Annotated in this window: 52 protein-coding genes (1 of these 52 only partly in view); 13 read left to right on the top strand and 39 right to left on the bottom strand. The window is 33.5% G+C overall.

All coding sequences use genetic code 11. From position 1 onward, the window contains the following. Positions 1-300: 300 nt before the first annotated feature. The 5 genes from R6X41_RS07020 to R6X41_RS07000 form a co-directional block, all read right to left on the bottom strand. A complete protein-coding gene (locus R6X41_RS07020; protein WP_318498748.1) occupies positions 301-801 on the bottom strand; it encodes an RDD family protein in 501 nt (166 codons plus the stop codon). Positions 802-882: 81 nt separating this feature from the next. After that, positions 883-1,581, bottom strand: a complete 699-nt coding sequence (locus R6X41_RS07015; protein WP_318498747.1) for an SMI1/KNR4 family protein — start codon at positions 1,579-1,581, stop codon at positions 883-885. 203 nt (positions 1,582-1,784) lie between these two features. Continuing rightward, positions 1,785-2,942, bottom strand: a complete 1,158-nt coding sequence (locus R6X41_RS07010) for an exonuclease domain-containing protein (protein ID WP_318498745.1) — start codon at positions 2,940-2,942, stop codon at positions 1,785-1,787. 751 nt (positions 2,943-3,693) lie between these two features. Further along, positions 3,694-6,189 (bottom strand): ABC transporter permease, encoded by a 2,496-nt coding sequence (locus R6X41_RS07005; protein ID WP_318498752.1) that lies wholly within the window; start codon positions 6,187-6,189, stop codon positions 3,694-3,696. A gap of 47 nt (positions 6,190-6,236) precedes the next feature. After that, entirely contained in the window at positions 6,237-6,926 is a 690-nt protein-coding gene (locus R6X41_RS07000) for an ABC transporter ATP-binding protein (protein ID WP_318498743.1), read from the bottom strand. 27 nt (positions 6,927-6,953) lie between these two features. Here R6X41_RS07000 and R6X41_RS06995 point away from each other — a divergent pair, with 27 nt between their 5' ends. Continuing rightward, positions 6,954-7,697: an arylesterase gene (locus R6X41_RS06995; RefSeq protein ID WP_318498741.1), complete on the top strand. Its 744-nt coding sequence runs from the start codon at positions 6,954-6,956 to the stop codon at positions 7,695-7,697. Positions 7,698-9,532: 1,835 nt separating this feature from the next. Next, complete coding sequence (locus tag R6X41_RS06990; protein ID WP_318498740.1) at positions 9,533-10,294, top strand: glycerophosphodiester phosphodiesterase; 762 nt, start codon at positions 9,533-9,535, stop codon at positions 10,292-10,294. 272 nt (positions 10,295-10,566) lie between these two features. Here the strand turns inward: R6X41_RS06990 and R6X41_RS06985 are convergent, their stop codons facing one another. The 3 genes from R6X41_RS06985 to R6X41_RS06975 all read right to left on the bottom strand — a co-directional run bounded on the left by R6X41_RS06985 (position 10,567) and on the right by R6X41_RS06975 (position 13,262). Beyond that, complete coding sequence (locus tag R6X41_RS06985) at positions 10,567-10,836, bottom strand: CBU_0592 family membrane protein (protein WP_318498738.1); 270 nt, start codon at positions 10,834-10,836, stop codon at positions 10,567-10,569. Between the two features lie 119 nt (positions 10,837-10,955). After that, a complete protein-coding gene (locus R6X41_RS06980; RefSeq protein WP_318498736.1) occupies positions 10,956-11,825 on the bottom strand; it encodes a helix-turn-helix domain-containing protein in 870 nt (289 codons plus the stop codon). A 132-nt stretch (positions 11,826-11,957) separates the two neighbouring features. Beyond that, a complete protein-coding gene (locus R6X41_RS06975) occupies positions 11,958-13,262 on the bottom strand; it encodes an APC family permease (protein WP_318498734.1) in 1,305 nt (434 codons plus the stop codon). Positions 13,263-13,520: 258 nt separating this feature from the next. Here R6X41_RS06975 and R6X41_RS06970 point away from each other — a divergent pair, with 258 nt between their 5' ends. Both R6X41_RS06970 and R6X41_RS06965 read left to right on the top strand, forming a co-directional pair. Next, positions 13,521-13,679 (top strand): YqaE/Pmp3 family membrane protein, encoded by a 159-nt coding sequence (locus R6X41_RS06970; RefSeq protein ID WP_318498733.1) that lies wholly within the window; start codon positions 13,521-13,523, stop codon positions 13,677-13,679. A gap of 6 nt (positions 13,680-13,685) precedes the next feature. Beyond that, positions 13,686-13,982: a hypothetical protein gene (locus R6X41_RS06965; RefSeq protein ID WP_318498731.1), complete on the top strand. Its 297-nt coding sequence runs from the start codon at positions 13,686-13,688 to the stop codon at positions 13,980-13,982. Positions 13,983-14,051: 69 nt separating this feature from the next. Here the strand turns inward: R6X41_RS06965 and R6X41_RS06960 are convergent, their stop codons facing one another. The 5 genes from R6X41_RS06960 to R6X41_RS06940 form a co-directional block, all read right to left on the bottom strand. After that, positions 14,052-14,882, bottom strand: coding sequence for a phospholipase A (locus tag R6X41_RS06960; protein ID WP_318498729.1), 831 nt, complete (start codon positions 14,880-14,882; stop codon positions 14,052-14,054). Between the two features lie 344 nt (positions 14,883-15,226). Then, positions 15,227-16,282 (bottom strand): NAD(P)-dependent alcohol dehydrogenase, encoded by a 1,056-nt coding sequence (locus tag R6X41_RS06955; protein ID WP_318498728.1) that lies wholly within the window; start codon positions 16,280-16,282, stop codon positions 15,227-15,229. Between the two features lie 2 nt (positions 16,283-16,284). Next, positions 16,285-16,710, bottom strand: coding sequence for an OsmC family protein (locus R6X41_RS06950; RefSeq protein WP_318498726.1), 426 nt, complete (start codon positions 16,708-16,710; stop codon positions 16,285-16,287). Positions 16,711-16,738: 28 nt separating this feature from the next. Further along, positions 16,739-17,833 carry an alkene reductase gene (locus tag R6X41_RS06945; protein WP_318498724.1) on the bottom strand — a complete coding sequence of 365 codons (1,095 nt, stop codon included), beginning with the start codon at positions 17,831-17,833 and terminating at the stop codon, positions 16,739-16,741. A gap of 85 nt (positions 17,834-17,918) precedes the next feature. Then, positions 17,919-18,497 carry a Crp/Fnr family transcriptional regulator gene (locus tag R6X41_RS06940; protein WP_318498722.1) on the bottom strand — a complete coding sequence of 193 codons (579 nt, stop codon included), beginning with the start codon at positions 18,495-18,497 and terminating at the stop codon, positions 17,919-17,921. Between the two features lie 221 nt (positions 18,498-18,718). Between R6X41_RS06940 and R6X41_RS06935 the strand changes: the two genes are divergently transcribed. The 4 genes from R6X41_RS06935 (at position 18,719) to R6X41_RS19760 (ending at position 21,583) form a co-directional block, all read left to right on the top strand. Further along, the gene (locus R6X41_RS06935; protein WP_318498720.1) at positions 18,719-19,327 is read left to right on the top strand and encodes a hypothetical protein; all 609 of its coding nucleotides are present in this window, start codon (positions 18,719-18,721) and stop codon (positions 19,325-19,327) included. Between the two features lie 29 nt (positions 19,328-19,356). Then, a complete protein-coding gene (locus R6X41_RS06930; RefSeq protein WP_318498718.1) occupies positions 19,357-19,653 on the top strand; it encodes a winged helix-turn-helix domain-containing protein in 297 nt (98 codons plus the stop codon). 77 nt (positions 19,654-19,730) lie between these two features. After that, the gene (creD, locus tag R6X41_RS06925) at positions 19,731-21,110 is read left to right on the top strand and encodes a cell envelope integrity protein CreD (RefSeq protein ID WP_318498717.1); all 1,380 of its coding nucleotides are present in this window, start codon (positions 19,731-19,733) and stop codon (positions 21,108-21,110) included. Between the two features lie 149 nt (positions 21,111-21,259). Next, the gene (locus tag R6X41_RS19760; RefSeq protein ID WP_412176258.1) at positions 21,260-21,583 is read left to right on the top strand and encodes a ribosomal maturation YjgA family protein; all 324 of its coding nucleotides are present in this window, start codon (positions 21,260-21,262) and stop codon (positions 21,581-21,583) included. Between the two features lie 39 nt (positions 21,584-21,622). On the opposite strand, the gene R6X41_RS06915 is transcribed toward R6X41_RS19760, so the two are convergent. Next, on the bottom strand, positions 21,623-22,093 hold the full coding sequence (locus R6X41_RS06915; RefSeq protein WP_318498714.1) for a nucleoside deaminase: 471 nt from the start codon (positions 22,091-22,093) through the stop codon (positions 21,623-21,625). 429 nt (positions 22,094-22,522) lie between these two features. On the opposite strand from R6X41_RS06915, the gene R6X41_RS06910 reads away from it, so the two are divergent. Further along, complete coding sequence (locus R6X41_RS06910; protein WP_318498712.1) at positions 22,523-23,041, top strand: lipid-binding SYLF domain-containing protein; 519 nt, start codon at positions 22,523-22,525, stop codon at positions 23,039-23,041. Positions 23,042-23,189: 148 nt separating this feature from the next. Here R6X41_RS06910 and R6X41_RS06905 read toward each other — a convergent pair whose 3' ends face one another. The 3 genes from R6X41_RS06905 to R6X41_RS06895 all read right to left on the bottom strand — a co-directional run bounded on the left by R6X41_RS06905 (position 23,190) and on the right by R6X41_RS06895 (position 26,453). After that, positions 23,190-24,698 carry an SLC13 family permease gene (locus tag R6X41_RS06905; RefSeq protein ID WP_318498710.1) on the bottom strand — a complete coding sequence of 503 codons (1,509 nt, stop codon included), beginning with the start codon at positions 24,696-24,698 and terminating at the stop codon, positions 23,190-23,192. Positions 24,699-24,921: 223 nt separating this feature from the next. Next, positions 24,922-26,115 (bottom strand): acyl-CoA dehydrogenase family protein, encoded by a 1,194-nt coding sequence (locus R6X41_RS06900; protein WP_318498708.1) that lies wholly within the window; start codon positions 26,113-26,115, stop codon positions 24,922-24,924. Between the two features lie 158 nt (positions 26,116-26,273). Continuing rightward, on the bottom strand, positions 26,274-26,453 hold the full coding sequence (locus R6X41_RS06895; RefSeq protein WP_318498707.1) for an adenylosuccinate synthetase: 180 nt from the start codon (positions 26,451-26,453) through the stop codon (positions 26,274-26,276). A 273-nt stretch (positions 26,454-26,726) separates the two neighbouring features. Between R6X41_RS06895 and R6X41_RS06890 the strand changes: the two genes are divergently transcribed. After that, complete coding sequence (locus tag R6X41_RS06890) at positions 26,727-28,124, top strand: NAD-dependent succinate-semialdehyde dehydrogenase (protein WP_318498705.1); 1,398 nt, start codon at positions 26,727-26,729, stop codon at positions 28,122-28,124. 393 nt (positions 28,125-28,517) lie between these two features. Here R6X41_RS06890 and R6X41_RS06885 read toward each other — a convergent pair whose 3' ends face one another. The 6 genes from R6X41_RS06885 to R6X41_RS06860 all read right to left on the bottom strand — a co-directional run bounded on the left by R6X41_RS06885 (position 28,518) and on the right by R6X41_RS06860 (position 33,983). Then, the gene (locus R6X41_RS06885; protein WP_318498703.1) at positions 28,518-29,024 is read right to left on the bottom strand and encodes a peroxiredoxin-like family protein; all 507 of its coding nucleotides are present in this window, start codon (positions 29,022-29,024) and stop codon (positions 28,518-28,520) included. Positions 29,025-29,034: 10 nt separating this feature from the next. Then, complete coding sequence (locus R6X41_RS06880) at positions 29,035-29,709, bottom strand: SDR family oxidoreductase (RefSeq protein WP_318498701.1); 675 nt, start codon at positions 29,707-29,709, stop codon at positions 29,035-29,037. A gap of 213 nt (positions 29,710-29,922) precedes the next feature. Beyond that, positions 29,923-31,473, bottom strand: a complete 1,551-nt coding sequence (locus R6X41_RS06875) for an SDR family oxidoreductase (RefSeq protein WP_318498699.1) — start codon at positions 31,471-31,473, stop codon at positions 29,923-29,925. Between the two features lie 167 nt (positions 31,474-31,640). Then, positions 31,641-32,468 (bottom strand): FKBP-type peptidyl-prolyl cis-trans isomerase, encoded by an 828-nt coding sequence (locus R6X41_RS06870; protein WP_318498697.1) that lies wholly within the window; start codon positions 32,466-32,468, stop codon positions 31,641-31,643. Positions 32,469-32,572: 104 nt separating this feature from the next. Then, positions 32,573-33,016, bottom strand: coding sequence for an FKBP-type peptidyl-prolyl cis-trans isomerase (locus tag R6X41_RS06865; RefSeq protein WP_318498695.1), 444 nt, complete (start codon positions 33,014-33,016; stop codon positions 32,573-32,575). Positions 33,017-33,146: 130 nt separating this feature from the next. Then, complete coding sequence (locus R6X41_RS06860; protein ID WP_318498693.1) at positions 33,147-33,983, bottom strand: FKBP-type peptidyl-prolyl cis-trans isomerase; 837 nt, start codon at positions 33,981-33,983, stop codon at positions 33,147-33,149. A gap of 117 nt (positions 33,984-34,100) precedes the next feature. Between R6X41_RS06860 and R6X41_RS06855 the strand changes: the two genes are divergently transcribed. The 3 genes from R6X41_RS06855 (at position 34,101) to R6X41_RS06845 (ending at position 36,340) form a co-directional block, all read left to right on the top strand. After that, the gene (locus tag R6X41_RS06855; protein WP_318498692.1) at positions 34,101-35,000 is read left to right on the top strand and encodes an EamA family transporter; all 900 of its coding nucleotides are present in this window, start codon (positions 34,101-34,103) and stop codon (positions 34,998-35,000) included. Positions 35,001-35,096: 96 nt separating this feature from the next. Further along, positions 35,097-35,495 (top strand): transposase, encoded by a 399-nt coding sequence (locus tag R6X41_RS06850; RefSeq protein ID WP_318498690.1) that lies wholly within the window; start codon positions 35,097-35,099, stop codon positions 35,493-35,495. 8 nt (positions 35,496-35,503) lie between these two features. After that, on the top strand, positions 35,504-36,340 hold the full coding sequence (locus tag R6X41_RS06845) for an IS3 family transposase (protein ID WP_318498689.1): 837 nt from the start codon (positions 35,504-35,506) through the stop codon (positions 36,338-36,340). A 206-nt stretch (positions 36,341-36,546) separates the two neighbouring features. Here R6X41_RS06845 and R6X41_RS06840 read toward each other — a convergent pair whose 3' ends face one another. The 16 genes from R6X41_RS06840 to R6X41_RS06765 form a co-directional block, all read right to left on the bottom strand. Further along, positions 36,547-38,001: a CotH kinase family protein gene (locus R6X41_RS06840; RefSeq protein WP_318498687.1), complete on the bottom strand. Its 1,455-nt coding sequence runs from the start codon at positions 37,999-38,001 to the stop codon at positions 36,547-36,549. Between the two features lie 157 nt (positions 38,002-38,158). Then, positions 38,159-39,157 carry a metal-dependent hydrolase gene (locus tag R6X41_RS06835; RefSeq protein WP_318498685.1) on the bottom strand — a complete coding sequence of 333 codons (999 nt, stop codon included), beginning with the start codon at positions 39,155-39,157 and terminating at the stop codon, positions 38,159-38,161. Positions 39,158-39,395: 238 nt separating this feature from the next. Beyond that, positions 39,396-40,160, bottom strand: a complete 765-nt coding sequence (locus tag R6X41_RS06830) for a hypothetical protein (protein WP_318498684.1) — start codon at positions 40,158-40,160, stop codon at positions 39,396-39,398. 149 nt (positions 40,161-40,309) lie between these two features. After that, positions 40,310-41,065, bottom strand: a complete 756-nt coding sequence (locus R6X41_RS06825; protein ID WP_318498682.1) for a LytR/AlgR family response regulator transcription factor — start codon at positions 41,063-41,065, stop codon at positions 40,310-40,312. 5 nt (positions 41,066-41,070) lie between these two features. Then, entirely contained in the window at positions 41,071-42,102 is a 1,032-nt protein-coding gene (locus R6X41_RS06820; protein WP_318498680.1) for a sensor histidine kinase, read from the bottom strand. 149 nt (positions 42,103-42,251) lie between these two features. After that, positions 42,252-42,650, bottom strand: coding sequence for a DoxX family protein (locus R6X41_RS06815; protein WP_318498679.1), 399 nt, complete (start codon positions 42,648-42,650; stop codon positions 42,252-42,254). 635 nt (positions 42,651-43,285) lie between these two features. After that, on the bottom strand, positions 43,286-44,629 hold the full coding sequence (locus R6X41_RS06810) for an Lcl C-terminal domain-containing protein (RefSeq protein WP_318498677.1): 1,344 nt from the start codon (positions 44,627-44,629) through the stop codon (positions 43,286-43,288). A 101-nt stretch (positions 44,630-44,730) separates the two neighbouring features. After that, positions 44,731-46,332 carry a carbohydrate-binding domain-containing protein gene (locus R6X41_RS06805; protein ID WP_318498675.1) on the bottom strand — a complete coding sequence of 534 codons (1,602 nt, stop codon included), beginning with the start codon at positions 46,330-46,332 and terminating at the stop codon, positions 44,731-44,733. 299 nt (positions 46,333-46,631) lie between these two features. Beyond that, complete coding sequence (locus R6X41_RS06800; RefSeq protein ID WP_318498673.1) at positions 46,632-47,852, bottom strand: ABC transporter permease; 1,221 nt, start codon at positions 47,850-47,852, stop codon at positions 46,632-46,634. A gap of 2 nt (positions 47,853-47,854) precedes the next feature. Then, positions 47,855-48,601, bottom strand: a complete 747-nt coding sequence (locus R6X41_RS06795; protein WP_318498671.1) for an ABC transporter ATP-binding protein — start codon at positions 48,599-48,601, stop codon at positions 47,855-47,857. Between the two features lie 4 nt (positions 48,602-48,605). Next, positions 48,606-49,847, bottom strand: a complete 1,242-nt coding sequence (locus R6X41_RS06790) for an efflux RND transporter periplasmic adaptor subunit (protein ID WP_318498670.1) — start codon at positions 49,845-49,847, stop codon at positions 48,606-48,608. A gap of 11 nt (positions 49,848-49,858) precedes the next feature. After that, entirely contained in the window at positions 49,859-51,190 is a 1,332-nt protein-coding gene (locus R6X41_RS06785; protein WP_318498668.1) for a TolC family protein, read from the bottom strand. 205 nt (positions 51,191-51,395) lie between these two features. Next, complete coding sequence (locus R6X41_RS06780) at positions 51,396-52,409, bottom strand: zinc-binding alcohol dehydrogenase family protein (RefSeq protein WP_318498666.1); 1,014 nt, start codon at positions 52,407-52,409, stop codon at positions 51,396-51,398. Between the two features lie 11 nt (positions 52,410-52,420). After that, positions 52,421-52,714, bottom strand: a complete 294-nt coding sequence (locus tag R6X41_RS06775; protein WP_318498664.1) for a putative quinol monooxygenase — start codon at positions 52,712-52,714, stop codon at positions 52,421-52,423. 512 nt (positions 52,715-53,226) lie between these two features. Then, positions 53,227-53,844 carry a hypothetical protein gene (locus R6X41_RS06770; RefSeq protein WP_318498662.1) on the bottom strand — a complete coding sequence of 206 codons (618 nt, stop codon included), beginning with the start codon at positions 53,842-53,844 and terminating at the stop codon, positions 53,227-53,229. 108 nt (positions 53,845-53,952) lie between these two features. Next, positions 53,953-54,420, bottom strand: the 3' end of a protein-coding gene (locus tag R6X41_RS06765) for a restriction endonuclease (protein WP_318498661.1). 663 nt of this gene lie beyond the right edge of the window; the window shows 468 of its 1,131 coding nt (coding positions 664-1,131); its start codon lies off the right edge, out of view; it ends in the stop codon at positions 53,953-53,955.

Raw genomic sequence — 54,420 nt, 5'->3', positions numbered from 1 at the left:
AAATTATTTGAGAAAACAATGTTATATTTATCATCGGAGAAAGGGTTTTTGTGGTGCACCACAAAGGTAACTTTGCGGAACAAAATTTCCTTTCTCTTTTTTTAAACGTTTAGGACGCTATTGGACAAAAATAAAATAAATCAATATCGTTTGATGTATTATTCATATGTCATCTTTACGTCATTTGTCAATTTGGCGAGGTGTTTTTTCAATAACCGCTAATGGTTTTGTGTAAGAACCCTTTGTTTTAGCACTAAACTGCAATTATTTTTATATGGTGTTGTGAGCTGGTTTTTCTATTCACGATAATATAATTCCATATAACCATAGAAGTCCGTAAATATTGGCAATTCCGAAAACTATTCCGAAAATCAGCTCTTTATTGATTCGATATTTATTCAATTCCGAACTTAATGTTTTTAAATTTAATTCCGTTTCAATTCCGATTTTAGTTTCCGCAATTCGATCTCCAATTCTACGTGATGGACTAACAAATGTAAACATCAAATCGATTGGGATAATTGGCAAAAAATTCCGCAAAGAGCTTTTCCATTCAGACGTTTTTTCGTTATTCAGATTTTGAACTTGAATTCCGAAAAGTCTTTTTCCGATACTTTTTCCATTTAGAAAGTCCTTATTCATTGCGATTGGATAGACAATCATCATTGCTAGGAATAGATTATCAGTCAGAGCAACAATCAGAAATCCGATTATTCCCATAATCAGATAGTCAACTACAAATGCATTGATTCTATTTTCTAATAATGATTTCAGAAGATGGTTTTTTTTGCTTGCACCCAACGGTCTTGCTATGAAGCCGTAGGCTTGTGTTGCGCCTGCGGCAAGACTATGCTTTATTAGCTATTGTTAGATAATGTTTTTCTAGAGATCCCAGAAATTGTATATGATTTTATAGTTATTATCAGGGTCTATTTTATCGAAGTTTTCAGTATTTCCAGTCTCTAAATAATCTGTTAAGCAGTTGATAAAAGATGAAAAATTAGAAAACCAATTTTTGGTTGATGTTGCTTCCTTAGATTCTGTAGCAAAGGAGATTGAATAAAGAACAATTGGGGGATTAACTTTATCTTGCTTTGTGTCAAGACAGATGTGCCATTCATGATTAACAATTCCAAAAGGAATTAATCCTTGTTCCAATAATTTGGGATATGATATTAAGTTTTCTTCAAACAGATACTGTTTTAAATACTTTAAATTTGCTCCTTCAGGGTTTCCAATAAGTGAAATAGCATTGATGTCATAATCATCAATCTCACACATTTTTTCAATATCACTAAGCTTAAGTACAGTGCCAAATGATCCAGGGATTGCAAAAACATAACCTACGGTTACCATAATATCGTAGAGATTTACAGAGTAGTGAGCTTTGTATAAATTTTTAAATGCTTCTGGTAATGTGCATTTAAGTCTCTCTTCTATTTCAATAAAATGATGGTCTTTTATGTTGCTGGGTTTTAACACTTCAGTCCAGTAATTCTCAGCACTAAAAATATTTTCTTCCACAAAATAATCTTTTTGTCTAGAGTAATAAGCTTTAAAAAAATCAGTTTCAGGTTTCATTTTATCTAATATTATCTAACGTCTCTGTATATGGCTCGTAGCGTGCAAATTAAACAATTAGTTTCGGATGAAGCACGAGCCAAATTTTTAAATTTTTCTTATTATCTTTTTTTACTAATAAGCCAAATTTAAAAATTTGGCGGACCCGAAAATACACCTTAACTTCGATTAAGCAACTGCCTAGCTATGAGCTATATACGTTGTTATGTGGCGTATTTTTCGCAAAGTTGCTCAAAATTCCGATTGCTCAATATCTTAATTTGACAGTTTTTATTTTCGTTTAAATTCTGGACTTTTTGAATTTTCGACCACCCAAAATCCGACCCAATAATTACAAAATCGACTTTGCTTGTAACTCCTGATTTAATCACTCCGCCATTATCTACAATAAAGTCTTTAGCAACATTTCTATCCGTTGTTATGTCTCCCGTGAATACAAAACCTTTTCCTTGAATTTCTATTTTCTCAACTTCTTCTTTTGTCATAGAATAGGTTTGAATAATATCGAGATTTTCGTTCTTTATTTCTGCGCTTTCTTGTTTACGCTCTATTTTTTGTTTCTGTTCGTTATGATTTAGATTTCCTATAAGTTCTTTATAGTTTGGATATTGTTCAATTAATTCGCCAAAAATCATTGCACAAGCTTTCGCATCTTTTTCTGGGTCGTGATTATTTTCAAATTCAACGTCAAATCTTGTAGTTAGTTCCTCAAGTTTTTTCGGAATCCCCAATTTTTCCGCAATTCGCATTGTATCCAAATATTCAATGTCATAATTGGTTATTGAGTAATGTGCAAATAAGTTTTTTAGTACACTCAAATCCATACTTGCGTTATGGAATATTACTAAACTATCATTAAAGTAATTTGATAATTCTAATTCCCAAAGTTCATCAAAGGTCATTGCATAATCAACATCTTCCGCTGTTATTCGGTGAATTTCTATGTTTCTTGATTCGAAATTTTCGCCATTTGGTGGTTTGATGTGAAAACTTGTTTGATATGCAATTCGGTCATTTTTTATAAATACTAAACCTAAAGCGCAAGCACTAACTCTATTTTTATTAGCAGTCTCAAAATCGATTGCTATAAAGTCAAATTTGTTTTCAAAATATTCTGGAAAATTATGTGGATTTTTGAACTCGCCAGTTTTCATTTTTTCAAGAATTGCATTTTCGTATTGTGTTTTAAATACTATTCCGTTTGATTTAGCTTGTCGATACCACTTTTCCAAATGAGGTGCGAATTGAAACTCCACAAAATTGTAAAAAAGGAATTCATTTTCCGTTTGAGGATTTATTCCGCTGATTGTAATTTCAACCGGATTTTCTATTTTTTCTTTCTTCTTGAATAGATTAAACATTGGCTTTTGCTTTAATTTTGATGAATAGCCCTAATATGCCACATAACAATTATATATAACACATATGTGCTATATAGCTCAAATATAAGATATATGTTACATATATCTTTTATAAACCTGTATGGACAGCATAGTGAAGGAATAAATTACTATAACAATGATTTGTTTAACCCATTATGCATTTTAAATAATGATAGTTTTAAAACCTAGTAACTCATGAATCTTTAATTTCAGGTTCTCATTGATAACTAACGTTATATAAATACAGATTTGTAATCCAATAACATTATTTTACTGTGATGCACTTTATGTAATACTGAAATCGAAGATTCAACGGAATTAAACGAGTTCAGTATGACGGCTTATTCATGAAAACGTAACCTGAACTCCATTGATCATCTCCTTTTTATTTTAAGCTGAATTTCTGGGTTATATTCTTTAGCTGTTATAATACCGGGTATAGCCGTTTCTGTAAGTCGATTACATGATGTTGTTTAAAGTGGATGGTTCCTTTTATTTTATTCCTATACTTGGATGGATTTGGTTAATCGTTCTTTTAGCTACAGATAGTGAAGTTGGCCCTAATAAATGAGGAAACAATCCAAAAGGCTTTGGAAACGATACCGCTATCGATTCTATTGGAGAAGCATAGGTTTCGTTTTATTAGTTAAAACATATATATATATTAAAAAAGGTGTTATAAATCTAACATGATTATAACACCTTTTTCTTATTTCAATACAAATTAAAATTACGCTTCTTTACGCAACACCTCTAAAGGCGAGCTTTTTAGTACCGATTGTATATTACTTAAACCAATAACTAACACCAACAGTGTTATTCCTGGCACAAAAACAAGAAACGGAATTGCCGATGGTACAAACGGTTCTTTAAAGACTAAGAGTGCCAAACACAAGCTACTTGCTAAGGCCAAAATAATTCCGACTAAACTTCCTAAAAGTCCTAAGAAGAGATATTCGAAGGCTGAGATTTGTAAAATCTGTTTGTTCTTAGCGCCTAAAGTTCGCAATAATACATTTTCTTTAATACGCTGATATTTACTGGTTCTAATCGATCCAATTAACACAATAATTCCAGTAAACATACTGAAGAAGGCCATAAAATTAATCACCCAAGAGACCTTATCTAAAATGTCTTCTACAAGCGAAAATACTTGTCTTAAATCAATAATAGATACATTCGGGAAACTGCTAACTAAATCTTGCTGTAAGGCAGCCGAACTGGCTTCGTCGGGCACCAAAGTGGTTAGTACGTTAAACTGTGGCGCATCTTCTAAAATACCTGCAGGAAATACAACCGTGAAATTAAGCTGTACCTGAGACCAATCAACTTGTCTAATACTCCCCACCGTCGTTTCCATAAGTACACCTTGCACATTAAACACTACAGGATCTCCAACATCTAATTTTGCATCTTCCGCCAAATTATCTGAAATAGAAACCACCACGGGATCTCCAGGTTTTAATCTGGGTGTCCACTCGCCTGCTATAATCTCCTCAGAATCTAATAAGGTATCGCGATAAGTGGTTCTAAATTCATGACTTAATACCCAACCGCGAATTTGTCGTGTACTGTCTTGACGAATTTCATTTACCGATCTGCCATTAATGTTTTGCATACGCATAGTCACCAACGGAATATCACTAAGTACAGGTAAATCTCTGGATGTAATACGCTGAGAAATCGCCTCACGTTGTGCCGGTTGCACATCTAGGATAATAATATTCGCATTCTCGGACTGACTACCGACTTCGGTTTTAGCTAATAAAATGTCTTTAGTAAAGTATAACGTACTTATTAAAAACGTCCCCAAACCAATGGCAATTACTAAGACTACGGTTTGATTATTTGGTCTGAATAGATTCAGTAAACTTTGTCGTGCTGTAAAACTCCAGTGTTTCGGGAAATAGCGTTTTATAAGCTGAATACAACCTATCGCCACCCCCGCTAAAAGTGCAAATGTTATCATGGTTGCCCCCACAAAACCTAAGGCAAATACCGCATCTTTAATGAGCCACAATGAAAATAAGAACAGGAATATTATAATGGCAGCGAATACTGAAAAACGTACGATTCGTGGTTCTTGAGCCCCATCTTCACTCACTCGTAATACATCTAAAGGCGATACAAACCAGGTGCGAAGCAATGGTAAGAGTGCAAATAAAACGGACATAAACAAACCGAGTAGTATGCCTATTAAAATAGGAATAGCCGAAATACTAATCTCTAAGGTAAAGGGTAAAAAATCTTGTAGTAGATACGGAAATACCAACTGCAGCCCCACTCCTATTAATGCACCAATAGCACCACCAAGGATACCAATTCCTGCAATTTGAATAAGGAAAATAAGGAAGCTTTGGAGTCTAGACGCCCCCATACATTTTAAAACCGCAATGGCTTTTAGCTTCTCTTTAATATAAATATGTACCGAACTCGCAATACCAATACACCCCAATAATAAGGCTATAAAAGCAGCCAGATTTAAGAAATTGCCCACATTATCATAACGCTTACCTAAACGTCTAGACGTACTGGTATGTGTGTCTAAATCGGCATTTTCTAGATCCAGCATCGGTTCCAGTTTGTTTTCCAATCGTTGTAAATTTACCGTATCTGAAACCTTATAGTAGTATTGGTATTCTTTCCGGCTTCCAAATTGTAATAGCTTCGTTGCTTCTACAAACTGACGTGGAATTATAACCGGTGGTGCCACAGAACTTGAAATAGCCGAATTCCCTGGCATAGATTTTAATGCCCCAGAAATCGGTAAGGTGAGTTCACCAATTTTTATAGAATCGCCTGGTTTTACATTAAATTGCAACATTAAAGTCGCATCAACCAATGCTCCACCTAAAGACTGATAACTATCTACTGCAGAGATAGGTTCGGCGTCTATTTTTCCATAAAACGGAAAGTCACCTTCAATACCCTGAACCTTAACTAATTTGGTGCCGCCGTTTTTAGGAAACACAATCATAGACACAAAATTCACTTCGGAAGCTTCCGGTTTTAAGGAATCTATAATCGCTAAAGCACGTACTGTAGGTTCTTGTTTAGAGTCGATTATATAATCGGCCCCCATTAAGGTTTTAGACTGACTCTTTAAATTATCTTGTAAATTAGAACTGAACAATTGAATAGAAACTACCGCAGCAATTCCTAAAATAATAGATGCCATAAACAGTAGCAAACGGACTTTACTCGCTTTGGCATCTCGCCAAGCCATTTTAAAAAGCCAATCTAATTTTATGTTTTTTGTCGTATTGGAATTCATTAAAGTGCTGTAGTCGATTGGTTCGTAATTATTTTTCCGCCTTTTAGTTTTAAGATGTGTTGCGTACGATTGGCTAACTCTAAATCGTGCGTAATAATCACCAAAGTGGTGCCGTTTTCTTTATTTAGCTCAAAGAGTAACTGAATGACCTTTTCTCCGGTTTCTTCATCTAAATTCCCAGTTGGCTCATCGGCAAACAATATCGATGGCCTATTTGCAAAGGCACGCGCTAAAGCCACTCGTTGCTGTTCTCCACCAGAAAGCTGAGATGGATAATGATGAACACGCCCACCCAAACCTACTTTTTCTAATAACTCTAAACTTTTTTCAGTCGCGTTCTTTGCCCCTTGCAGTTCTAAAGGCACACTAACATTTTCAAGCGCTGTTAAGGTTGGCAATAATTGAAAATTCTGAAATATAAACCCCACCTCTTTATTCCGTAATTGTGCACGCTCATCTTCATTCAACGCCGCTAAATCTTGTCCGCATAACTCCACTGTTCCTGCATTTGCTTGATCCAAACCAGCGCACAAGCCTAATAAGGTTGTTTTTCCACTTCCCGAAGGTCCAACAATAGAAAATATTTGGCCTTGCTCTACATCAAACGAGATGTCGTGTAATACCGTTAATTGTTTGTTACCGCTGGTATAAGTCTTTTCTAACCCAGTTATCTTTAATATCTTTGACATCTAATCTTTTAATTTAAATCACTATTTATGTGCGAGGCTCAAAATAAACAATTGCAATCAAATCAACCGGTTTTACGCTTCCAGAAACTCTTAAAGTTTTGTTATTTTATTTTGGCGCTTCTACTCTATTCTTGTGGTGATGGAAAAGCAAAACAAACGACTGAAACGCAAGCTTCTGAAAATCAAACAGAACAAGCAGAAACGCCTGAAACTAAAAGCAAAACAATTTTATGTTTCGGAGATAGTATTACCGCAGGTTACGGTTTAGATGATACAAACGATGCGTATCCAGGAATCTTACAAGATACTATAGATGCTCTAAACATTGATTATACCGTGATAAATTCTGGTGTGAGTGGTGAAACGAGTGCTGGAGGAAAAAGTAGAATTGATTGGGTGATAAAGCAAACACCTACTGTATTTTTATTAGAATTAGGTGCTAATGATGGGCTACGTGGTGTGCCCATTACGGAAACCCGTGCTAATTTGCAGGCCATTATAGATGTAGTAAAAGCTAAAAGTCCGGATACTAAAATCGTTCTTGCCGGTATGCAATTACCACCAAATATGGGAACTGAGTACACCACCGATTTTAAACAGCTTTTTATTGACTTGGCAGCAGATAACAATATTTCGTTTATTCCGTTTATTTTAGAAGCTGTTGGAGGTAATCCAGAGCTTAATCAGCGTGATGGCATTCACCCGAATATTGAAGGCCATAAACTTGTGGCTAATACGGTTTGGGAGGTTTTAGGACCTTTGGTGATGTAGAGGTTGTTTTTTTACAACGTTCGCATTCATCGAAGCGTCAACCTGAATTAAGTTCAGGTTCTCACAAGTGGCTAACGCCTTTTAATACATATTTATAACTTTAAAATATGTGATGTGATACTGAAATAAATTCAGTATGACGGATAAATTCTAGAAGCGTAAACCTGAAGATATCTATTATTTATTGTTCTTTTTTCCTTGATGAAAAAATGAACCAAAAAAATCAAGGCTGCATTAACTTTTGGAAACAATCACGGATCATTCGCTATATTTTAGGAAACATTGTAACTACTTTACAATCTTTTGAAGTTATTTTATGACCTTAAATTTTAATTATATGTATTACTAAACACCTAAAATATAACAGCTCTATGCTCCTATTGTTTTAACCAAAATTTAATGAGGCCTAGTTTAATAACCTGATTTTGGTTTATATCCTATTTACGTAACGACTGTTATTTAAAAAATCTTATGTTGCTGTGATGCTCGTTATGTAATACTGAAATAGAAGATTCAATGGAGTTCAGCATGAACGGTACTTTCATCGAAGCGTCAACCTGAACTCGTTTCAGGTTCTCACAAGTGGCTCACGTTATGTCAATCAATATATTTACAAGGTGATTTCCTTATGTTATTGTTATACTCTTTATGTGATACTGAAACAAGTTCAGTATGACGGCACATTCATCGAAACGTCAACCTGAATTTAGTTCAGCGTCACACAAAGTAAATTCAACAACCAAAGGTTAAAATCTGGATTCTTTAAATAACAACACAGCGTTCTAAAATCTAACCACTTTTATGCTTTATACTTGAACATGAATGGTTATCGAGCGCAGTCGAGATATCCTTAAAAAAGCTTTCGACTCCGCTCAAGCACCATAACATAAAATATATGTGTTTGCATTAATCTTATATCTAAACACTTATATGCTGTATACTTGAACATCAATGGTTAACAAGCGCAGTCGAGATATCCTTAAGAAAGCTTTCGACTCCGCTCAAGCACCATAGCGTAAATATATGTGTTTGAATTAATCTAATATCTAAATACTTTTTTCCTATACACTTGAACATGAATGGTTATCGAGCGCAGTCGAGATATCATTAAGAAAGCTTTCGACTCCGCTCAAGCACCATAACGTAAATATATGTGTTTGAATTAATCTTATATCTAGATGCTTTACACTTGAACATGAATGGTTATCGAGCGCAGTCGAGATATCCTTAAGAAAGCTTTCGACTCCGCTCAAGCACCATAACGTAAATATATGTGTTTGCATTAATCTAATATCTAAATGCTTTTATGCTTTGTACTTGAACATGAATGGTTACCAAGCGCAGTCGAGATATCCTTAAGAAAGCTTTCGACTCCGCTCAAGCACCATAGCGTAAATATATGTATTTGAATTAATCTAATATCTAAATACTTTTTTCCTATACACCTGAACATGAATGGTTATCGAGCGCAGTCGAGATATCCTTAAGAAAGCTTTCGACTCCGCTCAAGCACCATAACGTAAATATATGTGTTTGCATTAATCTTATATCTAGATGCTTTTTATACTTTATACTTGAACATGAATGGTTATCGAGCGCAGTCGAGATATCCTTAAAAAAGCTTTCGACTCCGCTCAAGCACCATAGCGTAATTATATACATATTGCTTTATGTCCTCATCCTGAATTTAGTTCAGGTTCTCACAAGTGGCTCACGGTATTTTTAATCCGAATGCTATCATCCTTAAACTAAACGTTCCTTTTCTTAACGTTTAAGTCATATGTAGAGCCTTAATTTGTAGGCTTATTTTTATAAAAACATTCGACTTCATCTTTATGAAATTCCTCCTAGCCTTTTTATTCCTTCTCAGTTTTAGTCTTAGTACCGCACAGCCCACAGATCCTATTTTTATTGGGCATCGCGGTGGTTTTTTACCAGGTATTCCTGAAAACAGCTTAATGGCTTTTCAGCATTGCATAGCAGAACATGTCGCTATGATTGAAACCGATATTCAACTGACTAAAGACAAGCAAATGGTGTTATTTCATGATAAGTCATTGTTACGTATGACGGGAGTAAACGGTAAACTATCGGAATACACCCTAGCAGAATTACAACAAATGGATCTAGGTTATAATCAATATATACCGACATTAGAAGAGGCTTTGATTATATTACAATCTGGAACAATCAATTTACTGCTCGATATAAAAGCGGGTGACGATTTAGATTACACCACTTTATACACCCTTTTAGAATACTACCAGATGACATCGCGGGTGTTTATTGGCGTGCGCTCATTAAAAGATTTAAAAACTTGTAAAACCCTGAATACGCATATTAAGGTTTTAGGCTTTGTTCCTGGGCCTGAATATATAGACACATTTATAACATCTCAAGCCGATGCTATCCGCATATGGCCAAACTATTTAAAGGAACAACCCGATTTAATCTCTGAAGTTTTACAGCAGCATATTCCCGTTTGGATGACGGTTGGAGCTATGCCAAACCAAGAGATTATGTTATGGGCAGATCAAGGTGTGACGGGATTTATACACGATACACCTAAAGCTGCTGAACTGGCTTTTAAACACTAAAAAGCATTACATTCTAATTATTTTATAACATGTTTTGAAATATAAATCCCGGAGTTAATAAACCTAATACCCATTACCCCATTGCCAATTTTCCGAAATGTCATCTTTTTAAGATTTTTACTAAACACAAAAAGGTTGCCTTACGACAACCTTTTAAGGTAATAAAACAAGTTTAATTTTATTTAGGAGAAGTAAACATTATGCCTGTATTTTTTCATCTATATAATGATAAAAAAAAGCCGTTACATGGTAATTTTCTTCCGATTAAAACCTTATAATTTAAGTTTAGGTTTCATAAAATAACGTTCCCTACTTTTTTCTTTATATAAGGTTAAAGTGGCCATGACACTCCAAATTAAATTAGCCACAAAAGATGGTAAAGCGTTGTAGTAATAGCAATTAATAGCTATTATTATTGCTCCAAAAAGATTTAAGTACTTAGAGTAGTTTACGTACTTATTGTTTTCTATAAGGGTTAGTCCATATGCTAGAACTAAGAAGCCAGAACCTGACCACCCTAATACATCTATTAACAATTTCATTTCACTAAATTTGATTCTTTTTTGTTGTTATATTAAAGTGCAAATGTCTTGTAAGAAGCCTTATTTTAAATGATACAAAAGCATCTAAAAATGGTAATTTTACGCCATTTTCAAAAAATCTATTTAAACCTGTTTCTGAATTCTAAAGGTGTAACCAATTGATGTTTTTTAAAATACTTAACAAAATTTGTAGGCTCTTCGAAACCAAGTGTATATGCAATTTCTTTTACACTATCTGTAGTATGCGCTAACAAACGTTTGGCTTCTAATATAATTCTAGAATCTATCATTTGTTTTGGTGTGATGGCCATTATTTTTAAAGTTGCTGCATTTAAACGTTTTTCTGTAACGCTTAACTGCATGCAATATTTACTAACCGATTTTAGCACATGAAATTGTCTGTCTAATAAATCCCTAAACTTAATAACAATCTCTAAATCTGGCCCTTTATTTATTTTTGTAGATTTTTTATTCTCCCGTTCCCTTTCCGATATTAGCAATAAATTCTGAAGATAATTTCTAAGGATATCAGACTGATAGTTGTTTGTATTCGTTTTTAACTCTGTTTTTATAAGCTGAAAAAAGCTATTGAAAATTTTTGTCAAACCATTACTAACTTCAATATTAGAAATAGCATGCAAATCGTTAAATAGCATACAGCTTCTTAAAAACTTAGTATCAATTTCTGTTTTACAAAAGAAATTATCGCTAAATAAAAGAACCTCGCCATCTATAAGTTCGGTACCATCAAAACACTGCACGCTATTTTTATCTACAAATAAGATGGAGTTTGGCATTATTTCTACAGGATTAAAATCTACCATATGTTTAGGACTTCCTTTCTTAAACCATATAATCTGATAGAATTCTGTTCTATGCGGCACAGTTAAATCATCAAAAGATTTGGCATAAAGTTCCCCTAAGTTTACGACTTCAAACTCATGAAGGACACCTGTTTTAAACCAATACTTTTTTATATCTGAAATCACTTATATCTGTGTTAATTAAAAAATGCAAAAATATGCTATTTTTAGATTGCAAATAACAGCTATTCTATATAGACGATAAAAAATAAAAGGTGCTATGACAGATTCAATCTAGCACGATTTGTTTATTTATTTTTATTCCTTTATTCCCTTCTTAATCCAATTTCTATAAATTTTCTCGATTAGAAAGGACATGATAACCATACCCGCTAAAATCCATAAATGATTTTTAGTTGCAGGATTTTCATCCACTTTTATACAAAGAATAACAAAGGCTACAGCCGTCATTAATGCCGCTAAAGCAGAAAGCCATTTTTTGCTTCCGGTTTCCTTAGCTAAGCGTACATTGGCAATATTCACCATCATAAAAATTAGTAAGAACCCTGCACTACCCATTGTGGCTATTGCTTCTAAAGGAACAAAATTAGCAACTATAATTGCTAATCCAGCCGTTATAATAGTACCGACAAGGTGTTGACCTCTAAAAGAACCTTCCATTTTGGTAGGCAATTCTCCACTTTGAGCAATAATATAGGTGAGTTTACCCGTACTATAAAAGGTTGCATTAATTGCAGAACTTGTTGCCAAAATAGCAGCAATCGCAACAGCAATAAATCCAGACCTACCCAACATTTTCTCTGCAGCTACAGATAATGAATTATCACTATTTTTTGCTATTTCAGAAAAATTAAGATGACCTATAACAACAGAAACAATAAATAGATAGAACGTCATCGCAATTAGAATACCGCCTATATAAGCAATAGGTAATGTTTTCTTAGGATTGGCTACTTCTCCGGATGCGTTGGCTATTAATTCGAAACCTTCATAATTTAAAAAAATAAGCATCGCTCCTGAGATCATACCCAATGGTGATACGTAATTTTGTGGTTCAATTCTAGTCCAATCGGCGTCCATGGTTAAACCTGCTATAATAAATCCTAATAAGATAATCATCTTTACAGCATTAAAAACATTTTCTGAACGCATAACACTTTTACCACCAAAAGCATTCACAAATAATAGTAAAAGTATAACTCCTGTAGTTAGAGCATATCGCCAAAACTCTTGATCGGCTGCCGGAAAAAAACTTGAAGCATAACCTCCAAAAGCATAGGCATAAACAGAGACTAATACAACATAACTAAATAAAAGTAAAATATTTAATCCGCCTGTAAAAGTACCCGTTCCAAAACCTTTATTAAGAAATGATACCGTGCCACCTTCACCTGGATACTTAAGCGTTAAACGCAAATAAGAATATCCCGTTAGTAAAGCAACTAGTCCTGCAATGGCAAATGCAATGGGTGCGCTACCTTTTGCAATTTCTATTGACAAACCTGTAACAGCAAAAATACCACCACCAACCATACCTCCTATACCAATGGATAATGTTGAAAAAGTTCCTAATCCTTTTTTCTTTTCACTTGTATTCGCCATATAGAATTATAAAATTTTTAACAAATATATACATTTTAAAGGGCTCTAAACACTGTTAAAAATTTACTGTGATGATTTAGATTAAAATAAAAAACAGCAAAACTTAAGTCATTTCTAAAAAGACATAGATTGTACTCAAAAAGCCATTAAATGTGATAAAAAACGTTTCTTATTCACTAAAAGCGTCAATAATTTATTGTTTTAAGCTAATCAACAACATGTGTAAATTTTAAATTTGAATATATAAAAATTACAACTATGTCATTACTCACAATTATATTAAATATCCTTTTACCGCCCTTGGCTGTGTTTTTAAAACATGGGATTGGTTCAGCATTATTAATAAGTATAATACTTACTCTTTTAGCGTGGTTACCGGGTGTAATTCATGCTTTTTATGTTAACAGTAAAAATTAAAATATTATGAAAAAAGAAGATAAAAAATTACCGTATAATTCTGAAATTACTAAAGAAGATAAAAACATTCTTGGTGATAAATCTGGAAATTTAAGACAAGATAATGGCGACGACGAACTTCTGAAAAAGCGTAAAAACGAACCCGATTTCGCTGCCGAAAATTTAGACATTCCTGGAGCTAGTCCTGCAAGACCTTTAACAAATGGAAAACCACCACGTGATGAAGAAAATAAACATTATAGCTTAGGTAGTGATCATAACGAAAATCTAGAACTCGATATTGAAAATACTAAGGATGAATAAAAGCAATTCTTAATTACACTAAAAAACGGATCCATTATTAAGTTATAAGTGGATCCGTTTTTTTTTAAATTATTTGACTCTAGGTTTTAAAAAGTCTAATTCATTAGTTTTAATAACAAAACCAACTCTAACCATGCTTGTAAACATATTATAATCCAGAAGACTTTCTGCATAACCTACAAACCACTCGAGCATGAAATATTGGTTTTTAGATTTAAACGGATTATAATATAAACGAGATCGTACGGAACCATTCCAATTCCATTGCAATCCTTTTTTTATTGCAATCTCATAACTAAGTTTATCAGGTTTAATATCATGAGAAAAGGTAATTTCACCTAAGCCTATATAATCTAATAAACCCGGGTTTGCTTCTTCATAGAGAAAAGGAGCCCAAACTTCTATACTTAATAAACTTTTAGGACTTACCGCTGTAGAATATTTTACATTTAAACTGTTCCAACTTCTAGAATATATACTATCCCTCCCATTAGAATTATGGTTTAACATAAGAGAGGCTAGGCCTTTTACGCGATCTTCTTTATCGTAAACTACTTTACTTAATCCTACCGATGGATTAAAATTTAAATCCTCAAACGGACTAGAAAATTCGTAGATATTCCAAAATGCTTTTTGGGTATATGTTAAATACAAATGTGTATCCCACGGTAATGCTTTACGACTTACTAATTGCTTAAAACTAATTTGATACTTAATATCTGCTGTTTCAGAATTGATAGTCGTATTTGTTGGAACCCCCGTAATAATGTAATTATCTTTATGAATGGTGAATGTTGGGTCTTCCTTATAATAGGTATTAACTTCTTCACGGGTATAGGTTTGTCCATAAAATTGTGCGACTATTAAAAATAATGTAATAAAAAGAGAATTTTTTTTCATAAAGATTTAAATCAAATTGATTGTTTTTTTGCGCCAAGTCTAATTTTTTAAAATTGTAATTAGTCTACAACTTCAAGTCGTTTATATCACCTGTTTATTGCTCATGCGTCTTGAACTTAAGACATACTTTTTTTGTAGTTTATAAAAGTCCTTTAAACGTAAATTAGGTGATATTACTTGTAGATAATAATGGCCAATTTTTTTTTGAGCAAAGTTGCGAAATATGAGTACTCAACTTTAATCCGTTTGATTATAGTTTTAATACTATCGCTATCCTTAAAACAAAAAAAGCAGCAATCTAATATCTTTAGTTGCTGCTTTTATTACACTTAAAAAAGACACTTTTATTTCAGCGATTTCATATCAATTACAAATCTATACTTCACATCGTTTTTAATAACACGCTCGTAAGCACCATTAATATCCTGTATGTCAATCAGTTCAATATCACTTGTAATATTATGTTCCCCACAGAAATCTAACATCTCTTGTGTTTCTTTAATACCACCAATTAGAGAACCCGCAATACGTTTACGTCCCATAATTATACTTCCACCGTGGAAAGGCTTTAAAGGCTCTACAGCTCCTACTAATACCATTGTAGCATCAATTTTAAGCAATGCTAAATACGGATCCATTTCGTGACCTACAGGAATAGTATTTAAAATAAAGTCGAAACTTCCTTGATGCTTTTTCATATCGTCTGCATCTTTAGACACTAACACTTCATGAGCACCTAATCTTTTAGCATCATGTCCTTTTTCTGGAGAAGTTGTAATCATAACCACGTGAGCACCTAATGCAGCAGCAAATTTAACCCCCATATGGCCTAACCCTCCTAAACCAATAACACCAACTTTATCTCCTTTTTTTACTTTCCAGTGACTTAACGGCGACCATGTTGTAACACCAGCACATAATAGAGGTGCTGTAGCAGCCTCGTCTAAATTTTCTGGAATACGAAGTACAAATTTTTCATCGACCACAACAGATGTTGAATACCCACCATAGGTCTGTAATCCTTCAAGATGTTTGTCTGGGCTGTTATAAGTCCATGTTGCTCCGTTTTCACAAAACTGTTCTAAATTCTGTTCGCAAGGTGCACATGTTTGGCAAGAATCTACCAAACACCCTACGCCTACTAAATCTCCTATTTTATATGTACTTACACCAGAACCTACTTCTAAAACACGACCAATTATTTCGTGTCCAGGAACTACAGGATAAGTAGAGCCTTTCCAATCGTTTCTCACGGTATGTATATCGGTATGACATACCCCACAGAAGGTAATATCGATTTTTACATCGTCTATACCTACTGCCCTACGTTCTATATCTAACGGTTTTAAATCTTCTGTTGATGCTGTTGCACCATATGCTTTTACTATTGTTGTTTCCAAAATTATGCGTTTTTAAGGGTTACTTTTAATTCAATTTCTGTATTTAATAGTTTTGAGATAGGACAAACTTCTTTCGCTTTATGTGCGATTTGCTGAAACTGCTCTGCGTCAATTCCTGCCACATCACCTTCTAAATTTAAAATGATTTTAGTAATGGCGCCATCTTCAAAATTAACAGTAGCGTCTACGTCTAAAGATGTTGCGGTATAATCGGCTTCGTTTAATAAGAAGCTTAGTTGCATCGCAAAACAACCGGCATGAGCGGCGCCTATTAATTCTTCAGGATTTGTGCCTTTCTTTCCATCTTCAAAACGTGTGTGAAAAGAATATTGTGTTTTATCTAGAACTTTACTTCCTGTAGTTATAAAACCTTGTCCGTCTTTACCACTACCTTTCCATTCTGCATTTGCTTTTCTTGTAAATTTCATAATGTTTATGTTTTAAATTAAACTTAAACTATTTTGAAGCTTTAGGATAATCTGTATATCCTTTTGCTCCTGGGACATAAAACGTTTTTTCATCCCATTCTGCTAAATCCAAATTGTTTTCAAAACGTTCTACTAAATCTGGATTCGAGATAAATAACTTTCCGTAAGCGACTAAATCTGCATCGCCATCATCAAGTACTTTGTTTCCTTTTTCTTGATCGAATGCATTGTTAATCATTAAAGTGCCATTATATAACGGACGGAAATGTTTAGCGATTTCTGTTACGGCAAATGGCACATCAGACACATCTGTGAAAGGTTCAGATAAGTGTACATACGCTAAATTATAATCGTTTAGTTTCTTTATTATGAACTCGAATGTTGGAATAGTTTCTTCGTCTACTGTAATTCCAAATAAGCCGTTTAACGACGGATTAAAACGTACTCCAATATTTTCCTGCGGCATCACTTCTTTTATCGCTTCTAAAACTTCAAAAAAGAAACGTGTTCTGTTTTCAATAGATCCTCCATATTCATCTGTTCTCGAATTAGAACAACCGTTAAAAAATTGTTGAAATAAATACCCATTAGAGGAATGAATTTCTACACCATCGAAACCTGCTTTTACAGCATTTGCTGCTGCGTTTTGAAAGTCCTTAACTGTTCTTTTAATATCTTCAACAGTCAAAGCTTTTGGCGTAACCGTATCTTTGAATCCTTCAGGTGTAAACGATTTTGCATTTGGGTTTATAGCTGAAGCTGATACAGGTAATTCTCCATTATGAAAATCGGGATGCGAAATACGCCCTACATGCCACAATTGGATAAAAATAGTACCCGCTTTATCGTGAACGCGTTTGGTTACATTTTTCCAAGCTTCAACTTGAGCGTCTGTATAAATTCCAGGCGTATTAATATATCCTACAGCCTCTGCCGAAACTTGCGATCCTTCGGTAATAATTAAACCTGCAGAAGCACGTTGTTCGTAATACAAACCTTGTAATTCGTCCGTCGCTACTTTAGCATCATTATCGGCACGACTACGTGTCATCGGTGCCATAACGACTCTATTCTTAAGTGTAATATTCTTGTTATATGGGGTCAATAAATGTTGCTTGCTCATTGCTGTGATTTTTATAAATTTTACTATAATCAAATTTACAATTCACAGTATCCAATATCATTGACCTATATCAATTAAGATAGTTTTAACCTTTCATGGTTTTCCGAACACGACTTAAATTTTCAGGAGATACACCAAGGTAATTGGCAACGTCGTAATTGGCAATTCTGTGCTCTATAGTCGGGTAGGAACTACAAAATTCTATATAACGTTCTTGAGTGTTTTTTTCTTGCGTAGATAAGATTCTTTTCTGCTGAGAGATAAATGCTTTAGTAATTAATATTCTGAAGTAACGTTCGAAAATCGGAGCGTCTTCGTATACGTTCTGAAGTTTATCATGATTTACAGCTAATAACTGAGCGTCTTCAATAGCTTCTATATATAAATTAGAATGCCCCTGATTATAAAAGGCTTCGAAATCGCCAATCCACCAGTTTTCTATAGCAAATTGAAGAATGTGTTTACTGCCTTTTGCATCCATATAATAGGCTTTTAAACACCCTTTTACCACGAAGTATTCATGCATAACGGCTGTGCCTGGTTTTAAGAGGAATGCGCCCTTAGAAATCGATACTTCGTTTAAAGTTGAAAGGAATATCTGAATATCCTCGGTATTCGGATGGATATGCTGACGGATATGTGACACTATTGATGGATGCATCATACAAAGATGCTAAATGATTTTGGTTGATGCAATAGTCTATTGAAAACACAGACCTTTTTAACGTCGTATTAAAATTGAAAAGATGAACTCTGCACTTTTAAAACCTTATTACTCCTTTATTTATTGTGAATCAATGCTTTGGACAATATTTAAATACTTTCAAAATTTAGTTGTACAATACATTTATATTTATTTACTTTGCGATTCAAAGTTCTTTACACATGAGCACAGAAAAGTATTTAAACGACATTTCGGAAATTAAAAGCTTAATGACAAAATCGTCACGATTTATTTCATTGAGTGGTATATCGGGTATTATAGCAGGTATTTATGCTTTAATTGGTGCAGGTTACGCCTATTGGTTAGTACACTCTTTTTCTTATGGCACATTGATGTTAGATGGAAAAGTCTTTAGATTGGTTTTATTAGACCTACTTATTGTATTGGTATTAAGTGTAGGAACTTCTATTTTCTTAACCACAAAAAGAGCGAATAAAAACAAAGAGTCTTACTGGAACACAACGACTAAAAATTTGTTAGCGAGTTTCTTAATTCCACTTGTTGCAGGAGGTTTATACATCTTAATAATTTTAAGTCAAGGAAAATACGGTCAATCTGGTGGCTTAATGCTTATTTTTTATGGTTTAGCGTTATACAATGCCTCTAAACATACTTTAGGTTATATAAAATATTTAGGTTTAATAGAAATTAGTCTAGGCTTAACTAGTGCATTCTTTCCCGGATTAGGGTTTTGGTTTTGGGTGATTGGTTTTGGGTTTATGCATATTATTTATGGTATTTTGATGTACTATAAATACGAAAGAAAATAAGTGCCATTTTATAAAGTAATCGACTGATTTTGAAAAACATTATTTTAAACATAAATAAGACTTTAGATCATAGAATTCGACTAGGAATTATGTCGGTTTTAATGGTAAACGACTATGCCGATTTTAAAACGCTTAAAGAATTATTAGGCTGTACTGATGGTAACTTGGCTAGCCATGCAAAAGCTTTAGAAAAAGAAGAATTTATTACCGTTGAAAAACAATTTATTGGAAGAAAACCAAACACGAGATATCTTGCTACTCCCCTAGGAAAAGAAGAGTTTAAGAAGCATATTAATGCCTTAGAAAAGCTAATTAAAAACACTTAGCTTTTTTTATTTACCTATTTACTTTGAATTTCAAAGTTCTTTTAAAAATATAAACATTAAAATTTAAAACTATAAAAATGGAAAAACAAAATCAGCAACCGAGTAGAATTGGAAAATGGGTAAAGACTTCGATTACCGCAAGAATGTTAATGGTGGGACTATTAACATCTATACTACTCATTCCGCTTTCGTTTATAAAAAGTCTAATCCATGAGAGAATGGATAGACAAGAAGAGGTTGTTAATGAAATTAATCAAAAATGGGGAAATGAAGTTTTATTATATGGTCCCATTTTGAAGGTGCCTTATAGAATACATCATATCAAAGAAATTTATGATGAAACCACTAAAAAGAGTAAAAAGGAAAGCTACGCCTCTACGGATTACGCCTATTTTTTTCCGAATAAACTAGACATTACATCAACCATAAATCCGGAAGAAAAACAACGAGGCATTTATAAAACAGCTGTATATAAAAGTAATATTGATCTTGCGGGTAGTTTTACTAAACCTGATTTTAGTGAACAAGATATTAAAGACGAAGACATTTTATGGGATAAGGCAAAATTGATTATCGAAACCTCTAATTTAAAAGGAGTTAACAGTTTAGTTGAAATTACATTTAATGAAAGTAAATACACGTTAGAATCTAAATATCAGGAAGAAAACACTGGTTATTTAGACGATATAAGATTACATAAATTAGAAAGTAAATCGCTAAAAGAAACAGATTTACCCATTAAAAATGATGTAAGTTTTAATCTGAACATAAATATAAACGGAAGTAAACAAATACGTTTTATTCCTGTTGGGAAAGAAACCAATGTAAATATTCAGTCTGATTGGAAAACAGCTAATTTTTTAGGGGAATATTTACCTCAGAATTCTGATAAAATATCTACCGATGGTTTTAATGCCAAATGGAAAGTATTAGATATAAACCGTCCATTTTCTCAGGAATCTTTTAACGGACTTCCAGATTTGAAACCATATGCTTTTGGGGTTAATTTTATGATTCCTGTAGACGAATATCAGAAAAGTGAACGCTCTGCGAAATATGGCTTTTTAGTGATTGGATTAACCTTTTTAATCTTCTTTTTAATACAAACTATGAGCAAAATTAATATTCATCCCTTTCAGTATTTAATGATTGGTATTGCATTAACCATGTTTTATACCTTACTGATTTCTATTTCGGAACATAGTAGTTATTTAAAAGCGTATGTAATTGCTGGTGCATCTGTTATTGTACTGATTACGCTGTATTCTAAATCCATTTTAAAGAATATAAAATTCCCACTGTTTATTGGGCTTTCACTAACCATATTATACACTTTTATATTTGTAATTATACAGTTAGAGAGCTACGCTTTATTAGTTGGGAGTATTGGTTTGTTTGTCATTTTAGCTGCTGTTATGTACGCATCAAGAAAAATAGATTGGCAAAACGGAGAATAATAGTCACAAAAAAAGTATCAAGTTTTTATAAGGCTTGATACTTTTTTAATTGTTTTAAATCTAGATCTCAAAGCACTAAAAAGACGCTAATGGCATTCAACCTTAAATATTTTATCGCATTTGTATGACTACTTTGTACAGAACTATTAATTGCTACAACTTCCGGATTTATCCGTCATACATTTGGAGATTTTTTAGCTATAATAGGCGTTTACGTTTTAGTAAAATCTGTATTCCATATTGAACCTATAACAGTAGGCATTGGAGTTTTAGTATTTTCTTTTATGATTGAAACCCTACAACTCACTCCTTTTTTAGAAGTAATCGGTTTATCTGAAAACAGAATGGCTCGCATTGTTTTTGGAAACACCTTTAGTTTTGGCGACTTAATTGCATACACCTTAGGCGTACTTTTTATAATTAGAATTGATCTTGCATTTCTAAAAATATTAAAAATGAATCTCAATTACTAAAACCCAAGAAAGTCTCTAAATAAAACATAAGGTATTAGCTTAATACAGCGTTTTATCTCCTTTTTTACTCCATTCCTGGAAAGGCGCTAAAGCAATTTCGCGAGCTAATTGCTGAAAAGGAATACTTCGTTTTTCGTAAGGCAACGGAATTTCTTTGTATATAAATGCATCATCAAAACCAATATTCGCAGCATCTTCCTGATTACTTCCATAATACACTTTATCTGGGCGCGCCCAATAAATAGCACCTAAACACATAGGGCAAGGTTCGCATGATGTGTAAATTTCGCAACCATCTAATTGAAACGTATTTAGGTTTTTACAAGCATCTCGAATCGCTGTAACTTCTGCATGAGCAGTTGGATCGTTGGTAGATGTAACTTTATTATTTCCACGTCCAATAATTTTTCCGTCTTTAACAACTACACAACCAAACGGTCCACCCTCATTGTTATTCATTCCTTTTAAAGCCGCATTCACAGCTTCCTGCATAAATTTTTCTTTGCCCATCTTAACTCTTATTTTTTCTGAAAAATACAAATCATTAGAAATATTATAACTTAAAACTGATCTTTTATTTTAATAAGATAGATGAATTATTAATCATTTAAAAAGCTATTCTAATATAATACTCTACTTCTCTCCGATTAGCCTCACATAACACATGCTATTATGCAGGAAATCTTTGTAATTCGGTAGAGCAAAATGTTTACAGAAAAAACACTTTACCGGATTTAATCTATCAAATCTTTAAAATTAAGCACACACTTCTATTATTAGTTTCTTAATAAGAGCTCGTAATTGTCAATAAAAACATAATTTTGAACACTAAAACAATGTTTTAAACCTTAAATAATTATAAATTAGCTCTTTCAACCTCATTTATAATTAAAATGAAGCTTGTAAAAAAACAATTATTAATTAACTAACTAAAATATAATGAAAACAAAATTCACGTTTACAGTGCTATTATTAATAGCGATTTCTTTTACTTCTTATGCACAAAAGAATGTTTCGGATAAATCTGCCGAAGCCATTAAAGAATTTAAAAAAACAAATGAAAAGATTGATAAGTATTTCTCAAGTGCCTATGGTTACGCTGTATTTCCTTCGATTGGAAAAGGAGGATTAGGTATTGGCGGAGCAACAGGTAACGGAACTATTTATAAAGGAGGTGCTATTGTAGGAGATTGTAAAATGTCTCAGCTTACAATTGGATTTCAGGCTGGAGGACAATCATATTCTGAAATCATATTTTTTGAAAGTAAAGAATCTTTCGAACGCTTTACTGGAGATAAATTTGAATTTTCGGCACAAGCAACAGCAGTTGCTTTAAAATCTGGCGCCTCATTTGATGTAGATTATAGAGATGGTATATTGATTTTTACTGTAGCAAAAGGTGGCTTAATGTATGAAGCTTCTGTTGGTGGACAAAAATTTAAAACTAAAATGAGATAGAGTATTTTCATTTAACATAAAAAACCTGTTTTATTCGCTTGGAATAAGACAGGTTTTTTTATTTCTATTAAAAATCATCTCGCATTAAAATCAATCAAATAAGTAGACAATCAATTCAGTACTCCAGAAGAAGGTTTGGTCTGCTTTTTTAATGTTTAATCAATTCAGCCGATTGTTCTGCCCAATCTGGAAACACACTTGGGTCGATATCGAATATAATAGTTCCCCAAAACATTGTCATTAATACAATAATAATCGTTGCAAAAATGTCTATAATTAGGCCGGTTTTTATCATTTGAATCATTTTTAATTTTCCTGTCCCAAATACAATTGCATTTGGAGGCGTTGCAATAGGTAACATAAATGCCATGGAAGCTGCCAGTGTTACAGGAATCATTATTAGCAGCGGATTAACTCTAATTTCAGATGCTAAACCAGAAACGATAGGCAGTAGCATTTCTGTAGTTGCAGTATTGGACGTAAATTCTGTAAGTATGGACATTAATGCGGTTAATGATCCTACCAAATTTATTGGAGTCATATCTCCTGTCCCACTTAAAAGTCCACCCACGTAATTAGACAATCCGGAATCGATAAACCCTTTTGCTAATGCAAAACCACCACCGAATAAAAACACAATATGCCAAGGTAGTTTCACCATAATTTTCCAACCAACTAAAGCTTCATTCTTTTTAGTAGATGGGATAATAAATAATAACATAGCTATAAAAATGGCTACGGTACCATCATTCAAAAATTTAGGATTTTCAAATATCGTACTCCACCCTGGAATGGTTATAAATCCTAAATTAAGATCCGATCGGAATACCCATAAAAGTGCTAAAGTCACAAATAATATAAATACCCGTTTTTGCTCTGCACTAACGGCTCCTAGAGCATCATATTTATCTTTAAAAAACGATTTATCTAAATTCTCAATCTCTCCTTTTGGTCGGTATGTGAAGTATAACAGGAATAACGAAAATAGAAATATCATTACCGTTATTGGAAATGCAAAAGTAATCCACTGTCCGAAAGAAATTTCCGGAGCATTCGGATAAATGATTTCAAAAATTCTTAAAAACGATAAATTAGGAGGTGTACCTACTAAAGTTGCAATTCCCCCAATAGAACAGGCATGTGCGATAGACAAAAGTAAACCAGCAGCAAACGAACTTATTTTACCTTCTCCATAGACTTCTTCCAATGCCGAAGTTACCGAAAATGCAATAGGAAGCATCATCATTGCAGTTGCCGTATTAGACATCCACATCGATAAAAACGAGGATGCCAGCATAAATCCTAACATAATACGAAACGGACTTCCACCAACAACCGATAATATTTTTAAGGCAATCCGCTTGTGAAGATCCCATTTTTCCATAGCCAAAGCCATAACAAAACCTCCGATAAATAGAAAAATAACGTAATTTATATAGGCGTCAGAAATATATTTACCATCTAAAACACCAAGGGCAGGGAATAAAATAATGGGTAGAAAAGATGTAATTCCAATGGGTAAGGCTTCTGTAACCCACCAAAAAGCCATAAGAAATGCAATAGCTGCAGTGTAGGTCACTCCGGGTTTTCCAGGCTGCAGATCGACAAAGAAAACAATGCCGAAAAAAATTAATAATCCAGCTATTATTAATTTCATATTAATAGCTGTGTTCGACTCTAAGGTTGACATAAATGAGGTAGTTTTAGTTAGTTTTTCAGCATTTCAAATACATGAATTCTCGGTAATCAGTGGTTAATTGATTATTCATGATTTTACTAGATAACTGAAAGTAAACAATATATAACAATATTAGTTTTCTTCTAACCGAACTTATATAAAATAACGATATTTTTATTACGTCTAAATCAAAAGAGAGATTTTATTTTACTCCTTTCTTCATTGCCTGAAACAATTCTTTAAACAAACCGCGAGCGATCAGTAATTTCATAATTTCATTGGTTCCTGCATAAATTCTAGCGACTCTATTGTCGGCGTACATACGCGCAATTGGATAATCCCACATATAACCATAACCGCCAAACAATTGCAGACATTCATCTATAACTTTGCCGTTCATTTCGGTTGCAGAATATTTCGCCATAGAAGCACTTTCGGCTGTCAGTTTATGTTCCACCATTAATACGATACAGCGATCTAAAAAGGATTGATTTATTTGTAGTTGTGTTGCACATTCTGCAAGTTTAAATTGTGTGTTTTGAAATCCAGCAATGGGTTTCTTAAAAGCAGTTCTTGTTGAAGTATACGCTATTGTTTTTTCTATAGCACCTTCTGCAGAACCAATTGCATTAAGTGCTACTGTTAAACGTTCTCTAGCGAGTTCGGTCATCATAATTTTAAAACCTAAACCTTCTTCTCCTAATAGATTTTCTTTGGGTACTTTTACATTATCAAAAAACAATTCGCAAGTATCTTGAGCTTTCATTCCTAATTTTTTGAAGGGAACACCTTTATTAAAACCTTCTGCAGCACTTTCCATAATTAATAAAGACACACCTTCTTTCTCTGTTCCCATATTGGTTTTTACAGCTACAATAGACATATCGCTCATATACCCATTTGTAATAAAAGTTTTCTGTCCGTTTACCAGATAATAGTCCCCTTTATCTACTGCATTTGTTGTAATGGCTTTGAGATCACTACCGCAGTTAGGTTCTGTCATACCAAGAGAAGTAATCAATTTTCCGGTAGCCATTATTGGGAGATATTTCTGCTTCTGAGCTTCTGTTCCATACTTTAAAAGATACGGCGCTACTATATCTGAATGCAAAGAAAAACCGGGTCCTGAGACACCTTCTTTTGCCAGTTCTTCAATAAACAATGCATTGAAACTAAAATCCAATCCACTTCCGCCATATTCCTCAGGCATATCTATACAAAGCAATCCCAATGCACCAGCACGTTCCCAGATTTTGCGGCTAACCATTCCGTTTTTCTCCCATGCTTCTATATGATCGAGAATTTCATTTTTTATGAAATCTCGAATCATGTGTTGCATCATTTTGTGTTCTTCTGATGCATATATTTTGCGTTCTAATAATACATTTTGTAACATACACCCTGAGATTTATTGATTAATTTATATATACGCTGTGACTCTCATTACTTTTTCCTGATGGAATAAACTTCTGAAACTTCATACCCTACATCAAAATATTATTTAAAAACTATCAATTTCAGCATCTCGAAACTTATAATACAAATTCGAAAAAACTATTCCTCTTTTTTATTTTTAGTCTTTTTCCAATAGATATATAATATAATCACAATAATCGGGATGATGATAAATACGATGATGTTGAATGGATTTGAAAAATCCACAGGAGTATTATCGTCGGGATTTTGGGAACCTAATGGTATTTGCATGAGTAAGGTATAAACTGCATTTTTCATAATTCTAGTTTTTACTTTTAAGTTACAACTTTAAAAACACCTAACAGCATAATGAAATAGAGAATATTTTATGGTTTATATATCACTAGTATTCATGATGTTTTAAAGGTTAATAATTCAATATTAAAGTAATTTATTCAAACATTTCAGGAGCTAAAGCATTTGGGTTAACATCTGTGATTTTAGAGCAAACACTAGAGTGTTTACAGTCCTACCTTTACTGTTACGAGGCTACTAGAATGTACCACGTACACACAATAAAACAATTAAATTATGGAAACTAAAACAAAAAAAGATACATTTAATACTATTAATCCAGCAACCGGAACACCTTTATCTTCATACACTTATATGACTGATGATGAAGTAAACCATAAGATTGAAAAATCTCATAACGCTTTTTTAGATTGGCGTTTTAAATCGTATGCTGAGCGAGCTAAAGTAATACAAGCAATTGGAGAGGAATTACAAAATTACAAATCGGAATTGTCTGAACTCATGACCGACGAAATGGGTAAACTATTAACTCAAAGCGGACAAGAAGTCGATACGTGTACAGCTATTTGTAATTACTGTGCGGAAAATGCTGCAACTGTTCTTAAAAATGAAGAACGCGATTTATCTAACGGCGGAAAAGGGATTATAACCTACTCGCCTATCGGAATTATTTACGGGATTCAACCCTGGAATTATCCGTCTTATCAAGTGATTCGTTATGCGATTACTAACTTAATGTCTGGGAATAGTATTTTACTAAAACACGCCTCGAATGTTACGGGAACAGCTAAATTATTAGAATCTATTTTTAAAGCAGCAGGATTACCTGAGGGATTATTTACTGTATTGGTAATAGACCACGAACAATCGGATGCCATTATAAAACATAAATTAGTCCGTGGAGTTACCTTGACGGGAAGCCCAAAAGCAGGAAAAAGTATAGGCGAAAAAGCAGGCGCACAATTAAAAAAATCGGTTTTAGAATTAGGAAGTAATGATGCTTATTTAATTCTTGAAGATGCCGATATCGCAAATGCAATTGAACAATCTGTTAATGGTAGAATATATAATAATGGTGAAACCTGTATTGCTGCCAAACGATTTATCGCAGTCGAATCTGTGTACGATAAATTTAAAGATGGATTTGTAAAGGCTATGTCTGAATTGAAACTAGGAAACCCAAAAGATGAGCATACAGATTTAGGACCAATGGCAAGAAAAGATTTACGTGAAAAATTACACGATCAGCTTACTGAAAGTGTAAATAAAGGCGCAAAAGTATTATGCGGTGGTAAACCAAAATCTGGTGAGGGCTATTTTTATCCAGCAACCGTTTTAGAAAATGTAAAACCAGGACAACCTGCCTATGACGATGAACTTTTTGGACCTGTAGCTGCCCTTATAAAAGCAAAAGATGAAGACGATGCTATGCGTATTGCAAATGATAGTCGTTTTGGACTGGGTGGTGGAATCTTTTCAAAAGATATAGATCGCGCTATTAAATTAGCCGAAAAACACTTTGATACCGGAATGGTTTTTATAAATACTTTCGGACTTGCAGATCCACAAATGCCTTTTGGAGGCGTAAAAGATTCAGGATTTGGAAGAGAACATGGTGGTTTTGGAATGAAAGAGTTTGTGAATATAAAATCTATTGTTATTCAAAATTCTTAATGCATTTATGCATATCCATATTAACTGGTAAGTAGTTATTATTAACAGTTTGAGCGGAGTCGAAAATATTATATAAAATCTTCGACGCCGCTCGATTTGACACTTAGATTAATTAATACGTTACATCTTTGCATATAGCAGACTTTCAATATACTTATTAATGTTTTAAACAATTGCATCCTAAACGATTCCTCTCTTTTTCTATAAAAGTTGAATTTTGTTTTTTTGGTTTGCCTAACTAAAATTTATCGTGAAATTTGAAGTGAAAGTACCGTGAAATTTAAAGCTATTTGAGCTAAACGAATGTAAATAATTGTTTTTTAAACTAATAAATCCCCTAAACCATAATGTTTTAGGGGATTTTCATATTTAAATACTAGACACTTAATAGTTCTAAGCTTCACCTCGAGCTGGGTAATCTTTATCGATTACAAAATCTAAAGATTTTAGCAAGTCTTCAATACCTGGCCTTGTAAATGGCATAGTCTGAATTGATGATGCGTAAAGCGTTCTATCTGGACGAATTAAGTATAATCCCGGTTCAACAAATTCTTTAGGTTCTTCTTTAATGCCTTTAGAAATATATAATCCCCATTTTCTAGCCTCTTCAATACCAAAATTATATCCTACTGGTACATTTGGAATTTCCCATTCCTTTACAGACTCTGTTGCAAGTTCCTTGGTATTTGCACTAATAGCAATTACATTAACGCCTTTATCTGCAAAATCTTTTATGTGTTTATTAATGGTTTTTAAATATTTTTTACAAACCGGACAGTGCTTACCTCTATACACTACAATCATTGTAAAGTGTTTTGGATTTTGCTCACTAAGCGTCCATGTTTTTCCATTTACTAAATCTATTGTTAAATCTGGTGTTTCTGTTCTTGGTTTAATCATAATAAGAATTTTAAGAATTAAAAATATGTGATGTTTTTATATGTGATGTTTGACTGTGTTCTAAATTTTCAAAGGCATCTCCAATAGCTGTTTCACCCTGAATGATTTCAAACGTAGCTTTCGGAGCGGTTTTGTCGTAAAGTGCATTTACCAAAGTTTCAGCCACATCATCGCGACTAATCTCACCACGTTTACCTAAAGATTTTGCTAATTCAATTTTCCCTTTCCCTTTGTTATCATTAAGTGTTCCTGGTCTAACAATGGTGAAATTTAATTCTGAATCTTTTAAAAACTCATCGGCTTGATGCTTGGCTTTTAAATAGTCTTGAAGCTCATCGCTTTGTTCTGGTTTGTCTGCGCCCATAGAGCTCAACATTACAAATTTCTTGACATTAGCTTTTCCTGAAGCACTTATCATTTTCTTTGCACCATCTCGATCTACTGCTTGTACGTTTTTACCACCTGAACCAGCAGCAAAAATCACTCTGTCTATATCAATTATAGCATGCGACACCTCTTTTTCTAAATCACCATAGATAGTTTTAACATCCTCTTCCTCAAATTTTAGACGTTGAGATTCACTTCGAACCATAGCAATAGGCTCGAAATGTTGAGATGATTTTAATATGTTTACTATTTTATATCCTGTGGAACCTGAAGCGCCAACAACTAATACCTTTTCCATTTGTTCTAAGTTTTGTTACAATATCGCTCTTAACTAGAGAACACATTGACTTGAAAACATAAAAAACTAACGCAATACAAAGACACCCATTTTCAATGCTTTATAAGTGTGTTATATCTGTTGAAAAATATATTTTAGAAACACATAATTACGATATGAAAAATATAAATGAAACCTGAAATACATTCAGGTATATGAAGATTTATTATTAGCCTACCACTCTATTGGTCTGTAATCTTTAAGGAATTTACCACACCAATGCTTCCCAGTATTAATACCATCTAATAATGGATCCATAACACGCGCAGCGCCATCTACGATATCTAATGGGGGTTGAAAATCGTAAACATCTTGTTTCATTTTCGCGAGTTCGGCAGGATCTTCATCTGTTACCCAACCAGTATCTACCGCGTTCATGAAAATACCATATTTGGCCAATTCTCCAGAAGCCGTATGCGTTAACATGTTTAAAGCGGCTTTTGCCATATTGGTATGCGGGTGACGAGATTCTTTAAACACACGGTGGAATTTCCCTTCCATAGCCGTCACATTTATAATGTGTTTCTGTCCTGTGTTTTCCTTTTTCATTAGTTCGGACAAGCGATTACACAACACAAAAGGTGCAACAGAATTCACTAATTGCACTTCTATCATTTCTGTGGTTTCTATGGCACCCAATTTTAATCGCCAGCTGTTTGTTTTTCGTAAATCTACTTGTTGTAAATCGGCATCCAATTCCCCTTCAGGGAACACCTCTTCTGCAACTAATGAATTATCGAAACTATACGGAATTTGAGATAGTTTAGCTGAAGCTCTCAATCCGATTCCTGGTTCTGGACCATGCCAAGTAACAGGCATATTTTTATTAGATGAAGCGCCTGAAGTCAATGATTTTAATTCGTTCAAACAACTTGTATGATCTGATAATAGATCTTGAACAGCTTTAGGCAACGTTTCTATTGGCTGTTCTTCTTTACCCATTAGATGCGCATAAAAACCAGAAGGACGTCTTACGGTTTGCGCCGCATTATTAATTAATATATCTAATCGATCATATTTTTGTTCTATATAATTACAGAAAATCTCTACACTAGGAATATGTCTTAAATCTAAACCGTGAATATGTAAACGGTCTTTCCATTCGAAGAAATCATCTTCTTTGGCGAACCGAATCGCAGAATCTACTGGAAAACGTGTTGTCGCCACAACCGTAGCGCCTCCACGTAGCAACATTAGCGTAATATGATATCCAATTTTTAATCGCGACCCTGTAATTATCGCTACTTGTCCGTTTACATCGGCAGTTTGAAAGCGTTTAGCATAGTTAAAATCGCCACAATCGGTACACATCGTATCGTAAAAATGATGCATTTTAGTAAATGATTCTTTACAGACGTAACAATTTCTAGGGGTTTCTAATTCTATTGTTTCTTTGTTCTCTATAGCCGCAGCAGCCAATAATTTAGGCGCCATAAAAATAGGCGTTTCCCGAGCATTCCGAATACCGGTCACTTTTCGAGCTACACGATCTTGTACTTCTTTTTTACGCTTCGCATTTTTCTTAGCATCCTTTTTCCGACGTTTAAATTCCTCCCGACTGGGTCTAGAAAATTGCCCTGTAGCTTTAATTAAAGCGATTCTTTTGTTCTTTGGAATATCGAAAATCAGGTTGGTATCTGCATTTAAATGTTCTAAAACAAACAAGCATTCATCTATTTGTTTTTGACTCAACACTTCTACTTCACCTTGGCGCTTTGCTTGCATAAAAAAAAATTTAAGATGCAAATATACTTTATATTCTCTGATTACTGATAGAAGTAATAATGGCTATCCTAATCTTTACTAAATATTACTTGCAATCGAATTATTTACAAACAAAAAAGCCCAACTTTTAATATTGAGCTTTACTGTATAATTAAACTTAGATTTAATTAATTCACGGCGAGTAAATCTACATCATAAATTAAAACGGAACCTCCTATATAGTCTATATAATTAAAGGGACCATAGCTTAAAGCTGAAGGTATTAATAACGTACCACTACCACCCTCTTTAAATTTTTGAAGCCCTTCTTTTAAACCTAAAATAGTCAAGTTTAATTCATACGTCACACCTTCTGCAGGACTTTCTTTATAAATCGTCCCATCTGTATAATATGCTGTATATACAAAAGTTACTTTTGAAGTATTCGTTGGTCTTTCTCCAGTGCCTTCTTCATCAATTACATAATATAACCCCGTTTCTGAGGCATTAGCAATTAAACTGTTGTCTTCAATATAATTTAAAATGTCTTGATTATTTTCTGCTTCTAAATCAATGATTTCAAAATTATAAACAATAACAGAACCTCCTGGAATACTGTTAGTATCATAACTTCCGTAAGCCAAATGGGCAGGAATAATTAGTGTGCCACGACCTCCAACATTAAAATGTTGTAATCCTTCAATCCATCCTTCAATTTCAAATTTCAAACTATAAGCAGAACCAAATGCATCTTTTTCTAATAATTTTCCATCTGTATAAGTCGCTTTATAACGAACAGAAATTTGAGAGTCTGCAAAAATCGGTTCTCCATCACCAACTTCATCAATAACATAATACAAACCGCTATCTGATCGGGTAGCTTCTAAATTATTAGCTGACATATAGTTTAAAATTTCTTGTTCGTTTTCTGCTGTATAATCCTCTTTGGTAACAGTATCATCTGATTCGCAAGACACAAATAATACTATAAAAAATGTGAATAGTATTGATTTCATAAATTTACTTTTTAGGGTGATTATATTATTTAATTCCGTAAAAAAAATGCAATCACTAAAGATAAGCCTGATTACTTTTTATTAAACGGATACGTCTTTAAATTTTATTGTGCTTCTAATAAACTCACTTCAAAAATAAGTACTGAACCTCCTGGAATACCTGAATGATTACTACTCCCATAACCTAAAGACGATGGAATTAGCAAGATACCGCTTCCGCCTTCATTAAATAATTGAATACCTTCGGTCCAACCTTTAATAACTTGATTTAAAGAAAAAGAAATACCATCGTTACTTTGGTCGAATACTTTGCCATCGGTAAAATACCCCTTGTACGCTACGGTAACTTTAGAAGAACTTGTTGCTCGTTTTCCTGTACCTTGTTCTTCAATAACATAATATAAACCAGAATCTGTTCGCGTAGCGTCTAAATTATTAGTGGCGATATAATCTTTAATTTCTTGCTCATTTTTAACTTTATAATCTACTTTCTCTGAATTACAAGAAACAAAGAGAACAACAAAAAGAGCTAAGTATACTGATTTCATATTATGAATTTTTTATAGTAACAAAAATAGAAAAATGAAGGTATAACACATGGTTTAACATGAGATATTTCTACTAAAAAAGCCCATCTTAAAAAGATGGGCTTTTACTATACTATATTTTTTATAAAATTTAATTTACAGAAATTAATTCGACATCGAAAATAAGAACAGCTCCTCCAGGAATAGCACCAGCGATACCATACTTACCATAAGCCAAAGCCGATGGTATTAATAATTTACCACTTCCGCCTTCATTAAATAATTGTAAACCTTCTGTCCACCCCTCAATAACACTATCTAAATAAAAAGATACCTCTGTTGTACTTTCATCAAAAACCTCTCCATCTGTATAATAACCTTTATAATTTACTGTTACTTGAGATGTTCCTGTTGGTTTTTCTCCGGTTCCTTGTTCGTCTATCACATAATACAATCCTGAATCTGTAGACTGCGCATCTAAATTATTATCGTCAATATAATCTATAATTTCTTGTTTGTTTTCTGCATCATAATCCACAACCTCTATATCGTAAATAACAACAGATCCTCCAGGAATCACACTATAATCATTACTACCATATGCTAAGTGCGCCGGAATTATAAGTATCCCACGTCCGCCTTCATTAAAAAGCTGAAGTCCTTCTTTCCATCCTTCTATCAGATTTTGCAAATTATCCGTAAAACCTGTATCCTGGTTTTCACCGAAAACCTCTCCGTTAGTAAAATAGCCTTTAAATTTTACTGTAACATCTGAAGTCGCTGTAATCTCACTCCCTTCACCCTGATCATCAATCACATAATATAAACCTGAATCCGTACGTGTTGCATCCAGATTATTATTTGCTATATACGATAAAATTTCTTGTTCGTTTTCTACGGTGTAGTCTATATACTCTGTTGAGATATCATCATTTGAATCACAAGAGACGAAAAACACGACTAATAAGGCAATATAAATTGATTTCATATGTATTTTTTTATGGCGACAAATTTATGTATTTCAGGCTGTTGTAGTTTGTAAATAAATGTTAAAATAAAAGGTTTAAAAAGATGAAAAAATCCTTAAAAAACTATATTTGCGCCCATGTGGATGTATTTAGGCCTCTTATCGGCTGTATTTTTAGGATTACATAATTTATGTAAAAAACATGCGGTACAAGGGAATGAAGTTTTTCCAGTACTTTTAGGAACCATATCGTCTGGTTTTTTGGTTTTACTTCCCTTCTATTTGGGATCGCAATTTGCTTCAGATTACACCAAATCTTTAGGGTTTTTTGTTGAAAATATTCCGTGGGAAAAACACGGATTTATTTTTATAAAATCGGCTATTATGGCGGGATCTTGGGTTTTGGCATATCAAGCTTTAAAACATTTACCAATAACAATTGTTACACCTATTCGCTCGGCTGGACCCTTTTTTACATTTATAGGTGCCATTTTTATATACCAAGAACGTCCGAATCCGTTGCAATGGATTGGTTTTTTTCTGATTATTGGGTCGGTCATTCTCTATTCTAAAATTGGTAAAAAAGAAGGCATAGTATTTTCAAAAAACAAATGGATATTCGCAATTATAGCCGCGACGTTTTTAGGTGCTTCTAGCGGACTATACGACAAGTTTTTAATTCAGAGTTTATCACTGAATCCGCAAACACTTCAATTCTGGTTTTGTTTATATACCGTTTTAATTTTACTGGTTATCATGTCGGTAATCTGGTTTCCGAAAAAGGAAAAACGAAACGCATTTAAATGGCGTTGGTCTATACCAGCAGTTGGTATTTTATTACAAACAGCCGATTATTTTTACTTTAAAGCCTTACAAGATCCTGAAGCATTAATTATGTTGCTTTCTGCGATTAAAAGAAGTCAGATAATAATTGCTGTTGTAATTGGTGGACTTATTTTTAAAGAGCAAAACAAGCGTAAAAAATTAGTGCCATTAGCGGGAATTATGTTAGGGGTGTTCTTTATATTATATTCTTAGAATTCATAAAAAGTAAGATTAAAGAATAGAGAACTGAGAAAAGAGATTTGTGTATGTCCCTGATATAGGTTGACCACTTAAAACAAGTGATTACCTATGAAAGCAAATATTAAACAGCTTAAAAAACGACGTATTTATTCAGAAGAATTTAAACGCGAATTGGTTAAAGATTTTGAGTCGGGACAATTTAGTGTTCCTCAGTTAGAAAAATTACACGGAATTAGCAACTCAACAATCTACAATTGGATCTATAAATTTTCTAACTTTAATGAAAAAGGGGCAAGAGTTGTGGAGATGAAAGACAGTAGTAAGCAAAAAATGGAAATTTTAGAAGCTCGTCTTAAAGAGCTTGAGGCTATTGTTGGTCGCAAACAAATTAAGATTGATTACTTAGAGAAAATGATTGATCTCGCTCAAGATGAATTTAATATTGAAATCAAAAAAAACTCCAACACTCCACAATCAGCTGGTTCAAAATCAACAAAACAAAAGTAAGTTTTAGCATGAATCAGTTATATCAAGTTGTCGGTATTAGTAAGCAAGCTGTTTACCAATATGCGAACAGACAGGCCTTATTTACCGATCAATTATCTCAATTAATTTTGGAGGCTGATGATCTGCGTTTAGATCACCCTGGTTGTGGAGTAGAGAAAATGTATCAAATTTTAAATCCTAGTTTTATTGGTCGAGATCGATTTATAGAAACCATGATGTCTCTGGGTTATAGATTAAAAAAGAAGAGAAATTACAAACGTACTACCATAAGTTCAAAGAAGTATTATCCTAACTTAATTAAAGGCTTAGAGATAAACAAACCAAGCGGTGTATGGCAATCAGATATTACCTATTTGCCATTAAAAGAAAAACACTATTATGCTGTTTTTATAATTGATGTTTATACAAAAAAGATAGTTGGTCATCAGGTATCAGATAACATGCGAGCAGAAGCAAACATGAAAGCTTTAAACATGGCTTTAAAAACTAATAAGCCTCCAGAAATACATCATTCAGATAGAGGTAGCCAATATACGTACTCTAGGTATATAGAACGTTTAAAGAATGTAAACGCAAAAATAAGTATGTCCTTAAGCGGTTTAGACAATGCTTATGCTGAACGTATAAACAGAACCATAAAAGAAGAGTATTTAAATTATTGGAAACCACAGACATTTTATCAATTAAAACGATGTGTAAAAAAGGCGGTAGATAATTATAATTCTAAAAGAACTCACAAAAATTTACCTAAAATGAGTCCTAGAACTTTTGAAAAATACTGGTATAACTTAGAGCCAGAAAACAGACCTAAAATGAGTATATTTAACAATGAAATAATTAATTAAAAACGGGCAACTCTATTTAGGGAAATACATTGATTTTTAGTAACTGATGCACTTAGGAGAATTGAATATAATTAAGAAACCACTTAAAATTAGAGTTTAAAATAATTATGATTTAAGTTATTAACCCTAAAATATTTCACATAAAAAAGCCAGTTATTCAAGTAATAACTGGCTTTAAATTTTATACCTGATTAAAGGACTTTAGACTAATTATTTAAATAAGAATTAGCGGTTGAAGCACGTTCTAAAACATGATTATTTAATTCATTTATTGCTATTTGAAAATCTGCACTTGAATTTAAAAATGTAAATCCTTCTACTTCTGTTGTTGCGTAAGGTTCTACTAGAGCAGAATACGTTGCATATTTCGCTTGAATCGTACTGGTGTTAAACGCATTGTCTATGGTTTCCTGAACATACGTATCGTATTGTGTTTTATAGGTTTCATCGGCATACATATACCCTATTAACGGCCATTGACTATCATTTAAATTTGAAAAATCTAAAGCTAAAGCACCTTCAGCATTTCCGCGTTGCAAGGCTTCATTATTATCCCATGGAATCCACGATAAACGTGCTGTATCTGGATTGTTGTATAAGAAATAATTATGTGTCATTCTTCCGTAAGTATCCCAATTTTGGATTACTGTATTCACAGCTAAATACTTTAAAAACGTATCTGTATCTAAAATAGTCTCTAATTCCGCTCTCCAAGCTTCTGGATCTGATGCTCTATTGTCGGCATGTAAGGCAGCAAATAAGGCTTCAATATCTGTAAAATCGGCATCATCTTCATTCGTTTTCTTAACAAATACATCTTCAGAAAAAGTTCCTTCTGCAAAACTTGCGCCATCGCCATCAGGCTTATATAGGTTTCCATCATTATCTGAAAACTGTGTATCGATAACCGTATCATCTACCTCTTCAACCATAGTATATACACCAAAATATTCTGGACCATCACCATGATCTACATAAACGGTATAGAATGCAGTATGAGAAACTGCTAAACCAGCATCCCTAAACACATCGGCTGCTACTTTTTCTCTTAACATCGATTTGTCGTTATAGTTATTTTTTAAACTCAGTTTCTTAAATCCGTAAAAACGTTGATTATCAATCTGAGGATAATCGTCTTCATATTCATCGAAATCTAATTTAAAAGATAATTTTAAAATTCCTGCAGCCCAACTTGATTGTAAACTTGAGTTTCCTTTAAAACGAACCCCTACACGGTACCATTCTTTACCATTATAAAATACTTCGGCAGGTACAAAAATAGGATCTTCATCTATTTCTTCAACTTGTCCACCTCCTCCATTTCCAGGGCCTCCGGGACCACCAGCACCTCCTCCAGAAGTAGCACCAAACGTACCATAAAGCGTTGTCATATCTGTTAACATACTATCCCAACGTGCTTCAGTAATTACGATATCTATACGTTTCACTGCTTCATCTTCAAACACTTCATCAAAATTAGGATCGGCACTTTTACTGTGGGTTTCCGTGGTCCAATCTGTAGCTTCAAAATCAGCATCATCTATTATAACATCTGTACCATCATCAATTTCAGTTTCATCTGTAGTTGTATCATCATCTGAACACGAATACATAAAGACTAATTGAAAGGCTATTAGACATACTAAACTTACTTTTTTCATTCTTAAATACTTTTACACGTTGTTATTATGACTCAAATGTCATCAATAAAATAGTACCGAATTCTTAAATTAAGTGAAGTGTTCTAAGTTTTCTGTGAATGCCGAATATTGACCTTTAAAACCATTTTAAGATTTAGTAGAATATATAATTTGAAGTCTAATTTCCTTTAATACGTTGCCATAAGTCACCCATAAGTCGTTTGGCATCATCTCGATTTTTAGGGGTTTCTATAAAGTTAATATTACCGTTTTTATCTTTTTCAATCTTATATTGAAACACAAAATTATCGGCATTGGGCTCCATACTAAGCGTTCCAAAACGTAAATCGTTAAAATACAACGTGTCTTCAATTTTCGAAATAGTATACCAACCTTTAGAAATCTGAATCATGCGTTTTACCTTTTCATTATCCATTAATTCTCCCAGATATTCATGATGCTTTGGGTAGCTATTAAAACTAATGGGCTTGGTATCGAAAAACGAATAATGACCAACTAAATAGGCGTTCTTAGTATCGACATTGGCAATCCATAATATCGTATTTAATGGTGATGGCCGTGTATCTATTTCTGAATACGATACCTTTTGATCCTGTAATTCGGCTTCAAATTTATTAAATGCAATGCCCTTTAAAACAAGCGTTATGAGTAAATAGGATGAACTTAAGATTAGTCCCCAATTATTAAACGCGCTCCGTTTTTTAGACGACCGATGTTGAAACATAGCCAAAATTAGAAACACTAAAAAAGGAACGGTATATAACGGATCGATTACAAATATGTTTTTATAAGCAACACGCAAATCTAACGGCCAAAATAATTGCGTGCCCCAAGTGGTGTGGGCATCTAAAAGCGGATGTGTTACAAATGCCCAGAAAAACAACCACGACCAGCCTTTAACGTTCTTATAGCTCTCATATCGCGATACAATCCATCCAAAAATAGGTGCAAAAATAATTGAAAACAATATAGAATGTGTAAATCCTCTATGGATTTCAAGAGCGCTAACTGTATCTGTAACATGAGAAGCCAAAACATCTAAATCGGGAATTGTACCTGCAATTGCACCATATAACATGGCTTTATTTCCAATTTTTCTGCCAAGAACGGCTTCGCCAATAGCGGCACCTAAAACGATTTGCGTAAGTGAATCCATAAGTTTGCAAACATAACTGAAGTTATAGATATGACCTCAACGATTCTCAAATTTATATTTTGCAGGCCCTGTCTTGGTAATTATCAGTGTTTATTTTTTTACAACGATTAAAAGAACTTCGACTTCGCACTGGATAAACCAAGCTAAAAACCTAGGCTTACGAAACTTTATATTAGTGTATCGTAAGCCTAGGTTTTATAACTGTGCTTTTATAAGAATTGATTGTTTTACAAGACTATTACATCGGTGCTTCGAACCAAAAATCGATTCCAGTAGGTCCTTTCGAATCTCCATCATCTGATCCTTGCTGACTTTGTGATGATCTACCACCGCCACCTCCTCCACGGCCTCCAGAACCTCCACGGCCTCCGCCTCCGCCTTCAAGACTTTCAGTAGGACCCGATTTTTTACCTTTTTCAGGCATTTCCGTTTTTACTCCAATTTTTAATTTAGAAAAATCACTTTTAGACTTCTCCTTTAATTTGGATTTTGGTATCGTTAATTGATACGTTAATATCCCCGTTTTTTCATTATACCCATAAACAGCTTTAATGTCTAAACTGTTTAATAGCACATTAAAATTATTTGTTTTATCGAAAAAAATATATTCAGCTTCTTCAGGAAAATCTGTACTCACTGCTTTCTTTATATTTTTCTTTATTTGATTAACCTCAGCTTCCGTTTGAAAATCATCTGTACGACTTCCTTTCGGTTTCATTTGCATATTGATTGGCTCCAGCGGATATTTCACAGCGACATCTTCCTTGTCTTTCCCTTTTAAATCGAAAAACACAGTCACGCCATGATGTAACATAGTCATGATCGTTTTGGTATCTTGAGTACTGATGTCAACCATAATATAACGCTCGTTATCGGTTACCTTATAATTCACATTTTCATTGGCTATACTAATAGTATCGGCAACTAAATATCCATTTTCTGGATGTGCATAACTTGATAATGTGATGCAACATAAGATTAAACCAAACAGTTGAGATTTCATAAAACAATAATTTTTAATATATATCATGTAAAAGTATTCTTATTCAGTTTACTTTTAAAAAGATATAGACTAATTCCGTAATTCGATCTACGAACTCGAATATTTTGAAGATGTAAATATTTGAATTTGGAATAAAAACGAAGCCTCTTTTAACTATTCAAGGAATTTTGATTAATGAACTCTAAAAATTTAGGCTTGTATTGCTCGGAAACTGTAATGCGCTGATTGTTTATTAAAATCTGGCTACGCTCTACAACTTCAATATTTTTTAAGGATACAATAAAAGAGCGATGCACACGCATAAAGTCTGAACTCGGTAATTCTTCTTCCAAAGATTTTAAACTCATTAATGTTAAAATGGGTTTCGGATTATCTTTTAGCCAAATCTTGATATAATCTTTTAAGCCTTCAAAATATAAGACATCCGAGAGTTTGATGCGTAATTGCTTGTATTCTGATTTCACAAAAAGAAACTCTTTTTTTTCTAAAAATGGACTTGCAGATCCTATTGTGGCTTCTGTGTTTTTTCCATGTACCAAATCGAACCAGGTTCTGGCTTTATTTGCTGCCGTTAAAAACTCGGCATAATCGAAAGGTTTTAATAAATAATCTAAAGCTTCAACTTTAAATCCTTCAAGAGCATATTGATCGAAAGCCGTAGTAAAAATAATTCGGGTGTGTTTAGGTACCATTTTAGAAAACTCTAAACCTGTCAAGTCTGGCATTTGAATATCTAAAAACAGTAAATCAACCGTTTCATCTTGTAAATATTCCATGGCTTCAATAGCACTACCACACTTCTTTTTAAGCTCTAAAAACGGCGTTTTTTCAACATAACTTTCAACTAAATTTAGAGCCATAGGCTCATCGTCTACAATTACACAACTTAGTTTTAAAGTATCCATATCGTTTAGGTTTCTATTTGTAAATCTACTAAAAATTGACCGTCTTTAACTTCTGTTTTAAATACATGTTTATCAGGATACAATAATTCTAAACGTTTTTTAAGATTTTGAAGTCCTATTCCAGAACCACTTTTATCTGTGGTTTGTTTTGGAAAATTATCGTTTTCAATTGTAAATCTTACCGTTTTATCTTCAGTAGTCATATCTATTTTAATATGACTCTCTTTATTTGCGGACACACCATGTTTAAAAGCATTTTCTATTAATGAAATAAATAAAAGCGGTGCAATTTGAATGGTCTGTAAACCCGAAGGAAACTGTGAAACGACTTGTGTTTTATCGGAAACGCGTAATTTCATGAGTTCCAGATACTTCTTCATAAAATCGATTTCCTTAGTTATAGGCACCATTTCAATATTTGTTTCATACAATAAATACCGCATCAACTTACTTAAACTATGGATAGTAGATTTTGCCTGCTCTGGAGAAATATCGACCAAAGAATAAATGTTATTCAACGAATTGAAAAAGAAGTGCGGCTGTAATTGGTAGCGTAAATGTTGTAATTCTGATTGTAGTTTTACATTAGCGGCTTCCTTACGTTCTGCTTCTGTAGTGACCCAACGCTTAGTTGTTTTTAAGGCAATAGAAAATAATAGTGGCGCGATATACGATAACGCTTGCATATAGATAAACATTTCAATAGGTGGCTTCCCTTCTTCTTTTCTATTATCTCTCTGTAATAGCGCATCAAAAAACGTAGCTCCAATTTGCTCTTTAAGCGCTAAGAATAAAGCAATACATACTATATTTATAATGATAAATTGTATCGTTTTTTTTGCAAATAGAAACTTATCTATGAATATGAAATAATTCAGATAAAAAATCAGAGCATAAAATGCCAACGGCACCCAAAAGCGAGCAGCTATACGATCTATATCTTGCTCCTGACCATACGATAGAAAGTAAGGCATACTAAACAACACCAACCAGACTAGTAGATGTGAAAAGATATTTATGTTTTTGTTTTTATACATTAGTTTTAATTATAAGAATAATTGATTCTTTAAAGTTTTTTGGTCCTCCTAAAGCTCTTTAACTTATTAAAGGCCTCTCAAAAATAGCATTTACAAACTAATTATTTAGCTAGATTATTTTAACTTAATTAATATAGTTACTAATGTATTTAATCCAAAGCATGTTTTGTTGACAGTGCATATTTACCCGCACCAGAAAAACACAACGCTATAGCAGGCAAGGTAAACAGTAAAATGAGCTCTATCGCTAAACCACCTGTCTTAGATAATTCGAATAGATTTCCTGCGTGTTTTAAATATAAAGCAGTCAGCATTCCAAAGACAAAAACTACAGATGCCAATCGTGTTCGCCAACCTATCAAAATAAGTATCGGAGCGATCAATTCCGTAATATAAACGCCATATGCCATTAGTTCTGGTAAGCCTGCATTGGCTAGCATATTCTGAATACCATCTAAATGGTTAATCTTGGCAATACCATGGAACAACATTAAACCTCCCACGGTAACTCGTATCAGTAACAAAGCAAAATCTGTATCTTTTTTCATTTTTATAATTAGTATTTTTAATAAAAGCATTCATGAATCTCTGATTTCAGGATCTCATGATTCCAAATGTTAATCGAGCGGAGTCGAGATATGGCTCAAAAAGCTTTCGACTCCGCTCAAGCACCCTATACATTTATATCTGCGTTGTTAATCAACAAAGTCTATAAATCTTGATTCTTGTATCTAACAGCGCAGCGGTCTCACATCTAATATCTAGTTGTTTTATGTTCTATACTTGAACATGAAGGTTATCGAGCGGAGCCGAGATATGGCTCAAAAAGCTTTCGACTCCGCTCAAGCATCCTATACATTTATATCTGGGTTGTTAATCAACAAAGTCTATAAATCTTGATTCTTGTATCTAACAGCGCAGCGGTCTCACATCTAATATCTTGTTGTTTTATGTTTTATACTTGAACATGAAGGTTATCGAGCGGAGCCGAGATATGGCTCAAAAAGCTTTCGACTCCGCTCAAGCACCCTATACATTTATATCTGCGTTGTTAATCAACAAAGTCTATGAATCTTGATTCTTGTATCTAACAGCGCAGCGGTCTCACATCTAATATCTAGTTGTTTTATGTTCTATACTTGAACATGAAGGTTATCGAGCGGAGTCGAGATATGGTTTATTATTACTTCACATTTCTTACCAAACGCACATAGTTATAATAACGTTCTCCACCTTCACTTGCTGGTCCGTTTTCATGTTTTGTATCGAATCGTACTGCTCCTGCACCGTGAAAATCTAAACCTTCATTATTTACAGCGCGTCCGAAAGACACATACCACGCATAGTAATACGGTTTTCCTTTTTGAAAGCGTGCAGATGTACTCGTCCAAAAATAAGGATAGTCTAAAACGCTATTTTCATTCGTGATTTCTGAGGTATTAAATATGGGATTTATTGCGGGTCCTTCTTTTAATATATCTTGAGCTCCCGGTGCATAATCATAATCTACTATTCCCTGTAATTCTTTTACATTTGGCAATCTCCAATCCGAATAGCCTGCCAGTTCTGAACCCTCTGCATATGCTAAAGCATTTTTCCAATCTAAACCTATTTCACTATCCGTTTTAGACCACATTAAGCCCGTTGCTTGATCTGAAATGGTTTCATCGTTATTATCGACAAAATCATTAGTGCCATAGACAGTACCACGGACAGCACGCACATGTTTTAACATCGGATTTCCTGTTGGACGCTCTCCATTCCCTGGAGGAGGTGGTCTATTACCATCACGTTTCTCTCCTTTTGGACCTTCAGAATTTTCATTAGCAACGTCTTCTGCTTTTTCACCTTGAGGTCTTTGATTTCCTGGAGGCGGACCTTTACGATCTCCCATGTCTTTTGGTGCTTCTCCTGGATATGCTTTAATATGACCCGTTGCATAATTTACACCAAAAGCAGCTGTATAACCACCTTCTTCTGTATGACCAACATAGGCATTATCTGCCCAATACTGTTCACTTTTATCGACATGTTCGTTATTTACTAATGAAAAATAATCTGTGTTTATATAGGGCCAACCCGTACTAAAATCACTAATAGAATACAATTCTTTAGCGGTTGGCAGTCTCCAATCGTCGTAACCTCCGAGTTCTAAATTTTCAGCATATGCTTTTGCACCTTCCCAATCAAATCCTTCTGATGTTGGAATCTCTTCCCACATCAATCCAGAGTTTTTATCGGTAATGGTACCATCTCCATTTTTGTTGTAAGTCATCAGGTTTCCGTTTAAGTAATTCCCATCTTGACCATAAAACGGATCTCCTGCTTTTAAGTTTTCTAAGAGTTCTCCGTCTTCGCCATATGTTTCAACCTGACCAGTTGCAATTTGTAAGTAGTTACTCTGACGCATATTGGTGCTGTTTTCCGTGTTTTTGCCTTTGTTATTCTTACACGATTGTAAGATAAAACCCGTTAATAAGGCAAAAATGAATATCCGTGTAATGGTACTGATTTTTAATGTTTTCATAATTTTAAAATTTATGGTTTTACATGGATTCTACTTTACAGTTCTCACCAATCTCACATAATTATCTATGTGTTCTTCTTTTTCGATTGCTGTTTCGTCATTTACCTTGGTCCTCCTGCTCCTGCTCCACCTTCTCCTGTTGGTCCCATTTCACCTCCAATTTGCGTCACTGAACTATTTGTTGTAAAGGAATTACCCGAGTCTATTCCACCACTATAAGTTCCAGACGTGTATAATCCGTTGATTTCAGTTCCATTGCTTACACTACCTCCTGTGTAGATCGTATACGTTTTATCGGTTTCTAATTTTGCATTGGAATATATAATTGTGACGACACTATAAGGCACTTCATACGTAAGTGCTTCCGTACCATCTGCTGATTGAATATTCAATAGCTGGTTTGCACTAACACCATCAAAAATAACGGAGTTTTGTGTGCTTTCACTCTCCGTTGGAAATGATGTATTTAACCCCAATCCTAAAATGGTTCCTCCGGTAATTTTAAAGGTGTTAGCATCACAATCAAAACTACCATCTGGCTCATCAGTTCTAGTGGCTATGGCAATGGTTGTTCCACCTGTAATGGTAATACCTTCGTTACTATCAATAGCATCATTTTTTGTAGTATAAACATAGATATTTCCTCCATTTATGTATAAAATTCCATTTGCATTAATACCATCATCATATGAATTTATATTTATTGTACCGTCATTAATAGTCAATATTCCTTTTGCTTCTATCCCTTCACCTTCGGAATTGTTTATCACAAAATCACCACCATTTATAGTGACATATGGTGTAATAGAATCGTCTGGTTCTTCCTCATCATCAATATCATACGAGGCTACAATACCATCATCCACAGCATTTATATTAAACGTTCCATCGTTAATAATTATATAGCCCTCTTCGCAATCCATTCCATCGCTATCCGCAGTTAAATTAAGTGTACCTCCATCTACAATAATATAATCGTTGGTGTGTATAGCATCGGAGGCTGCTTTGGTTACTGTAATGGTTCCACTAATAACTCTTACATAATCATCACTTGCAATACCATGCTTGTAGTTTCCTGCGACGTTAAGGGTTCCAGAACCACTAAAAACCAATTGTCCTTCACTAAAAAATGCTGCTTTTGCATCTTCGTCATCAGGGATGTTGTTATAACTTGATGCATCGGTTAAGTTATTGGTACCTTCCAATATCACAAAACTCGTTTTTGAAGATTGAATATTAATGGCAGGACCATCTGTATTGGTAATACTTAAATCATTTAGGGATAATTTGAATTTTTTATCGCTATATATTTTTAACATCCCATCTGTTGTTGTACCAGATACCTCGTAAGCCACTTCGGAGATAGTCGAATTAATAATAACCTCAGAGCCGTTTTGCGTAATCACCACATCCGAAGGAACAGGATTTGAAACTGTAGACATGTTCTCTGAAAACACAATTTGCACGGTATTTGAAAAAGTAGCATTTTCAACTACATCATCTTCATCGGCACCTGTGTTATTGGTATCTCCTTCAGGCGTACCAGATACATTAGTATTCGTTATTGTAATATCTTCTGATAGTGTAGTTTCATCATCAGAATCATTATCGGTATTACATCCTATGACTAATGTCATTAATGAGAATAGCAAGAAAAATATACCCAAATAGTTTACTCTATTTTTTAGTGTTACGTTCTTCATTTTTTCTAATTTTTAATTGTATGATACAAAGAACTGATAAAGTGGCTATATTTAAAACTATAATCTACGATTCGGGTTATTTCATCTACAAACGAGAACATATTCAAAATAAGGGCATTAAAGAGGTTTAAAATAGGTTTAAGACTTTCAAAAAAAAGTAAAAACAAAAAGGACCGACCTATAATTTAGGACGATCCTTTTTGACTGAATTATTGTAATAATTGACTACTTAACTGTTCTTATAATCACACATCATTTTTTATTCGAATATTAGCATCAACTGTTTATCTTCTTGTCCTCTATTCGTAACGTAAAGCTGTAATTGGGTCTAAAGCTGATGCCTTACGTGCTGGATACCATCCGAAGAAAATACCTGTTACAGCACAAACAGCAAACGAAATCACTATGGAATATAGCGCGACACTCGTCGGCCAATTCAAGAATTTCTCAATGAATACTGTGGAGGTGAGTCCTAAAAGGACGCCTAAAGCACCACCTGTAATACTTATTAAAATAGCTTCTATTAAAAATTGCATTAAAATATCAGCTCCTTTAGCTCCTACAGCCATTCTTAATCCAATTTCTTTGGTCCGTTCTTTTACTGAAACGTACATAATATTCATAATTCCAATACCTCCAATTAATAACGAAATACTTGCTACAGCTACTAATAATAAAGTTAACATCTCACTTGTAGAACTAAAAGTAGAAATAAGCTCTTCCATAGACTGTACACTAAAATCGTCTTTACTTGGATGAGGTATTTTATGTTGTACTCTCATAATTTCTGAGACTTCAGTAACAGCATTTGGCGCATCGTCTTCACTTATTGCCGAAGCCATAATTTGACTGATATAATCAATAGCCAAAATACGTTTTTGTACGGTTGTATATGGTGCAATAACCACATCATCTTGGTCTTGACCAAAGGTGTTTTCTCCTTTTACTTCTAATACACCAATCACTGTAAATGGAATATTATTAAAACGAATCATCTGTCCAATAGGATCTTGCCCATCAGGAAACACATTGTCCACGACCGTTTGCCCAATAAGTGCCACTTTAGAAGCCGTTTGTACTTCGGAATCTGTAAACATACTGCCGCTTTGCAAATCAACTACTTTAATTTTGAGATAATCTGGATTTACGCCATAAATAGTACTTGGCCAGTTATTGGAACCGTTTATAACTTGTCCGCTACCATTTACCAATGGTGTTGCATAACTTAAAAAGGTGGCTTGATCTTTAATGGCTTCATAATCTTTAAGGGTAAGTGATTGCATCTCACCTGCACTTGGCCGAACTCCACTACTTGAAGTAGACGCTGGCCTTATAGTAATAATATTAGAACCCATAGCCGAAATACTTTCGCGAATGCTTTCTTTAGAGCCTTCACCTATAGCTAACATTGCAATTACAGAAGCTACCCCAATAATAATCCCCAACATAGTAAGCAAAGTTCTCGTTTTATTGAGAATAATTGCTTTCATCGCTATTTTAAATAAGTTTAATACTCTCATAATTAATCGTCTTGTTTAGGTAATTTTGCCAATTCAGCAGCAGCAGATTTGATGTTTTCATTCTTATAATCTTTAATTACATGTCCATCTTTTAATACTACAGTTCTACTACTAAATGTTGCAATATCATCTTCGTGAGTTACAAAAGTGATGGTAATACCTTGTGTTTTATTTAACTCTTGAAACAAAGACATGATCTCGTAAGACGTTCTCGTATCTAAGTTCCCCGTAGCTTCATCGGCTAGAATCATCACGGGATTGTTTACCAACGCTCTGGCAATGGCCACACGTTGCTGTTGTCCTCCAGATAGTTGTGACGGTGTATGATCCAAACGTTCGCCCAAACCAACCATTGTAAGTGCCTTTATAGCGCGTTCACGGCGTTCGCTGGTTGAAACCTTGCTATTGTATAACAACGGTAATTCTACGTTTTCTATAGCTGATGTTCTTGCTAATAGATTATAAGATTGAAAAATGAATCCTATCTTTTCGTTTCTAATGGTTGCCAGTTCATTTCTACTAAGGTCTTTTACGTTTATACCGTCAATTTCAAAAAGTCCAGAAGTAGGCTGGTCTAAACACCCTAAAATATTTAACATGGTACTTTTACCAGATCCACTAGATCCCATGATGGTAACAAACTCACCTTCTTTTATACCAAACGATATTCCGCGTAAGGCATGAACCGTTTCGGTTCCCATCGTAAATTCGCGTTTTAAATCTTCTATTTTTATGATGTCTTTGCTCATCTTATTATCTTTTTCCGCCACCACCTCTTGATGTTGTTGGCATAAATGGACTTTCGCTTTTATCTGTTGTTTTTGTTCCAGAAGCACTTACGCCTTCTAAGCTATATACTAATTTGTCACCTTCAGAAATTCCTTCTAAAATTTGAACGTTAACGCCATCACTTGCTCCTAAAGTGACTTCTTGAGATTTTATTTCTCCATTGCTACTGTAAACCCACACAACGCTACCTTTGTCTTTATATGTTGGTCTTTCTGTTGATCTTTCTGTTGATCTTTCATTTGTTTGTTGTGCCGTAAGATTTTGTTGTTCATTATAAGCGGTTAATTCTTGGCGCGTTGGCTTAAAGTTAATGGCTTTGGCTTCTGTTGTTAACACATCTTTTAATTCTAAGGTGTAAATAGAAATGATAGCTGTTAAACCTGGTTTTAATTTTAAATCTGGGTTATCTGCTTTAACCACTACCGTATAGGTTACCACATTTGAGGTTACCGTTGGGTTTAATCGTACTTGGGTAACAACGCCTTCAAATTCTTCTCCTAAATAAGCATCAACATTAAAACTAACACGTTGCCCTTCTTTTACCTCTCCTATGTCTGCTTCATCAACATCAGCTTCTACCTGCATTTCTTTTAAATCTTGAGCAATTGTAAACAAGGTTGGTGTACTTAAACTAGCAGCAACTGTTTGTCCTTCATCAATAGCTCTAGATAAAACAACTCCATTTATTGGCGAATAAATATTAGCATATCCTAAATTTGTTATGGCAGATTGTAAATCTGAATAACGTTGAGTTACGGTTCCTTTTGCAGTTTCATAATTAAAAGTAGCTTCATCAAAATCAGATTGACTGATTACTTGGTTGTCAAACAACGATTTTTGTCTGTCGTAAATCGTTTTCAAATAGTTTCTTTGACTTACTGCATTATCATAAACTGCTTGAGCTTGTATTTTAGAAGCATTTAAGTTTGTTTTATCTAATTCTGCAATTAATTGTCCTTCTGTAACTACACTGTTATAATCTACATAGATTTTTTCTACAACACCAGAAACTTGCGTTCCTACTTCTACTTGTGTAATGGGTTCAATCGTTCCGGTTGCCGTTACCGATGTGGTAACATCTCCTTTTTTAGCAACTACCGTTTTTGCTTCTATTATAATGGCATCGTCGCCTTTCATAAAAGAGTATCCTACAATAGCCAATACAACGACTACAATGCTTATAATGATGATTTTTTTATTTTTCATTTTCTTTTGAATTAAAGTTTGATATCGTTTCCTTGATAAAATTGTAAAAGTTGGTGGTATAAAATATTTAAATATTTGGCTTTAATATAATCTTGCTGAGCAGCTGTATATGTATTTTGATTGATGATTAAATCGGTAGTACTTAAAGCGCCTAATTCGTATTTAGTTGTCGCCAAATTATAAGACTCTAAAGCCGCCTCTTGAGAAGCCTCTGCTGCGAAAAGTTGCTCCTGTGCCGAGAGTCCGTTTTGATAGGCCGTTTCCACTTTTCTGTAAATCTCTTTCTCTGTGAATTGTTTCTGAATTTCGGAACGCTCAATATTTATCTTAGCTGTTTTTACTGCCGATTTTGTTATATTTCGATTAAAAATCGGGATAGACAAATTCAATCCTACTTTCTGATTAAAATTTATATTTAGCTGCTCGGTAAAATTAACATCTGAAATACTTGTATATCCAGAGCCCACACTTCCTATTAAAGATAAGGTTGGCAAATACCCACCTTTAGCAATATCTAATTCCTTTTCATTTATAGAAATATCTATATCACTAGCAGCCATTTCTGGTAAAACCTCTAAAGCTTTATCATAGATCATCATTTTATCCTTTTCTAAATTTACAATATCCATATCACCTTCAATAGGCTTTATTTCAATCGTATCGGTAGGGCCAAGTTCCAATAACTGTTTAAGCGCAATAATATATTGTTGATAGTTATTCTTTGCAGTTATTACATTATATTTATTAGTAGCCGCCTGTGATTGCGCCTCAGTATAACCGTTTAAAGCTATCGTTCCAGCATCTAATCGTGCTTTTGCACGCTCTACTTCTTTTTCTGAAGCAATTAAATTGTTTTCAGCTATTTTAATATCTTCCTCAGCATATAAAATTTGAAGATAGTTTTCTAGAATACCTACGGTGATGTCGTTCTTAGCCGCTTCAATTAAAAACGTATTCTGATCTACAATAAGTTTATTCTGCTTGATTTTATTTGTAAGCTGACTCCCTTGATATACCGTCATGGAACTACTCACACCTAAATTAGAAGAGTAAATTTGATCGGTTACATAATCGCTAGTAATGGGATCAATCGTATTCCCATTAGAAAAATTCTGAGACGCACTACCAAATAAATTTGGTAATCGCAAAGACTTCGCTTTATCGTAATCGACTTCCGATATATCTTTATTCAACCCTGCATCTTTTACAGTCAAATTATTTTCTACTGCATAATTTATACAATCTTGTAAAGACCATATTTTAGGTTGAGTAATAGAATCATTTGTTTGTCCTGAAACTATTATCACACTAAAAAAGCATAGTATTTGTAAAACAATTTTCATTTTTTGAGTGTATTTTTATTTAACACTTCAAAATTGCGACTATATAAGCGTTCTATATAATAGAATAGAAGTTTGCCGTTGTTTGCTATACAAAAGCGGTGTTTTTATCGATGAGAATTTTTAGGATTTCTAAAAAAACTTAAAGACACAAAAAAGCCTTAGACGATTGCTAAGGCTTAAATTGTAACACAATTGAATATAAATATTAAAACACAATCACCGTTTTTCCAATACTCTTTCCTGATTCTTGTAAGCGATGTGCTTCTTTTAGATTCTCGACAGTAAAGCCTTTTAAGGTTGTTGTTAACGTAGATTTTAATGTACCATCATCTAATAAATCGGCTATTTGATTTAAAATATCATGTTGCTTTTCAATATCGTCTGTGGTGTACATAGAACGTGTGTACATAAACTCGTAAGAAAATGTCACACTTTTATTTTTCAGTAGATTTAAATCTAACGGATTAGTACTTCCTGTAATAGATACAATATGCCCTTGAGGTTTTATTATATCGGCTGCTAGTTCCCAATAGCCTTCTAAGTCGACAAAGTCTAAAATATAATTGACTTCTGGGTGACCAATCTTCTGTAATTCTTCTTTTAAATGATGATGATTTACTACAAAATCTGCTCCTAAATCGGTACACCATTGTACAGAATCTTCTCGAGATGCCGTTGCGATCACGGTTAGATTGGTTAGTTTTTTAGCCAATTGAATCGCAATAGACCCTACACCTCCAGCACCTGCCAAGATAAGAACCGTCTTCCCTTTATCGGATTCTGGATTCACTTTTATACGATCGAATAGCGTTTCGTAAGCGGTTAGCGTTGTTAATGGCATGGCGGCCGCTTCGGCATGAGTGAGCGCCTTAGGTTTTTTCCCAACGATGCGTTCATCGATTACCTGATATTCGGCGTTACATCCATCCTTTGTAATATCGCCTGCATAATATACCAGATCTCCAACTTTAAATTTAGAGGTCTGATCGCCTACTGCTTCTACAATACCAGAGGCATCCCAACCAATAATTTTAGGAGTATCCAACACCATGTCTTTTGCCGCATTTTGTCTGACTTTAAAATCGACTGGATTTACAGAAAGGGCTTCTATTTTAACCAATAACTCAAACCCTTTGGGTGTTGGTTTTTCAGTGTCGAAAGCCATAAAACTATTTGCTTCTGATATTGGTAATGATTGTTTAAATCCTATAGCTTTCATCTTGATTTGGTTTAAGAAAGTGTCGTCATTTTATTTACAGCAAATTCAATAAGTTTAGCATGTGTTGCAGCTGTAAACGTCTTAAAATGATCTGTTTCTAAATGTTTTTCAAGGGCAGTATCGTTTTCCCAATTTTCGTAAACCACAAAGCTATTTAAATCGGTGTTATCTTGAAGTAAGGTATAATTAATACAGCCTTTATCTGTTCTTGAAGACTCTACTAATTTTAGAAGTTCATCTTTTATAAGTTCCGTGAATTCTGTTTTCGCTAGAATTTTAGCGATTATAGTTAATTGATTTTTCATTGTGTACTTTGTTTAGAAATACAAAGATAAAAGGTTAAACGGATTTAAGTTTTCCTACTGAATACTTATGCTTTTTTTAACGCCCTTTTGAGTAAAATACCGTGTAGCTAAATTAAATTGACTTATAAAAAGGATATTCGCTTTTACAAAAACAGGAATCGCAATTAAAATGAATAATGTAAATGATAAGAAAAACATGACCAATATAACTTTTGAATGGTTTTTATAACAGCTACGGTTAGCTTGTATTAGAACAGATGTTGTTTAAAGAATTAAAACACGATTAATCTTTTCTTAAATATTAATCGTGTTCATTTTTTTCATTGATAAAAAACCCTTCGACTACGCTCTTGATAAACCAAGCCAAAAAAATCTAGGCTTACGAACTTTTATCTAAATTTTTCGTTCACCCAAAAACAACACTTTTTTTTAAAAGCTTTTTCTCAATTCCTGAGGAAACCTTAGATTGAATATCAAAAAGATTAACGTTCTAATCGAGTTTTGTTTGGAATTCAATATTTCATTTCATTTAATAATAATTCTAATTCCATTTCATTATCTATTTCCTCTCCAATTAGATTAAGATTATCAACCATTCTATCTCTACTATTTAAACTACTTATAACCATTGGGAATGCTTCACCAATATTTAAGCAAATAATGTATATAATTCCTGATAATAAATTTTTTTCAGATAAAGTGTTAGGGATTTTATATTCAATATTTTCTTTTGAAAAGAAAGATTCATTTTTAATTCTAAAATTATGGACTAATAATTGATTTCTAAAAGCTAATAATCCACTCCACTTATTAATTCTTTTAATACCTGCTTTATTTTTCTTTTTTACTTTTAATATTATTTCTTTATCTACTTCAGGTAGTTCATAAACATTGAAAAAATTATGGTATTCATCAAGAAAAGAGCAGAATAGAATAATTGAATAGTTTGCTAGTATTGCACCTGCTGATCTTTTTAGATTGAAGCTTTTATCAAAAAAATTATCTAATTTAATATTTTCTAGAATTTTTTGATTTCTTTCAATTTCATTTAGACTTTCTATTGTTAAATGAATTTGAGTTTGAAGGTGAAACATAGTTTTTAAAGTGTTTCTTAATTTCTCATTCTCCATTTATTCTCGTTTAACTTTAGAAATTATTCAAAACAGTTTAGTATTAGATTTTACTTAAGTAACTAAATTAATAATAAACCGAAAATATATAAAATGTTAATTTATGGTTTAATTATGCTCATTCAAATCATTTAATATTTTTTTTGCTTCCTTTATATCAATTCTTGCTTTCGTACCGTGTTTCTCTAGTAAATGTAATAAGTTACCACCATTAAGCAAAGTTAAAGGTTTGCCTTTTGCAAAATTATATGAATCTGAACCATAGTCTGAAGTTGTAACTAATATACCTTTATTAGCACCTTCATTCATTACTGTTCCGTACAAATCACGAACGGCAGCTACTCCCACAGTATTAGTATATCTTTTGGCCTGAATAACTATTTTTCCACCTCTAATTGGGTCAGAATCAAATGCAATTGCATCCACACCTCCATCTCTACTTGCTTGTGTAACTTTTACTTGACTACCATTGTTACTAAATTCTTTTTCGAATAATTCTCGAATTAAATGTTCAAACTCTTCCCAGTTCATTAAAGCAAGATTTGTAGTATCATCAAAATCAACATTTTTTGAATC

Source organism: Formosa sejongensis (assembly GCF_033447105.1).
GTDB lineage: Bacteria > Bacteroidota > Bacteroidia > Flavobacteriales > Flavobacteriaceae > Formosa.
This window is presented reverse-complemented; position numbering and strand designations above follow the sequence as displayed.

Excerpts from the sequence above, each read along its gene's own strand:
- R6X41_RS07015 (WP_318498747.1), bottom strand. The coding sequence starts at position 1,581 with ATGAAACCTGAAACTGATTTTTTTAAAGCTTATTACTCTAGACAAAAA.
- R6X41_RS07010 (WP_318498745.1), bottom strand. The coding sequence starts at position 2,942 with ATGTTTAATCTATTCAAGAAGAAAGAAAAAATAGAAAATCCGGTTGAA.
- R6X41_RS07005 (WP_318498752.1), bottom strand. The coding sequence starts at position 6,189 with ATGGCTTGGCGAGATGCCAAAGCGAGTAAAGTCCGTTTGCTACTGTTT.
- R6X41_RS07000 (WP_318498743.1), bottom strand. The coding sequence starts at position 6,926 with ATGTCAAAGATATTAAAGATAACTGGGTTAGAAAAGACTTATACCAGC.
- R6X41_RS06995 (WP_318498741.1), top strand. The coding sequence starts at position 6,954 with ATGTGCGAGGCTCAAAATAAACAATTGCAATCAAATCAACCGGTTTTA.
- R6X41_RS06990 (WP_318498740.1), top strand. The coding sequence starts at position 9,533 with ATGAAATTCCTCCTAGCCTTTTTATTCCTTCTCAGTTTTAGTCTTAGT.
- R6X41_RS06985 (WP_318498738.1), bottom strand. The coding sequence starts at position 10,836 with ATGAAATTGTTAATAGATGTATTAGGGTGGTCAGGTTCTGGCTTCTTA.
- R6X41_RS06975 (WP_318498734.1), bottom strand. The coding sequence starts at position 13,262 with ATGGCGAATACAAGTGAAAAGAAAAAAGGATTAGGAACTTTTTCAACA.
- R6X41_RS06970 (WP_318498733.1), top strand. The coding sequence starts at position 13,521 with ATGTCATTACTCACAATTATATTAAATATCCTTTTACCGCCCTTGGCT.
- R6X41_RS06965 (WP_318498731.1), top strand. The coding sequence starts at position 13,686 with ATGAAAAAAGAAGATAAAAAATTACCGTATAATTCTGAAATTACTAAA.
- R6X41_RS06960 (WP_318498729.1), bottom strand. The coding sequence starts at position 14,882 with ATGAAAAAAAATTCTCTTTTTATTACATTATTTTTAATAGTCGCACAA.
- R6X41_RS06950 (WP_318498726.1), bottom strand. The coding sequence starts at position 16,710 with ATGAAATTTACAAGAAAAGCAAATGCAGAATGGAAAGGTAGTGGTAAA.
- R6X41_RS06945 (WP_318498724.1), bottom strand. The coding sequence starts at position 17,833 with ATGAGCAAGCAACATTTATTGACCCCATATAACAAGAATATTACACTT.
- R6X41_RS06940 (WP_318498722.1), bottom strand. The coding sequence starts at position 18,497 with ATGATGCATCCATCAATAGTGTCACATATCCGTCAGCATATCCATCCG.
- R6X41_RS06935 (WP_318498720.1), top strand. The coding sequence starts at position 18,719 with ATGAGCACAGAAAAGTATTTAAACGACATTTCGGAAATTAAAAGCTTA.
- creD (WP_318498717.1), top strand. The coding sequence starts at position 19,731 with ATGGAAAAACAAAATCAGCAACCGAGTAGAATTGGAAAATGGGTAAAG.
- R6X41_RS06915 (WP_318498714.1), bottom strand. The coding sequence starts at position 22,093 with ATGGGCAAAGAAAAATTTATGCAGGAAGCTGTGAATGCGGCTTTAAAA.
- R6X41_RS06910 (WP_318498712.1), top strand. The coding sequence starts at position 22,523 with ATGAAAACAAAATTCACGTTTACAGTGCTATTATTAATAGCGATTTCT.
- R6X41_RS06905 (WP_318498710.1), bottom strand. The coding sequence starts at position 24,698 with ATGAAATTAATAATAGCTGGATTATTAATTTTTTTCGGCATTGTTTTC.
- R6X41_RS06900 (WP_318498708.1), bottom strand. The coding sequence starts at position 26,115 with ATGTTACAAAATGTATTATTAGAACGCAAAATATATGCATCAGAAGAA.
- R6X41_RS06895 (WP_318498707.1), bottom strand. The coding sequence starts at position 26,453 with ATGAAAAATGCAGTTTATACCTTACTCATGCAAATACCATTAGGTTCC.
- R6X41_RS06890 (WP_318498705.1), top strand. The coding sequence starts at position 26,727 with ATGGAAACTAAAACAAAAAAAGATACATTTAATACTATTAATCCAGCA.
- R6X41_RS06885 (WP_318498703.1), bottom strand. The coding sequence starts at position 29,024 with ATGATTAAACCAAGAACAGAAACACCAGATTTAACAATAGATTTAGTA.
- R6X41_RS06880 (WP_318498701.1), bottom strand. The coding sequence starts at position 29,709 with ATGGAAAAGGTATTAGTTGTTGGCGCTTCAGGTTCCACAGGATATAAA.
- R6X41_RS06875 (WP_318498699.1), bottom strand. The coding sequence starts at position 31,473 with ATGCAAGCAAAGCGCCAAGGTGAAGTAGAAGTGTTGAGTCAAAAACAA.
- R6X41_RS06870 (WP_318498697.1), bottom strand. The coding sequence starts at position 32,468 with ATGAAATCAATACTATTCACATTTTTTATAGTATTATTTGTGTCTTGC.
- R6X41_RS06865 (WP_318498695.1), bottom strand. The coding sequence starts at position 33,016 with ATGAAATCAGTATACTTAGCTCTTTTTGTTGTTCTCTTTGTTTCTTGT.
- R6X41_RS06860 (WP_318498693.1), bottom strand. The coding sequence starts at position 33,983 with ATGAAATCAATTTATATTGCCTTATTAGTCGTGTTTTTCGTCTCTTGT.
- R6X41_RS06855 (WP_318498692.1), top strand. The coding sequence starts at position 34,101 with ATGTGGATGTATTTAGGCCTCTTATCGGCTGTATTTTTAGGATTACAT.
- R6X41_RS06850 (WP_318498690.1), top strand. The coding sequence starts at position 35,097 with ATGAAAGCAAATATTAAACAGCTTAAAAAACGACGTATTTATTCAGAA.
- R6X41_RS06845 (WP_318498689.1), top strand. The coding sequence starts at position 35,504 with ATGAATCAGTTATATCAAGTTGTCGGTATTAGTAAGCAAGCTGTTTAC.
- R6X41_RS06840 (WP_318498687.1), bottom strand. The coding sequence starts at position 38,001 with ATGAAAAAAGTAAGTTTAGTATGTCTAATAGCCTTTCAATTAGTCTTT.
- R6X41_RS06835 (WP_318498685.1), bottom strand. The coding sequence starts at position 39,157 with ATGGATTCACTTACGCAAATCGTTTTAGGTGCCGCTATTGGCGAAGCC.
- R6X41_RS06830 (WP_318498684.1), bottom strand. The coding sequence starts at position 40,160 with ATGAAATCTCAACTGTTTGGTTTAATCTTATGTTGCATCACATTATCA.
- R6X41_RS06825 (WP_318498682.1), bottom strand. The coding sequence starts at position 41,065 with ATGGATACTTTAAAACTAAGTTGTGTAATTGTAGACGATGAGCCTATG.
- R6X41_RS06820 (WP_318498680.1), bottom strand. The coding sequence starts at position 42,102 with ATGTATAAAAACAAAAACATAAATATCTTTTCACATCTACTAGTCTGG.
- R6X41_RS06815 (WP_318498679.1), bottom strand. The coding sequence starts at position 42,650 with ATGAAAAAAGATACAGATTTTGCTTTGTTACTGATACGAGTTACCGTG.
- R6X41_RS06810 (WP_318498677.1), bottom strand. The coding sequence starts at position 44,629 with ATGAAAACATTAAAAATCAGTACCATTACACGGATATTCATTTTTGCC.
- R6X41_RS06805 (WP_318498675.1), bottom strand. The coding sequence starts at position 46,332 with ATGAAGAACGTAACACTAAAAAATAGAGTAAACTATTTGGGTATATTT.
- R6X41_RS06800 (WP_318498673.1), bottom strand. The coding sequence starts at position 47,852 with ATGAGAGTATTAAACTTATTTAAAATAGCGATGAAAGCAATTATTCTC.
- R6X41_RS06795 (WP_318498671.1), bottom strand. The coding sequence starts at position 48,601 with ATGAGCAAAGACATCATAAAAATAGAAGATTTAAAACGCGAATTTACG.
- R6X41_RS06790 (WP_318498670.1), bottom strand. The coding sequence starts at position 49,847 with ATGAAAAATAAAAAAATCATCATTATAAGCATTGTAGTCGTTGTATTG.
- R6X41_RS06785 (WP_318498668.1), bottom strand. The coding sequence starts at position 51,190 with ATGAAAATTGTTTTACAAATACTATGCTTTTTTAGTGTGATAATAGTT.
- R6X41_RS06780 (WP_318498666.1), bottom strand. The coding sequence starts at position 52,409 with ATGAAAGCTATAGGATTTAAACAATCATTACCAATATCAGAAGCAAAT.
- R6X41_RS06775 (WP_318498664.1), bottom strand. The coding sequence starts at position 52,714 with ATGAAAAATCAATTAACTATAATCGCTAAAATTCTAGCGAAAACAGAA.
- R6X41_RS06770 (WP_318498662.1), bottom strand. The coding sequence starts at position 53,844 with ATGGAGAATGAGAAATTAAGAAACACTTTAAAAACTATGTTTCACCTT.